This window comes from Spirosoma koreense (assembly GCF_054777875.1).
This window is the reverse complement of the sequence record NZ_BAAHAC010000027.1, coordinates 1-57671: the sequence shown is the minus strand read 5'-3', so window position 1 is coordinate 57671 and position 57671 is coordinate 1. Positions and strand designations below refer to the sequence as shown.

At 51.4% G+C, this 57671-nt stretch carries 46 protein-coding genes, 1 tRNA gene and 1 rRNA gene (1 of these 48 running past the window's edge); 18 read left to right on the top strand and 30 right to left on the bottom strand.

Going from position 1 to position 57671, the window contains the following annotated elements:
* The 3 genes from ACYVC2_RS25785 to ACYVC2_RS25775 form a co-directional block, all read right to left on the bottom strand.
* Nucleotides 1-394, bottom strand: the 5' end (the start) of a protein-coding gene (locus tag ACYVC2_RS25785; protein WP_461107349.1) for a GRP family sugar transporter. Its footprint begins 617 nt before the window's first position; 394 of the gene's 1011 nt are visible here — the first part of the coding sequence; its start codon is at nt 392-394; its stop codon lies off the left edge, out of view.
* A 516-nt stretch (nt 395-910) separates the two neighbouring features.
* Nucleotides 911-1240 (bottom strand): hypothetical protein, encoded by a 330-nt coding sequence (locus ACYVC2_RS25780; protein WP_461107347.1) that lies wholly within the window; start codon nt 1238-1240, stop codon nt 911-913.
* A gap of 189 nt (nt 1241-1429) precedes the next feature.
* Nucleotides 1430-2746 (bottom strand): ELWxxDGT repeat protein, encoded by a 1317-nt coding sequence (locus ACYVC2_RS25775; RefSeq protein WP_461107345.1) that lies wholly within the window; start codon nt 2744-2746, stop codon nt 1430-1432.
* A gap of 144 nt (nt 2747-2890) precedes the next feature.
* Here ACYVC2_RS25775 and ACYVC2_RS25770 point away from each other — a divergent pair, with 144 nt between their 5' ends.
* Nucleotides 2891-3202 (top strand): hypothetical protein, encoded by a 312-nt coding sequence (locus ACYVC2_RS25770; RefSeq protein ID WP_461107343.1) that lies wholly within the window; start codon nt 2891-2893, stop codon nt 3200-3202.
* A 19-nt stretch (nt 3203-3221) separates the two neighbouring features.
* Here ACYVC2_RS25770 and ACYVC2_RS25765 read toward each other — a convergent pair whose 3' ends face one another.
* Complete coding sequence (locus ACYVC2_RS25765; protein WP_461107341.1) at nt 3222-3659, bottom strand: hypothetical protein; 438 nt, start codon at nt 3657-3659, stop codon at nt 3222-3224.
* A gap of 287 nt (nt 3660-3946) precedes the next feature.
* Between ACYVC2_RS25765 and ACYVC2_RS25760 the strand changes: the two genes are divergently transcribed.
* Nucleotides 3947-5077, top strand: coding sequence for a tail fiber domain-containing protein (locus tag ACYVC2_RS25760; RefSeq protein WP_461107339.1), 1131 nt, complete (start codon nt 3947-3949; stop codon nt 5075-5077).
* Between the two features lie 630 nt (nt 5078-5707).
* The gene (locus tag ACYVC2_RS25755) at nt 5708-5911 is read left to right on the top strand and encodes a hypothetical protein (protein ID WP_461107337.1); all 204 of its coding nucleotides are present in this window, start codon (nt 5708-5710) and stop codon (nt 5909-5911) included.
* Between the two features lie 8 nt (nt 5912-5919).
* On the opposite strand, the gene ACYVC2_RS25750 is transcribed toward ACYVC2_RS25755, so the two are convergent.
* The 4 genes from ACYVC2_RS25750 to ACYVC2_RS25735 form a co-directional block, all read right to left on the bottom strand.
* Nucleotides 5920-6225: a hypothetical protein gene (locus tag ACYVC2_RS25750; protein ID WP_461107335.1), complete on the bottom strand. Its 306-nt coding sequence runs from the start codon at nt 6223-6225 to the stop codon at nt 5920-5922.
* A gap of 262 nt (nt 6226-6487) precedes the next feature.
* Nucleotides 6488-6850: a LytR/AlgR family response regulator transcription factor gene (locus ACYVC2_RS25745; protein WP_461107333.1), complete on the bottom strand. Its 363-nt coding sequence runs from the start codon at nt 6848-6850 to the stop codon at nt 6488-6490.
* A 207-nt stretch (nt 6851-7057) separates the two neighbouring features.
* Nucleotides 7058-7447 (bottom strand): VanZ family protein, encoded by a 390-nt coding sequence (locus ACYVC2_RS25740; RefSeq protein ID WP_461107331.1) that lies wholly within the window; start codon nt 7445-7447, stop codon nt 7058-7060.
* A 231-nt stretch (nt 7448-7678) separates the two neighbouring features.
* The gene (locus ACYVC2_RS25735) at nt 7679-8380 is read right to left on the bottom strand and encodes a hypothetical protein (protein ID WP_461107329.1); all 702 of its coding nucleotides are present in this window, start codon (nt 8378-8380) and stop codon (nt 7679-7681) included.
* Between the two features lie 310 nt (nt 8381-8690).
* Between ACYVC2_RS25735 and ACYVC2_RS25730 the strand changes: the two genes are divergently transcribed.
* Both ACYVC2_RS25730 and ACYVC2_RS25725 read left to right on the top strand, forming a co-directional pair.
* Complete coding sequence (locus ACYVC2_RS25730) at nt 8691-11576, top strand: TonB-dependent receptor (protein ID WP_461107327.1); 2886 nt, start codon at nt 8691-8693, stop codon at nt 11574-11576.
* A gap of 43 nt (nt 11577-11619) precedes the next feature.
* Nucleotides 11620-13320 carry an IPT/TIG domain-containing protein gene (locus ACYVC2_RS25725; protein WP_461107325.1) on the top strand — a complete coding sequence of 567 codons (1701 nt, stop codon included), beginning with the start codon at nt 11620-11622 and terminating at the stop codon, nt 13318-13320.
* Nucleotides 13321-13686: 366 nt separating this feature from the next.
* On the opposite strand, the gene ACYVC2_RS25720 is transcribed toward ACYVC2_RS25725, so the two are convergent.
* The 5 genes from ACYVC2_RS25720 to ACYVC2_RS25700 form a co-directional block, all read right to left on the bottom strand.
* Nucleotides 13687-15507 carry a cytochrome c peroxidase gene (locus tag ACYVC2_RS25720; RefSeq protein ID WP_461107323.1) on the bottom strand — a complete coding sequence of 607 codons (1821 nt, stop codon included), beginning with the start codon at nt 15505-15507 and terminating at the stop codon, nt 13687-13689.
* 64 nt (nt 15508-15571) lie between these two features.
* On the bottom strand, nt 15572-17029 hold the full coding sequence (locus tag ACYVC2_RS25715) for an alkaline phosphatase PhoX (protein ID WP_461107321.1): 1458 nt from the start codon (nt 17027-17029) through the stop codon (nt 15572-15574).
* An 878-nt stretch (nt 17030-17907) separates the two neighbouring features.
* Complete coding sequence (locus ACYVC2_RS25710) at nt 17908-19116, bottom strand: efflux RND transporter periplasmic adaptor subunit (RefSeq protein WP_461107319.1); 1209 nt, start codon at nt 19114-19116, stop codon at nt 17908-17910.
* An 8-nt stretch (nt 19117-19124) separates the two neighbouring features.
* Nucleotides 19125-23531, bottom strand: a complete 4407-nt coding sequence (locus ACYVC2_RS25705; RefSeq protein ID WP_461107317.1) for a CusA/CzcA family heavy metal efflux RND transporter — start codon at nt 23529-23531, stop codon at nt 19125-19127.
* A 213-nt stretch (nt 23532-23744) separates the two neighbouring features.
* Nucleotides 23745-24131, bottom strand: coding sequence for a hypothetical protein (locus ACYVC2_RS25700; protein ID WP_461107315.1), 387 nt, complete (start codon nt 24129-24131; stop codon nt 23745-23747).
* 331 nt (nt 24132-24462) lie between these two features.
* Here ACYVC2_RS25700 and ACYVC2_RS25695 point away from each other — a divergent pair, with 331 nt between their 5' ends.
* Nucleotides 24463-24717 (top strand): RagB/SusD family nutrient uptake outer membrane protein, encoded by a 255-nt coding sequence (locus ACYVC2_RS25695; RefSeq protein WP_461107314.1) that lies wholly within the window; start codon nt 24463-24465, stop codon nt 24715-24717.
* 177 nt (nt 24718-24894) lie between these two features.
* Here the strand turns inward: ACYVC2_RS25695 and ACYVC2_RS25690 are convergent, their stop codons facing one another.
* The 3 genes from ACYVC2_RS25690 to ACYVC2_RS25680 all read right to left on the bottom strand — a co-directional run bounded on the left by ACYVC2_RS25690 (nt 24895) and on the right by ACYVC2_RS25680 (nt 27295).
* Nucleotides 24895-25638: a DUF72 domain-containing protein gene (locus tag ACYVC2_RS25690; RefSeq protein WP_461107313.1), complete on the bottom strand. Its 744-nt coding sequence runs from the start codon at nt 25636-25638 to the stop codon at nt 24895-24897.
* Between the two features lie 196 nt (nt 25639-25834).
* Complete coding sequence (locus tag ACYVC2_RS25685; RefSeq protein ID WP_461107312.1) at nt 25835-26509, bottom strand: hypothetical protein; 675 nt, start codon at nt 26507-26509, stop codon at nt 25835-25837.
* A 453-nt stretch (nt 26510-26962) separates the two neighbouring features.
* A complete protein-coding gene (locus ACYVC2_RS25680) occupies nt 26963-27295 on the bottom strand; it encodes a hypothetical protein (RefSeq protein WP_461107311.1) in 333 nt (110 codons plus the stop codon).
* A gap of 167 nt (nt 27296-27462) precedes the next feature.
* Here ACYVC2_RS25680 and ACYVC2_RS25675 point away from each other — a divergent pair, with 167 nt between their 5' ends.
* Nucleotides 27463-27666 carry a hypothetical protein gene (locus ACYVC2_RS25675; RefSeq protein ID WP_461107310.1) on the top strand — a complete coding sequence of 68 codons (204 nt, stop codon included), beginning with the start codon at nt 27463-27465 and terminating at the stop codon, nt 27664-27666.
* 944 nt (nt 27667-28610) lie between these two features.
* On the opposite strand, the gene ACYVC2_RS25670 is transcribed toward ACYVC2_RS25675, so the two are convergent.
* Both ACYVC2_RS25670 and ACYVC2_RS25665 read right to left on the bottom strand, forming a co-directional pair.
* Entirely contained in the window at nt 28611-29822 is a 1212-nt protein-coding gene (locus tag ACYVC2_RS25670) for a sensor histidine kinase (RefSeq protein WP_461107308.1), read from the bottom strand.
* Entirely contained in the window at nt 29806-30642 is an 837-nt protein-coding gene (locus tag ACYVC2_RS25665; protein WP_461107306.1) for an alpha/beta fold hydrolase, read from the bottom strand. Before ACYVC2_RS25665 ends, ACYVC2_RS25670 begins: the two co-directional genes overlap by 17 nt.
* A gap of 620 nt (nt 30643-31262) precedes the next feature.
* On the opposite strand from ACYVC2_RS25665, the gene ACYVC2_RS25660 reads away from it, so the two are divergent.
* The 4 genes from ACYVC2_RS25660 (at nt 31263) to ACYVC2_RS25645 (ending at nt 37351) form a co-directional block, all read left to right on the top strand.
* Complete coding sequence (locus ACYVC2_RS25660; protein WP_461107304.1) at nt 31263-31850, top strand: hypothetical protein; 588 nt, start codon at nt 31263-31265, stop codon at nt 31848-31850.
* A 722-nt stretch (nt 31851-32572) separates the two neighbouring features.
* The gene (locus ACYVC2_RS25655; protein ID WP_461107302.1) at nt 32573-35854 is read left to right on the top strand and encodes an FG-GAP-like repeat-containing protein; all 3282 of its coding nucleotides are present in this window, start codon (nt 32573-32575) and stop codon (nt 35852-35854) included.
* 796 nt (nt 35855-36650) lie between these two features.
* The gene (locus ACYVC2_RS25650; protein ID WP_461107300.1) at nt 36651-36899 is read left to right on the top strand and encodes a hypothetical protein; all 249 of its coding nucleotides are present in this window, start codon (nt 36651-36653) and stop codon (nt 36897-36899) included.
* Between the two features lie 197 nt (nt 36900-37096).
* Nucleotides 37097-37351 (top strand): hypothetical protein, encoded by a 255-nt coding sequence (locus ACYVC2_RS25645; RefSeq protein ID WP_461107298.1) that lies wholly within the window; start codon nt 37097-37099, stop codon nt 37349-37351.
* A gap of 105 nt (nt 37352-37456) precedes the next feature.
* Here ACYVC2_RS25645 and ACYVC2_RS25640 read toward each other — a convergent pair whose 3' ends face one another.
* From ACYVC2_RS25640 to ACYVC2_RS25630, 3 genes are all read right to left on the bottom strand, one after another.
* Nucleotides 37457-37666, bottom strand: coding sequence for a hypothetical protein (locus tag ACYVC2_RS25640; protein ID WP_461107296.1), 210 nt, complete (start codon nt 37664-37666; stop codon nt 37457-37459).
* Between the two features lie 152 nt (nt 37667-37818).
* On the bottom strand, nt 37819-38349 hold the full coding sequence (locus ACYVC2_RS25635) for a hypothetical protein (RefSeq protein WP_461107294.1): 531 nt from the start codon (nt 38347-38349) through the stop codon (nt 37819-37821).
* A 132-nt stretch (nt 38350-38481) separates the two neighbouring features.
* Entirely contained in the window at nt 38482-38790 is a 309-nt protein-coding gene (locus ACYVC2_RS25630; protein WP_461107292.1) for a hypothetical protein, read from the bottom strand.
* 419 nt (nt 38791-39209) lie between these two features.
* Here ACYVC2_RS25630 and ACYVC2_RS25625 point away from each other — a divergent pair, with 419 nt between their 5' ends.
* A complete protein-coding gene (locus ACYVC2_RS25625; RefSeq protein WP_461107290.1) occupies nt 39210-39911 on the top strand; it encodes a DUF421 domain-containing protein in 702 nt (233 codons plus the stop codon).
* Between the two features lie 393 nt (nt 39912-40304).
* Here ACYVC2_RS25625 and ACYVC2_RS25620 read toward each other — a convergent pair whose 3' ends face one another.
* The 6 genes from ACYVC2_RS25620 to ACYVC2_RS25595 all read right to left on the bottom strand — a co-directional run bounded on the left by ACYVC2_RS25620 (nt 40305) and on the right by ACYVC2_RS25595 (nt 44988).
* Entirely contained in the window at nt 40305-40775 is a 471-nt protein-coding gene (locus tag ACYVC2_RS25620) for a low affinity iron permease family protein (protein ID WP_461107288.1), read from the bottom strand.
* Nucleotides 40776-41064: 289 nt separating this feature from the next.
* Nucleotides 41065-41418 carry a hypothetical protein gene (locus tag ACYVC2_RS25615; RefSeq protein ID WP_461107286.1) on the bottom strand — a complete coding sequence of 118 codons (354 nt, stop codon included), beginning with the start codon at nt 41416-41418 and terminating at the stop codon, nt 41065-41067.
* Between the two features lie 30 nt (nt 41419-41448).
* Complete coding sequence (locus tag ACYVC2_RS25610; RefSeq protein WP_461107284.1) at nt 41449-41811, bottom strand: LytTR family DNA-binding domain-containing protein; 363 nt, start codon at nt 41809-41811, stop codon at nt 41449-41451.
* 1238 nt (nt 41812-43049) lie between these two features.
* Nucleotides 43050-43122 (bottom strand) — tRNA-Gly (locus ACYVC2_RS25605).
* 29 nt (nt 43123-43151) lie between these two features.
* Nucleotides 43152-44438, bottom strand: a complete 1287-nt coding sequence (gene bioA, locus ACYVC2_RS25600) for an adenosylmethionine--8-amino-7-oxononanoate transaminase (RefSeq protein ID WP_461107282.1) — start codon at nt 44436-44438, stop codon at nt 43152-43154.
* 37 nt (nt 44439-44475) lie between these two features.
* Entirely contained in the window at nt 44476-44988 is a 513-nt protein-coding gene (locus ACYVC2_RS25595) for a KdsC family phosphatase (protein ID WP_461107280.1), read from the bottom strand.
* A gap of 47 nt (nt 44989-45035) precedes the next feature.
* Between ACYVC2_RS25595 and ACYVC2_RS25590 the strand changes: the two genes are divergently transcribed.
* From ACYVC2_RS25590 to ACYVC2_RS25575, 4 genes are all read left to right on the top strand, one after another.
* Entirely contained in the window at nt 45036-46427 is a 1392-nt protein-coding gene (locus ACYVC2_RS25590) for a methyltransferase RsmF C-terminal domain-like protein (RefSeq protein ID WP_461107278.1), read from the top strand.
* Entirely contained in the window at nt 46424-47461 is a 1038-nt protein-coding gene (locus ACYVC2_RS25585) for an alpha/beta hydrolase (protein WP_461107276.1), read from the top strand. Before ACYVC2_RS25590 ends, ACYVC2_RS25585 begins: the two co-directional genes overlap by 4 nt.
* A gap of 101 nt (nt 47462-47562) precedes the next feature.
* Nucleotides 47563-48378: an enoyl-ACP reductase FabI gene (locus ACYVC2_RS25580; RefSeq protein ID WP_461107274.1), complete on the top strand. Its 816-nt coding sequence runs from the start codon at nt 47563-47565 to the stop codon at nt 48376-48378.
* 437 nt (nt 48379-48815) lie between these two features.
* Nucleotides 48816-50414, top strand: coding sequence for a glycosyltransferase family 39 protein (locus tag ACYVC2_RS25575; RefSeq protein ID WP_461107272.1), 1599 nt, complete (start codon nt 48816-48818; stop codon nt 50412-50414).
* Nucleotides 50415-50547: 133 nt separating this feature from the next.
* Here ACYVC2_RS25575 and ACYVC2_RS25570 read toward each other — a convergent pair whose 3' ends face one another.
* A complete protein-coding gene (locus ACYVC2_RS25570) occupies nt 50548-51570 on the bottom strand; it encodes an alkaline phosphatase D family protein (protein WP_461107270.1) in 1023 nt (340 codons plus the stop codon).
* Between the two features lie 339 nt (nt 51571-51909).
* On the opposite strand from ACYVC2_RS25570, the gene ACYVC2_RS25565 reads away from it, so the two are divergent.
* On the top strand, nt 51910-52650 hold the full coding sequence (locus tag ACYVC2_RS25565) for a nuclear transport factor 2 family protein (RefSeq protein ID WP_461107268.1): 741 nt from the start codon (nt 51910-51912) through the stop codon (nt 52648-52650).
* Nucleotides 52651-52702: 52 nt separating this feature from the next.
* On the opposite strand, the gene ACYVC2_RS25560 is transcribed toward ACYVC2_RS25565, so the two are convergent.
* Together ACYVC2_RS25560 and ACYVC2_RS25555 are read right to left on the bottom strand one after the other, a co-directional pair.
* Nucleotides 52703-55813 carry an AAA family ATPase gene (locus ACYVC2_RS25560; RefSeq protein ID WP_461107266.1) on the bottom strand — a complete coding sequence of 1037 codons (3111 nt, stop codon included), beginning with the start codon at nt 55811-55813 and terminating at the stop codon, nt 52703-52705.
* Complete coding sequence (locus ACYVC2_RS25555; protein ID WP_461107264.1) at nt 55810-57036, bottom strand: metallophosphoesterase family protein; 1227 nt, start codon at nt 57034-57036, stop codon at nt 55810-55812. The genes ACYVC2_RS25560 and ACYVC2_RS25555 overlap by 4 nt, the downstream gene beginning before the upstream one ends.
* Nucleotides 57037-57572: 536 nt before the next feature.
* Between ACYVC2_RS25555 and ACYVC2_RS25550 the strand changes: the two genes are divergently transcribed.
* A 16S ribosomal RNA gene (locus tag ACYVC2_RS25550) occupies nt 57573-57671 on the top strand; the annotation flags it as partial.

Genomic DNA, 57671 nt, shown 5'->3' with positions numbered 1-57671 from the left:
TTGGCTCAGACAGGTAATTTATTACTAATCCAATAGCTAATGACAGGCCTGTGCCTACGGGCATCGCCACGGAAATGCCGGCTATGCTGATGCCAACCGTAAGCAGCATATTCCCAACGCTAAATACCACCCCGCCCGCCAGTGCCAGCGCGATCTTATCGGCATCGGCTTGTTGCAGGTCGCTGAGCACCGAACGACCTTGTTGCCCGAAACTACCCAGCGTGAAGGCCAGTATTAGTGAGCTTAGAAAAATACCGTACACATAGTCGCGGTAGAAAACGTGAAGCGGAGCCGATTTTGTAACAAACTTCTGCGCGTTGGTCCAGGAGCCCCAGCATAGCATAGTAAACAGACAAAAGCAAACCGCCAGAGTGGGTTGATGAATGATGAACATAGGCCATGTCGGGAGAAGAGGTCTGCTATTGAATACCCGAAAAGCCTCGTATCGTTTAGTTGGTTCGGTAAAAACGTACCACTGGTCCGCTAATCCCGTGCCGGAGCTGCTGCCCAATCCTCTACTCGATTAATTGGGGAGAAAGTAACGGCGTTGTCGACGGGGGTACCACTAATAGCTAGTAGTTCGATGATGAGTTTCCAGGTACTATATTTTAGAAGCTGCGAAAATTTGTTGACTTGTTTAACTTTTATGTGACGATGAAAGAAATAGACCGTCCTAAAGTTTTATTTATATAGGGAGAATATAAATGTCAGGTTCGTTGAGCCTGGCATTTTTTGCTTTAATTAATAATATGTAAAATTAAATATACAATTTTATTTAAAATGTATATATTAGATATAGGAAATATATTTAATTGAGCCAGGTGCGATCTGAATAGGATAGCAGAAGCCCCGCTCATTAGCTGGCGGGGCTTCTGCTCGTGTCGATTCGTTGAATCGGCGTATACCGCTTCTATTGCGGATTGGTTTCTTTGCTCGTTTGCGTCCGTTTCATTTTCCGGCTGGTGCGCTGACTCGTCGATCCTGAGCTCGTCGTGCCTGACTGATCCGATACCGAACCCGAGGAGTTCATCGATCCCCGGCGACGAGTCTGACTTTGCTTCATAGGCGTACTGTTGATGGTTGCAGCGCTATCCGTCGAAGACGAATCGATGATCGTACCCTGAACCCCGTTTTTGGGCGCTGCATTATTGACTCCATTGCTAGGAGCTGTCGTTTGCGCGTGAGCACTGAACGCTGCTACGCTCAGCAGCATGGCCCCCATGATAATTACCTGTTTCATAACGTTGCTTTACCAGGTGTTTGGTTGAGTAAATTAACCTTATAACCTGTGAGATGGGAAAAAGGCTGAACAAGATTACTGACCGGCCCAGATTCGGGGCGCCTGGTGCCTGGTCGGTAAGCCCGAAACCTCGCTTGCGACAGCTGGCGCAAAGGCGTTCTGGCTGTGTAATAAACGTGGTTTTTGAGCTTATTTAGCCACTTTGATAGGCGGAAATGGTTTAATAAACGGGCTCAGCCAGAAGAGTTCGTTGCCCACGCCAGATTTGTCCTGACTAAAAAATAATTTACCGTTGACATCAGTCAAGTTCGCCGTCGACCCGGTTGAGCTAAAGACCTGCACCGCCTGGGTGTCAGTCGTACGGAACAAGCCATTGGCGGCTGTGAAATAAAGTGCTTCCTTAAATTTGACGATCCCACGAACTGGTCCTGTAAACGAGCCGGTTACTTTCGTGACGCTTTGCCCGTTGGAAAAATAAAGCTCTCCACTCAGAGCGGTCGTAAAATAAGTCTTGTAGTCGCCTAGCTGAAACGGATTTGGAGTCGACACATTGACCATCTTGCCAATGGGTCCCGAAAGAGTAGCCAGCTTTTTGGTTCCCTGACTCGTTCCATCCGTTACCCAAACTTGTTTGGCGCCAGGGCCTGTCGAGAAAAAAACGTATCGGCCTGCTTTGGTTAAGCTATACAGCGAAGCGCCGGCCACCGGCGTAGTGACCTTCTGAGTGCTGACGGCCGTGCCCTGGGACGTCCACAACTCAGACTGCGACGGCCCGGCGGCAAAGAGCAGGACACTGCCATGATCTACCAACGATTGGGGGTTGATACCTGCCTTTACCACAAACGAATTTTTGCCACCGCTTATGCCATTGGTGCGCCAGAGATCGGCTTTATAAGCAAAGTAAATGGCTCCGTTCAGAAGCGTAAAATAAGCAGGCGGGTGTTTGCCTTCTGCGACAGGATCAAAGCCGGTTTGCCAGAACGCCCTGGTACCTGGCTGAGTGCCATCGGATCGCTGGATCAGCCATTGGTCGGTACCGCCGAGGGAGCCCTGTTTCACGTAATATACATCGACCGCAAAGCCCGTTAGGCCGCTGGCATACCGAACCTCCGCTTCTTTGTGACCGTCGTAAGGAACGGATGTATTGGCCGCAAAGCCGCTGGAAACCCACAATTGCCGGGTGCTGGAGGCTGGACTGATGGCCGTGAAAAATAGCTTACCGTTCACCGCGGTCATTTCCTTGATTTCGGAGCCCGTCGGACCGGGAACCAAGTCTTTGACGAGCGTAGTACCTGCTGCCGTTCCGTCGGATTTCCATAGTTCGGGACCGTGTACGCCATCGTCTGCCACGAAGAAAAGCGTACCATTGACGTTGACAAGCTGACTGGGTTTTGAACTGGCCGTGCCGGGTAAGATATCTTTAATGAGCATTTGCGCCGATAAGAAGCCAGTACAAATGATAACCAGTAAGCAGGAGAGCGTCGAACGAATAAACGGAAACGTCATTGATTTGGAGCGTTGGTTGGGGTTTGTCGAAAAGCTACAAAGAATTAGCAGCATAGAACCCTGACCTTTGAGCCAACGGTACGTTAATCAGGAGATAATGGTTGAACTTGAGCGCACGCAATCGACTCTATAACTTTACAGTCAATGGAAATACGGTTTAGCCGACAGGAGCTAGAGCTGATTGGCAACTACCTGAATAAAATAAGTGCCGGAGCGAGCCAACAGCCGGTGCAGAGGAGTGATCAGTCGTCTCCTGAATGGACGACTGTTTTTCTTCTGCTCAGAAAATTATTGGCTTATGGCATCCATTACGACGGCCAGGCAGAGCCGACGGAAAGCTATAAAGAGTTACAGGCCAAAAGCCAGAAGCCCGATCATATGCTGGCAACGGTTCAGGCTCACATCAGCCAATTCGAACGGTTGTTGGCTACTTACACAGATCGCCATTTGCTGTAGGCAGCGCGTAAGTAACTAGCTACTTTTTAGGGGGTATATACTGGATAGATGAGTCATGAATCGCGACACTTAAGTCATTCGCTAGCTCATCCAGTGCGAGGAATGCCCCTTTTTCGGCACTATTGGCCAGTCCTTTATACCGGACCGGCTCGTTGGTAAATGTCAGACCCATTGCCTGCGCCGACCACTGCCCTCTAAAAATGGCCTTGCTATCTTTTATGGTTACCAGTACGCGCATACTCAGCTTGTTGGTCAGGCTTTTATGCTCAGTTACGATCGTACCTCGTTTCGCATCTTCTTTCTGAATAATGTAATCTTTATCCGTCAGAAAATCACCAACCTGTTCGAAAAGCGTAGAATCGGGTAAGTCGGTAGATAGCTCAATGCCTTCGGCCCCCTTCGGAATATCCTGACTGTAAGCAAACAAAGGCAGAAGGAACAGTAACAGCAGTTTCATACGTTCGGATTAAGATGGGAGGGCGCTGGTGGCCTAAGCTTCTATAAGCATAAGCGGCTCGGCGTTATGTAAAGATGCGGGATAAAAGTCGTTGAAGCTTATATACTTGGCAAATTGTAAGGGAGTCTGTTGGCCATAAAACATGATTTTTGTAAGAATTGGCGTTCCCGTCTGAATACTACACCCATGGCGGAGGCTAAAAATAATAATGGCGTACCGACAGAAACCTAGTGACTAGCCGACGCTTTTTTCTTACTTTGGAGTCTTCTTTTACCAAATCCTGATACATGAAAAACAATTTATTTACGGTATTATTTCTTTCGTTCAGTCTCAACTTTAGTCTAAGCTATGCCCAGGTGGGTATTGGCACTACAACCCCTCAGGCTTTTCTAAATGTGCCCAGGGGCCGGACGGTACTTTTTGGAGAAGATTCCAACTATGTCAACAACTCCGCCAAATTTATTTGGTATGGCAGTAAAGGAGCGCTACGGGCGGGGTACATTGATAATACGAGCTGGAACTCAGCCAACATAGGTGATTATTCTTTAGCTACGGGCTATAGTAACCTAGCCAATGGCTATGCCGCTACGGCTATAGGGCAGTTCAATACCGCCAGCGGCCGGGCCTCCCTGTCGATGGGCTATGCTTCGAATGCCAGTGGTAACTTTGCCGCAGCCATGGGTAGTAATGCTACGGCTAGTGGCTACTCCTCAATGGTCTTGGGGCAGAGTGCTACTGCCAGTGGCTATACATCCAGAGCTATTGGTTACGTTGCTACCGCCAGTGGCGATTTTTCAACTGCCATGGGAAATTATGTTTCGACCAATACCAAAAAAGGATCATTTATTATTGGCGATATTAGCTCAGGGCCACCCCCGGCCCCCTCTACCAATCCCTTTTATATAAATAACGCCGATAATCAGATGATGATGCGCTTTGCAGGAGGCTATGTGCTGTACAGCAGTGCTCCTCAAAGCCAGACCGATGCTGTCGGGGTGCAACTATCACCCAACGACAACGCCTGGACTATCATCTCGGATTCAACCCGCAAAGAAAACTTCAAAGCTGTGAATGGTGCTTCTTTTCTGAAAAAGATTGCAGCCATACGCCTAGGCAGTTGGAACTATAAAGGCCAGGATGTCAGGCTCTATCGGCATTATGGTCCGATGGCACAGGATTTCTTTACCGCCTTCGGGCACGATGAGTTGGGCACAATCGGTGAAGAGAAGCGCATTAACCAGGCTGATTTTGATGGCGTAAATATGATTGCTATCCAGGCCCTGATTAAAGAAGTTGAGCAGTTGAAAGCCGAACTTGCGAATTCTCGGCAACGGGAAATGGCTACCCAGTCTAGACTAGACAAAATAGAGGCCGTACTTCTGGATTCGGGTAAAGCTACTGCCACTATAAAACCTTAGGTATTCTCTGAAAATACACATGAATATCGCTTGCTTAACTCTATCTGATTGAACGTATATCCTGGTTGCCAACCAGCTTGCATCTCTCAGAATGGCGGGCTGTCTGTTTAATCGGGCAACTGACCGTTAGATCGTGTTATCAAGTTCGATTCAATAGAAAATACGTGTAGACACAAAAACGCCCCGCTCATCGAGCGGGGCGTTTTTGTGTTTATGACTACATATAGTCAGCACCATCTATACTACCAACAATGCATGAAAGAAAACAACTACGCGGGTTGATGCATACTGACACGCATAAAAGAGCTCGCTAAGGAACTACCTGACGCCGTTGCAGCTCCGGCCCCGGCCTCAGACAGACTATCTGTGCGCTTACATTGGTTTAGGGTGAATGAAAAGCAACCTGGACCGAGCTCCGATACCTCGATTTTAGTCACCCACGAGTTATTTTTGTGGTTTGGCAAATGCGGACTGATCAGTATGGTTCACGGTTAGCCAATTCGTTTGCGTTTACTTCACGGGAAGGCTACATTGATGAACGTCGAATGGGTACCAGTCTGTGGGTATTCGGAAACGGATGGTGCTGATGGTATCCGGTCGGGAAGTGGCTTAATTTAAACGGAATTGCTGATGAATCCATACCTGAATGCGCTCTGGGCGCAGATCGACCCACTGCTGATGGTTTATGAGGAAGCTATGGCCTCGACCCAGCGGGTAAATGCGATCAACCACGATGCCATGCAGCGACAGGAAAACATTCATCAGCGCCTGGAAGCCTTTAACCAGCGATGTGATCAGTTACAGGCACGGATAGTTGCTGAAAAGAACAGATAGGCCTTCAGCTAAGATTGATCGGGATCGGGTTGCTGCAGCGCGTCAATTTCCTGATTCTGATGCTCCCGAATCGCCTGCTGCCTTTGTTCATTAGCACTTTTCAGGCGATTCAGCTCACGAACTTGCTGCTGAAGCAGGGCGCTTTGTTCCCGAAAGCTGAAGTCGTGAGAACGAAGCTGGTTTATTTCTGTGCGATGCCGATAACTTATTTCGCGCCGAGCCTTGATGACGTCCGTGAAATGAGTTTGCCACTCGCTAAGGTGCTGACGAGCTAACTGAAGCCGTTTTTCTATAAGGGTCGAGCTTATTTTCATGGTGGCTGATTGTCAATTAGTTACCAGTCTAACACGCAATTGGCCAACATGTTTAAATACGTGTTGATAGGCTCATTCAGCTACTTAAGGCTACTACTTTAGTAGCGTATCCGCTTTTCCAGTTTCGCGGACCAGTATACGAAAACTCCCGAAAATGGAATAATAACCACCGGCTGTTTGCCCGATGAGCTCTGGTGGTTGCGGGAACGCTTACTAGGTTTGAAATGGCTTGGGCTCACATACAATTAACAACAAAAAGCCGCTATTCGGTAGTGGGTAGTGTCAGCCCAGGGGTTAGCTGTAAAGCATAGACTTGCTGGCGTACGCTCTCATATTGTCGTCTGGCTATCGAGAGTTCTTTGCCACCCGTAAGTTTGATCTGGCCATTATACCGGGCCGTTCCCCGGCTCAAGCCAATGATATGCTTCGGATTAACCAGAAACGACTTGTGAATGCGCAGAAAACCGGTTCGGCCTTGCATGGTACGCAACGTACAGGCCAGCACGTGCTGCTTGCCGCTGATCAGATGAACGGTGGTGTAATTCCAGGCTCCCTGCAGATACAGCACCTGGCTAAGCGGAATGGGCTCAAGGCCAGGTAGCCTGAGCGAAGTTGGTATGATCATGGTGTGGTAGAAATAAAGGTTTAAAGTAAACCATAAATTCGACAAACTCCATGCCGCTGCTACCAAATTGAGCTTTAAGGAATTAATGCGGAGGGGTTAGAAAGGCCACTTGCTACCAGTCGGTTCGTTCGGTCCTGCCGCTGATGCTGCTTTAACACGCTGCCCCTACAAGCCAAAACTTCGGATGATCCGACCGATTTACTCAATTTACGATCGTTTCAGACTTACAAGTCCAGCCATGGCCAGCCCCACCGATGCGCCAAGGGCACCCCAACCAATATCCGTCCAGCTAAATCCGCGATGAGGAAGGAAAAGCTGCCCGATCTCGGCCAGGGTGACGACACCAACGAGTAGTAACCACAAGCTCAGCCATCGGGCCGGTCCTCTTCTGAACTTAAAGAGCGGGATGAAACCAGCGCATAAACCAAGAATGACGAAGGGCACACCAGTCCGAATGTCTTCATTGGCTTTTGTGTCGGTCCAGCGACCCAGCCAATTGGGAATAAACCATACGTCTTTCAGGTTCGGATCGGGTATCCAGCTCAGATAAAAAACCAAAGCAACGCCAAGGACAATGATAAAGTACAGAATTCGCATTCGACTAAATTAGGGCTATTCGCCATTTTGAACGGATAAATCTACGAAGCAGGATAGATTTATTCATATCAGGGCCGATAGCCGTCCCCCGCGGGTATGCTCCCAACGAAGAATTGACCGCTGCCGGAGAAATGCTCCCTTAGAGCCGGATGTCCAGGAATTGTTCGCTTTAAATGTGAATGAAACACCATCTCATATCGCGTTCTCACCCCAACGCGTATAGGCTTGGGATCAAGGCTGGATAACCTGGGCGGCCATCTGCCGACTGTCGCGTTTGTAGATGAGCAACCGGCCTTTTGCCGTTCGCATTGTTTGATTCAACTGCTTATAGAGCTGGTCTTTGGTGAGTTGATGATTCCTGAGCAATTCGGCTTCTTGCCGGATCTGAACCGATAACGTATGGTATTGACGAGCCCAGTCGCGTAACTCGGCCAGGCGGTAAGGCGGCCGAACCGGTGCGAACCGAACGACCTCCAGCAGGTCGATCAGCCAGCTAAAGTATTGCCCGAGCAGGTCGTACGAATCTTCATACAACCGAACCGTTTTGCAGAGCAGCGGAGCCCGTCGGCTAACGGGAAAAGCCGGAAGCGCGAAACGTAGAATTTTCTGGCAAAGGATTTTGAGCAAATCATTCGCTACGGTACCGGTTCTGAACTGATAGCCTGCATCTTCCCACAAGTGCCGGGTTAGCAGCTTTAAGCCGCTCTCGGATGCTTCGGCCATTCGTTGCCGCTTTTCGGCAAGCGCTTCATACCGCTGTAACTGATCTTCGAAAAGCCGGTTCGTTGAGTCGATTTGCTGAATCAGTTTGACCAGGATGGCTTCTTCAGCCGACGCACCGAAACCTACCCGCTGGCACCAGGCAGACAGCGTAGAGCTGAGTTCAACGGCTTTCGAAAGTTTTCTTTCCAGGGAAGCTTCGTAAGGGGTCATAACTCCATGTCGTTTCTGAACGAATGCCGGACGCGATCGCTCAGGAGACGATATCGTTTGATTAAAAAAGCGCGGGAAGCGTCGAGCCCTGTTCACGACCCGCGTTTTTCTAAAAATTAATTTCCATTAAAACGCAGGCAGACAACCGATTAAGCTAATCACCTGAATCCGACAACTTACGCTTATCGGCAAATTAACAACAGAGGCATATATATTAAAAATAGATTAAAATTATATAACATTGCCTTCATCTTGGGGTAACACCGGGCCGATAGTTTTGCGGGGCGAAAGCGACACACAAACTAGCCTTATGAACCGGAACCTGGTATTCCTGCTTTTCTCTCTTTTTTTTATACTTCAGCAAGCAAATGCAGAGGCTCCTGTAGGAACCGTTCGGGGCACCATCCGGGATGGTCAGACAAAAGAAGCGCTGATTGGCTGCACTGTCCGCATCGAAGGAACACAACTGGGCGTAACGACCGATGTCGACGGCAACTTTACCATCCCAAACGTACCGGCCGGTACCCAGAAAATTGTTATTTCGTACATAGCCTATCAGACCAAGGAAATTCCGAATGTACGGGTCGAGTCCGGTAATACGACGGTGGTCGAAACGGAGCTGACGGTAGAAGGCAAAGCCCTTAGTGAAGTAGTGGTCCGCGGAAACCGGGCTACAAACACTGAGATCGCTGTCATTACTGAAATTAAGCAGATGAGGCCCATTGCGGTCGGAATTTCGGCGATGCAGATTCAGAAATCGCAGGACCGGGATGCGGCAGCGGCCATCCGACGGGTACCGGGGGTGAGTATCGTCGAAAACCGCTTCGTGCTGATTCGGGGCCTCGGCACCCGCTATAATAACGTACTCATCAACGACGTTATCGCCCCTTCTACCGAAGTCGAATCCCGCTCGTTTTCCTTCGATATCGTACCCAGTAACATCCTCGATCGGATGATCGTCTTCAAATCCGGTTCGGCCGAACTGCCCGGCGATTTTGCGGGCGGTGTGATTAAGATTTACACCAAACGCCGACCTGAGCAGAACTTCACGGATGTAGGCCTGACCGTGGGTTACCGGGCCAATACGACCTTTCAGTCCGTCCAGTCGCACGAACGGGGTGGGCTTAGCTTGCTGGGTTTATGGGATGCCAAACAGCAACTGCCCGGTAGCTTCCCGGCCCGAGCCAGCGTTTTCAACGGATTGAGTACGGTACGCCGAGCTTCGTATGCCCGCTTGTTGCCCAATTCCTGGGGGCTAAAAAACGTTTCGGTAGCTCCGGACGTACGGCTGGCGGTGAATACGGGTCGGCGGTTCGAGTGGGGCAACGTCCGGATCAGCAACCTGACCAGTATCAACTACGCTCTGACGAATCAGTTTTCCAACGTCAATCTGAAGTTGTATGAGAACACAACGGCCAACGATATTCAACAGGTGTATAACGACGCTACCTATGCGCAGGGGACGCGCCTGGGTGTGCTGCACAACTGGACATTCCGCTTCTCGCCCAGCTTCACCCTGGAGTGGAAAACCCTGTTCAATCAGCTGGGGTCGACCGAAACCGTTGTCCGGAACGGGAGCTACGTCATCGACGGGGTCGATGTGCAGAGTTATTCCGAGCGCTTCGAAAACCGCAGCATCCTGAACAGTCAGGTTTCGGGTGAACACGCGCTGAGCGAACTCTCGAAAGTAAACTGGATTGCCAGCTACGGGTATTCGGGCCGCTGGGAACCCGACTGGAAACGCGCCCAGTATACCCGTCCGCAGGGAGCCGTCGGGACCGATGGTCAGCCCGAACCCTTCCGGCTAAATGTTCCGGTTCAGCCCAACCCACTCAACGTCGGTCGCTTTTATTCCACCCTCAATGAGCAGGTCGGCTCTTTAGTGGGCAATTATGAGCACACCTTTGGCAACCCCACCGACCGGGAGCCGAACCGGATTCGGGCGGGCTTCTACGGCGAGGGACGCAATCGGGACTTCGCGGCCCGCTTTTACGGATACGAGCGGGTAGGCCTGATCAACAGCATCAGCGGCTTAAGCATCGATAAGGCCTTTGCGCCCGAAAACGTAACGGGCCGGGAAGGTAGTTTCAGTCTTCAGGATGGCACCGTGGCCAACGACTCCTACAACGGGAAAACGACCTACGTGGCTGGGTACGTCTCGGGTGATGTCAACGTCGGGGCACGGGCCAACCTCACGCTCGGTTTCCGGGGAGAATTCTATAACCAGACGCTCCGACTGGCGCAATCGGCGAGCCCACTGGTCGACAACAGCATTTTCAGTCCGCTGCCTTCGGTCAACTTTACGTATAAACTTACGGATCGTCAGAACCTGCGCTTCGCTTATTCGTCCACGGTGAACCGGCCCGAGCTGCGGGAACTGGCGCCTTTCCGGTATTATGACTTTGCCCGACAAATTGAAGTGCAGGGAAACACGGCGCTCAAAACGGCGAAAATCCAGAATTTCGACGCCAAGTACGAGTTCTACCCCACACCAAACGAGCTGATTTCGATTACGGGATTTTACAAACGCTTCACCGATCCGATCGAATCGTTCCTGATTCCTATCCCCGGTGCGTTTACCTTCACTTTTACCAACGCGATCTCAGCCCGGAACTATGGTGTAGAACTTGAATTCCGGAAGGGATTTGCCAATGCCGGCAGTGTGTTTTTGCAAAATCTTCAGATCGTCGGAAACGCATCGTTTATCAATAGCCGGGTTACCACAGGCGACGTTATCGAAGCCACCGGGCCCAGCGGCAGCATTGAACGATTTGGCAACAGCACCGATCGCAACCGCGCTCTGGCGAATCAGTCGCCGTACCTGATCAACCTGGGGTTGTATTACGCCAACCCAACCTCGGGCTGGCAATATAACCTGCTTTATAATGTAGCGGGGCCGCGCATCTTCCTGGTGGGGAACATTGAAGATCCAACGACCTACGAAATGCCCCGGCATGTGGTGGATTTTAATGTTAGCAAAACCTTCAAAGAGCAATTCGAACTCCGGCTGGGTATTCAGGATATTTTCAACGCGCCGTTCCGCTTTTCACAGGATTTCAACGGCGACCGAAAAATTGGCCCGGACGTTACCTCGCGCAGTGCCAGCGCCGATCAGGACTACCTTAAGTTTCGCCGTGGTCAGTATGTGACCCTGACGGGTGTCTACACCTTCGGCCGCCGAACCATCGTGCCGTAAGCATTACTCAACGATTTAGTACTTTATTTAAACCAACTTCTGTATGCTGCTTACCAATCGTTTCAAGTACCCACTGCTTTTTGTTGCCGGTCTGGTGGTGTTTACCACGGCCTGTAAGAACAATGACACCCCTGCACCCGATCCGCTCTCGATCACCAGCATCAGCCCAACCCAGGCTCCGGTCGGCGCATCCATCGTAATTACCGGAACCAGCTTCAACGCAACGCCTGCCAGCAATACGGTTGTTTTTAGCGGCAATGCCACGGCGCAGGTGACCGGAGCCAGCACCAGCTCACTGACAGTAGTGGTACCGGCCAACGCGCAGACCGGCCCGATTTCGATTACGTCGGGTGGTACTACAGTTCAGAGCCCTTCGAGTGCCAATTTTACATTGTCCAACCGGGAAGTCGTTACTTTGCCCAACTCCATTACGGCAAGTATGACCCTGACCGCCGATAAAATCTATGCGTTGAAGGGATATGTGTACGTACGCAACAATGCCGTCCTGACGATACAGCCGGGCACCGTCATTCGGGGCTATAACCAAAGCCAGGACCCGCTGAACCTGAGCCATGCCGGTACGCTCATTATCGACCGTGGATCGCGTCTGGAGGCCAAAGGGACGGCTCAGTCACCCATTGTGTTTACCTCTTCGCAGCCTGCGGGTTCGCGTAAATACGGCGACTGGGGTGGGGTGGTTCTGATCGGTCGGGCACCAGCCAACCAGGGTACGGCTCGTGCGTTCGAGGGAGGCATTGAAGGTACGTTTGATTCGAATCTGAATACCGCCAACGACAATTCAGGAACGCTCCAGTACGTTCGGATCGAATTTCCGGGGGTAGCTTTATCGTCTACGCCGAACAGTGAGATCAACGGCCTGACCTGCTATCAGGTTGGCTCCGGCACGACCATTGACCACGTTCAGGTATCTTACAGTGGCGACGATGCGTTCGAGTGGTTTGGTGGTACGGTCAACGCGAAATACCTGGTCGCTCTGCGTACCTTCGATGATGACTTCGATACGGACTACGGCTATTCGGGCCGACTGCAGTTTGGCGTAGCCCTCCGCGATCCGAACGTTGCCGACCAGTCGGGCTCGGAAGCATTTGAGTCGGACAACTTCGATCCGGGGGTGCCCGTTACGGCTGGTTTACCCTATACGACGCCCATCTTTGCCAACTTCAGTGCCTTTGCGTTCAACCCGGGGGTACCCAGCAACGCCAATACGGCCGGTGGTTCGGGCGCTTACCGGGCGGCTATGCACGTTCGTCGTAACACCAAGATCAGTATCTACAACTCGGTCTTTACAGGCTTTCCGGAAGGGCTGCGCCTGGAAGGCACAACGGATGGGACGCTGGCGAACATCAATGACGGGAGTATCGAATTGCAGGGAATCGTGTTCGGAAACTCTGAAATTCCGAATTCAACGACCGTTGTCAGAGGCATTGGCGACGTAACGACGGCAGCGGCTCAGGCTTATTTCAACCTGGCATCCCGCAAAAACCAGATCATCGGAACCGATATTACAGCCTTGTTGCTGAACGCCCAGAACTTCAACCTGACTGCTCCCAACTTCCTGCCCCAGTCGGGTTCGCCCCTGCTGGACGCTACCAAAGCGGTTACGGGCGGCAAACTAACCGATCCGTTCTTTGTGTCGGCTCCGTACCGGGGTGCCTTCAACACGGAGAACTGGCTGGCAGGCTGGACAAACTTCAACCCGCAAACTACTGACTACGATAAGTAGACACGACTTTATCAGTCTCAAACAGCTATCATCAAAAAGGGTCAGAGCGATGCTTTGACCCTTTTTTCTTGTTCAGTCGGTTGTGTTATGAGCCGTGGCACGGCTCACAGAACGGCCCAAACCTACTTATTGAACGATTTTCCCAGGTTGTCACGACAATCTCGCCTGTACGGCCGGCCCGGCTATTCGCTGAGCGCTGATTCCGGGTTTAACTATAGTGCCGAATCTCCGGATTCGGCTGAGAATTAGCGCACAGCCGAATCCGGAGATTCGGCATTACCTATTAATCGCTGGCTAAAGAACGGTAAGGTGTTGTTAATCAGAACAGTGACCTTTGTCGAAATGCTTTCCGAACCAGCCGATTCGTTACAGCGCCTTCATAAAGGCGACCAACACTTGCTTCTCCACCGGCGTTAGTTGCAGCTTATCGAAGGGCAGGGTCTGATTCTCCAGCTTGAAACCCAGACCGTTGCCACCTCCGCGGTCATAAAAATCGACGACCTCTTCCAGCGTTCGGTAAACGCCGTTGTGCATATAAGGCGCTGTCAGCGCTACTTGCCGAACCGTCGGCGTCTTGAACGCATACCGGTGGGGCTCGCGTTTCGTCAGGATAAACTTACCCAGATCGAGGTCGACCTGGTTTTCGGTGGCAGTGGCAGGCGTACCGAGTACTTCGCTTTCAGTCTCCTGAAAAGCCGGAGGTACCGTGCCGTTAAAGAGGGGAAAAAAATGGCAGGTTGCACATTTGGCCTTGCCCATGAACAGGTTGAACCCCTGCTTCTCGGCCGTCGTCAGGGCCACGGGCTGGCCGCGCAGGTAGCGATCGACCCGTGAGTCGAGGTTTACCAGCGAGCGTACGTAACTGGCAATGGCATTTTTGAGGTTTTCTTCAGTTACCCCTTCTTTATACGATTTGGCAAACAACTGCCGGTACTGGCTGTTCTGATTCAGAGCCTTGACGGCAGCCGGCAGCGACCCATGCATTTCCTCCGCATTTTGAATAACGTCGCTAGCCTGATCTTCCAGAAATACAACCCGGGAATCGGCAAACTGCACCGCCTGGAGCGCAGCATTGACCAGGGTAGGGGCGTTTCGGGCGATTCGCCGGCCACCGAAGCCAATAGCTAAACTTTTCGCCTGGCCGTCGGTGAAGGCCCGTTCCGGCTGATGACAGGTGGCGCAGGTACGGCCCGCTTCACCCGATAAGATAGGGTCGAAGAAAAGCATCTTACCCAGGGCAACCCGCTCCGGCGTCATCCGCTGCTGGGTAAAGTTGACGAAGTAACTGGCGTCGAACGCGTTCGGATCGGTCAGCGTCCGGGCGGCCGGATTCAATAGTCTGCTTTCGGTGAAAACCGGAATAGTCAGTGACTTCTGGGCGTCAAGTAGCAGACCGCTCAGCGGATTGGCGTATTGCTTAATGAAAGTAAGCCGGTCAAAATCGTTAAACTTGTCGGTTGCCTTCAAGGCATCGACCGCCTTTGTAAACGCCTGATTGAGCTGGCTGTCCAGATCTGCGTTATTGCTCGTGAGCCGAAAAGGAAGTAGCTGCTGGTGCAGACTTTCCAGCACGCTGATGGCCTCGGGCAGCGAGTGAAAGGCTACGGGCGAATCAAAACCTGTAATGCCGAGCGTAACCAGACGAAACATCTCCAGCCGCATGGCATCGAACACGTGGCTCTCCGTTATGTCGTTTCCTTCCGAAATCTTCCGTAACCGATTAACATTGGCTCGCAGCACGGCGGCATGTTGCTGCGCTTGCGGCTGATCCTGCCGGCTAAACGCTGGGAATATCAGTTCTTCAAGTACTTGAAAGCCCTCCGGTGCGTTGACGCGCAGATCATCGTCTACCTCCGGAATGTTTGGCCCGTTGAGCGCTTTGGTCGTTTCCGGGCTGTAATAGGCCGACAGAAACTCGACGCGCTTGTAAGCCACCCGTGCCCGGCGAAAAGCGGCCTGTATGATTGGAGCGGGCTGCCGGGACCGGATCGTCCGTTGTAAGTAGCTCACCGTACTGTCCAGTTCGTCGATGTCGCGCATGAACTGCGCTTTAACGACCTGAGCGGGCGACACCTGCGGTCGTAGCCAGACGTACCAGCTCAGTCCGATGGCCAGGCCCAGTATACCGAGTCCGAGCAGCCACCCATTGACTGGTCGTTTAACTGGTTGTTTTGCTGCGGAGATCATAAGGGGTTATAAAAAAACTGACCGGAAATAGTATCCGGTCAGGCAGGAGTAAATGTGGAATGGGTTAGCGAGGTAATCCTTCGATCAGAATGAGCTGGCTGGCCTGATTTTCGTCCTTGCGAACCGACCCGCCATCGACACCTTTGTATTTATCGCCCCGCCAGGTGTGCGCCTGAATGCCCAGCATGAACGTATTCGGGCGACCCGTTACATCCGAAACGTCGATCATACCACTGCTTTCCCAGGAGCCAAATTTCGAAGTGCCGCCTACATTATATTTTGCGGCATCCGCTTCGGCCCGGCGGTGATCGAGCACCAGAACCGGAGTTAGTTTTCCGGTATTCAGATCATACTGATACACATAGGCATCGTGTTTCTCGTCGCCGTATTCGTTCGGATCTTCCATGATGTAAGCGTAATTGGTCGTTACGCAGATATTATCCGGGTCCTGGAATGTCTGAGCCGGACCGTTGCGATCGTCTCCATTGAGTACCACTTCCAGCTTTCCTTTCGTCGGATCATTGGCGTCGAGCGTAAGCCGGTAGATGCGACCATATTTCGAGCGCGAGTAATCGGCATTGACGCCGGTATTGTTCTGACCTGTCACGGTGAAATAAACTTCACGTCCGTTAGCGCCACCGCCTTTCCGGTAATCGACGTCTTCGACCCGACCGAATTTGATGCCTTTCAGATCGTTCACTTTCGCGTTGATCTGAGCGCCCGTCAGGCTTTTGTGGTTCTCGATCTTAGCAAACTCCACGTCGTATTTGGTGCCGGTAGTCATGTCCATTTCCTTCTGGTTGCCATCCGTCCGCTTCAGCATATACAGTGCTCCGTTATTCAGATCCCCGACTGTGTTCGTCAGATACATAGCTACCTGGCCGCCGTTGACGTCGGAATCGTCATCGCCGATCACGATAACAGTTTTGCCCGGATAAGCGGTTTTCGGTAGGGGCAGGGCATTCTCGGCGCTCCATCGGCCCAAAGCGGGCACTTCCCGAGAGATGGCGGCCTGCTGCGGGTCGGCATCGACCTGAAGCGCGTGCGTCCGCGACTCCTGGCCACTCTCACCGCAGGTTAGGAAGACCGGACCGAAGCCGTGTTCGATCGGGGTTGCCAGCGTGGCTGAGCAAAGCCGCCAGGTTCCGCCGTCGGAGTTCAGAATATACTGCCCTTTGATGGGCTTGAACGATTGATCGAAGGTAAGGCGCGATACGGCGAAGTTATCTTCGTTGTTGACCAGTACGGTATAATTGCCATCTGGATTCTGGAAGATACCCGCTCCATCTGCCGAGCCACCAAAGACGTAATTGGGCGATTGAGCCAGTTGATCGTCGCTGCTCAACAGCGAATACAGGTTGATGTTAGCACCGGCACTGGGTAAAACTTTGGCCAGAACGGGGGTTACCGATCGGTTTTGCAGCGTAATGGCGGGACTGTCGGGAGCCCGGTGATCGCGGCAGGCGGTCAGGGCCAGCAGGGAAAAAGCTGTAGTAGCTAATAGAAAATGAGACTGTTGCATGGACGAGGTTAGTAGAAAACACTGGTCACAAAACAACAGGTTTGTGCTCAATCGGGGATAATCAGGCGATTATGAGTCTATTATGTTTTTAATGATCTATTAATGAATTTTTAATCCGTTCTTTCCTGAATCAGAATTACCCTGGCAGACTATAGGGTAGTGGTCTTTGATAAACAACGGCCTGTTTCTGCATGGCACAAACCGATCAGAATAAGGAGCCTTCTCTGACGTATTACGAGATTCGAAAAAGTCCGTTTGTGGAAGCGGTTTCTCAGCACACGCTGACTTTTACACGAGTTACGAGTTTGGTAAAGAAGCTACTTTTTCGGATACAATAGGCAGATAAAACATGCGAAATTCAGCACTGAAGACAGATTAAAGGCCTTTTTGTAAAGGCTATTGGGAAAGGCAAATCTATTTTTTCTCAATAATATATGAATAAAAAGAGATAAGAATACCGTTTAGTTTATTTAATGCAAATTACATAAACATGATTGCAACTGAAAAGGCACAATTGAGCAAATTTACCGCACGTAACTTACACCAATCACCTACAGTATGGTTAGTAATACCTCGTTGTCGAGCGCGGAGTCGGGGCCTATCCCCGATAGTCAGCAGTCTGCCGTCCGCTGTCCTCACTGTAAGGACTCGTTAGCCGTTGAACGAGTGCCACGAGCCGCTGTCGTTCGTTCATTGCTGTTTTTCCTGCCAATTCGGGCGTACAAATGTTACCGCTGCCGCCGTAAATTTCACCGGTTCAGGTAGCGGTCATAACCCAGGTAGTAATGACCATTGAAAACAAATCTATTTGGTTTTGCAAGAACCGTACAAGGCTGGAAAGGGCGGCCGAGCTCAGCTCCTGCGGTACTTGGCTCTATTTATTCTTCTTCGCTGTTGTTTAGTTTGGCCAGTAAGCTATAAGCGCCCTTCAACACAATCGGCGTTACAACTGGATTTATAGTGTTGGGCAGCGTCGCGGCTACGTAGCCATTCTCCCGAACGCCCGTTTTTACTTCTACCTGACGAAACTGATAAGTTACAGGATTACCCTGTTTCTTCTCCAGCACATACACTAGCGCTTTGCCTCCGTAACTGACTACGGCCGCTTCAGGAATCGTTTGCAGAGGCTGGGTTTTTACATCGATAAGAGCCGATACATAGCCCCCCGGAATGAAATCGGCAGCATAACCGTCGGGATGCGCGAGTACGGAAATGGTCCGGTCGGCCGCAATGGATTTCCCAATCAGGAAGATTTCGCCCCGATGCACGTAAGTCGGGTCGCCCCCCATGCCGAAGCGGACGATTTGCCCCGAGTGAATCCGGCTGATGTCTTTTTCGAATATACTGAGCCGAACGTGCAGGTGATCGACATTGGTGATTTCGACCAGAATGTCGGCGGGATTGATGAACCGACCGTTGTTGACGGGCACATTCGTAACGTACCCCGACACCGGCGACGGAACCGTGACCAGGCGGGTCAACTGGCTTGGGCTAAGTTTGGCAGGATCGATATGCAGGATAGCCAGCCGCTGAACCATACCAGCCAGTTGCGCCTGCAGACTCTGCCGGTTGGCGCGCACCTGCTGGAACACCTTCAGCGCATTTACGTTGTCGCGACTTAGTTCCTGCTGGCGGGTAAATTCGAGATCGGCAAATTCGAGTTTGGCTTTCGTGTCCAGATAATCTTGCTGAAGCTGAATAAATTCGGGGTTTTCCAGTACGACCAGTGGCTGTCCTTTCCGAACTTTCATACCGGGTTCCAGATCAATCTTTCGAATGTATCCGCCAAACGGTACGGCAACCGAAACCAGGTTCGACGCGGGTACGTCGATTGTTCCGTTTGCTTTCAGCGTCGTACTGAGCGTGCGTAGGGTAGGTTGCCCGAGTTGAATGGCTGCTACGTTGTATTGCGCCTGCGTGAGCGACACCCGGACCGGTCCTGATGTGGTCGAGTCGCTTTTGGCCTGGGTCGCTTCGGCGAGGTTAGTGCTGTTCTTGTCGCCTTCACCGTCGGAGGAATGACAGCCGGCACATAAGATCGTACTCAGTAGGGTCAGCAGAAAGAAAGTATGAATGGGAGATGTCATTGGTCGAATTAGGGGTTGCCCAGTAAGTAGTTGATGTAAAGAACCGATTGGTTGTACTGATTGAGCAGGTCGAGGTAGTTCGACCGGATCGTGAAGGCTTGCTGCAGCGCCAGCGAAAACTCGACGTACCCAATGTCGCCACTGCTGAAGGTGCGCCGGGCGTTGGTCTGGATCAACTGCGCCTGAGGTAGTCCGTTGGTTTCATAATAGGTCAGCGCCTGCTGGTATTGGCCATATTGCTGAACCGCCTGCTTCAGTTGCTGATTTAAGGTAAACTGCTGGCTTTTCAGAGTCGTCTGGGCCAGTTGTTCGCCAATGCGGGCGGCATTGATCCGGGCTTTCTGAGGCTGGCCCAGCAGCGGAAATGTAATACCGATTTGTCCACCATTGAAGCGGTAGCCCGGCCCGAAATACAGCTCCTGTCCATCGATCAGCTGGCTACCAATGAGCGTCTGACTGAACAAACCCACCAGAAAATCCGGTTTCAGCCGGGCCTGCTCCACGAGCCGGCTCTGTTCGGCCACCCGAATCTGCTCCTGTAACTGCCGCAACTGCGGATTCCGTGCCAAGACTGTACTATCCAGTTCGGCATTGACCGTAAGTTTAGGCAATGGATCAGCGGTTACGTCAACCGGAAGCGGGCTATAAAGCAAGGTCTGTAACTGGCTCCGGCTGGCGGTTAGAGACGCTTCGTTCTGTGCCAGCCGCACCCGCTGATCGGCCAGCTGGCTTTCGGCAGTCGCCTTTTCCAGACTACCGGTTTCGCCGGTTCGGAAGCGCAGGGTAGCCGCTTTGACAAACTCGGTCAGAACGGTATCCTGCTGCTGAAAAAGTTTACGTTTCTGGTATAGGTAGTTGAGCTCATAATACGCTGACTTTACGCCGTACTGGACATCGTTTTGCGTCACGGCCACTTCCGCCTGCCGGGCACTCACCGTCTGGTCGTTCAACTGAGCCAGCCGACGCATGAGCGTTGGGTTCGGAATGGTTTGGGTGATCGTCAGGTTGTTGTCGAAGCGTCGGCTGTTGTACTGGCCCAGCATGAGCGTACCCGACAAACGCCCGGCGTCGTAGGCCGTCCGGCGTAAGGCCTGCTGCTGGCTAACCCCCAGAACCGCCGTCTGCAACTGACCGTTCCGGCTCGTAGCCTGTTGAAGTGCCTGATTCAGCGTAACCAGTTGTGGTCCCTGCGCCCAGCTTTTTGTTGTCAGCGACAGAAGGAGCAGGAACCCTGCGATTTTTACGGACGCGGTCGATCCAGTCGACTTAGCCGCTTTCGCTTCTTTTTCCACGGCTTTGCGCTCGGATAAGGAATACAGAATGGGGAGAATGATCAGGGTCAGCAGGGTAGCGGTCAGCAAGCCACCGATCACGACGGTTGCCAGCGGCTTCTGCACTTCGGCACCAGCTGAGTTGGAAATGGCCATCGGTATGAACCCGAAAGAAGCCACCAGGGCTGTCATAATGACCGGGCGTAACCGGACCTCGGCCCCCTGGCGGATGATTTCCGTCAAGTCGGTCAGGTTTTCTTCGTGACGAAGCCGGTTAAATTCGGCGATGAGGACAATGCCGTTGAGCACGGCGACCCCAAACAGCGCGATGAACCCAACCCCGGCCGATATACTGAACGGCATTCCCCGAATCAACAGCGCAAACACGCCCCCGATAGCCGCCATCGGGATTGCCATGAAAATGAGCAGACTCTGTCGCACCGAGTTGAACGTAAAGAAAAGCAATGCGAAAATCAGGCCGAGGGCAATCGGTACGGCAATGGTCAACCGTTTTTTGGCATCGACCAGGTTCTGAAACTGACCGCCGTATTTGATGGAGTAACCCGGCGGAAATTTAACTCCCTGACCTATTTTCTGCTGCAGTTCGGCAACGATACTTTCGACGTCGCGGCCGCGCACATTGAACCCGAGCGTGATCCGTCGGTGCGTATCGTCCCGCTGAATCTGGTTGGGGGCTTCCTGAATACTGACCCGGGCAATCTGACTCAGCGGAATTTGTTGCGCGGGTCCGGCGGTACTGGCCGGAACGGCTACGTACACATTCTGAATATCCTCGACAGTCTGGCGTTTGTCGGCGGCTAACCGAACCACCAGGTCGAAGCGTTTTTCGCCTTCGAATACCTGTCCCGCCGACTGCCCGGCGAAGGCCGTGTTGATGATCCGATTTACATCCGCCACGTTCAGCCCAAACTTAGCAATCTGCGCCCGATCGAGCCGAATCAGAATTTGTGACAACCCCCCAACCTGCTCAATGTACAGATCTTTAGCGCCGTCGATCGTGCGAATCAAACTTCCCACCCGGTTAGCCAATTTAGTAAGTTGCGTCAAGTCTTCACCGTAAATCTTTAGGGCTACATCCTGCCGTGCACCGGTCATCAGTTCGTTGAACCGCATCTGGACGGGCTGCTGAAAGCCAAAGGTTACGCCCGGAATCACCGACAGGGCTTCCGCCATTTTTCCGGCCAGTTCGTCGCGCGTGGTGGCCGACGTCCAATCATCTTTCGGTTTTAGAATAACCATCAGGTCCGAGGCTTCGATGGGCATCGGATCGGTCGGGATTTCGCCGGAGCCAATCTTACCCACCACCTGCTCGACTTCCGGAAACTGTTTGAGCAGAATCCCTTGGGCCTTCAGCGTCGCATCGACCGTTTCGGAGAGTGAGCTACCCGTCAGTGTGCGGGTATCGACAGCAAAGTCTCCTTCGTCGAGCTGCGGAATGAATTCGCCCCCCATGCGGGAGAACAGAAAAGCCGCCACGGCCAACAGGCCAACGGCACCGCTCAGGATCAGCAGCCGATGCTGGAGCGCCCTCAGTAAAAGCGGCTCATAAAAGCGATGAATCCGCTTGATGATCCGGTCTGAAAACGACTCTTTATGCTCGATTTTCTTGCTGAGCAGCAGCGCTGAAACCATCGGTACGTAAGTAATCGAGAGGATGAAGGCTCCCAAAATGGCAAAAGCCACCGTTAGCGCCATGGGTCGGAACATTTTTCCTTCGATGCCCGACAAGGCCAGAATGGGCAGGTATACGATCAGAATGATGATTTCGCCAAAAGCCGCCGATGAGCGAATGCGTCCCGCCGATTGGTAGACTTCGTCGTCCATTTCGGCCTGAGTAAGGGTTTTGTCTTTGTTGCGAAGTGTAATGTGATGCAGCGTCGCTTCGACAATAATAACGGCGCCGTCGACGATCAACCCGAAGTCGATGGCGCCCAGGCTCATCAGATTCCCCGATACGCCGAAGAGGTTCATCATCGAGATTGCAAAGAGCAGGGCCAGGGGGATAACGGAGGCCACGACAAAACCGGCCCGGAAATTACCCAGCAGCAGCACCAGCACCACGATGACAATCGTGGCGCCTTCCAGCAGGTTTCGTTCGACCGTACCGATGGCGCTATTCACCATCTTCGTGCGGTCCAGAAACGGAACGATCTGCACACCGGGGGGCAGCGTCTGCTGAATCTGGGCAATTTTTTCCTTGACCCGCTTGATGACGGCCGATGAGTTTTCGCCTTTGATCATCATCACCACCGCGCCCACCGTTTCGCCCTGTCCGTTGCGGGTAACGGCTCCGTAGCGCACCGCTGCCCCGATCTGTACCTGCGCTACATCGCGTACCCGCACGGGTAGCCCCTGGTCGTTCAGGCGAACGACGATGTCGGCAATGTCGTTGGTAGATCGAATCAGACCGTCGGAACGGATGAAAAATGCATTCGGCTTTTTGTCGATATAAGCGCCCCCCGTGTTCTGATTGTTTTGCTGAAGGGCCGTGAGCAGGTCCGTGATGGTAATGCCGACGCTCCGCAGCCGGTCGGGATCGACAGCGATTTCGTACTGCTTCAACAGACCCCCAAACCCACTCACATCGGCCACGCCGGGCGTACCCAGCAGCGCCCGCCGGATGGTCCAGTCCTGAATGGTGCGCAGGTCGGTGAGTGAGTAGCGGTTTTCGTAACCTTTTTTCGGAACGACCGTATACTGGAAAATCTCACCGAGCCCCGTCGTTACGGGAGCCATAACGGGCGTACCCACACCCGGAGGAATCTGCCCCGTCACGTTCTGTAGCCGCTCGCTGATCTGCTGGCGGGCCCAGTATACATCGGTGGCGTCGGTAAAGACCACCGTCACGATAGACAGGCCGAAGCGGGAAAACGAGCGGATTTCGGTCAGACCCGGAATGTTCGACAGGCCCACTTCGATGGGAAACGTGACCAGCCGTTCGATGTCTTCGGCCGCCAGCGAGGGGCTGCTGGTAATGACCTGCACCTGGTTGTTGGTAATGTCGGGCACCGCATCGATTGGCAGCTGTGAAGCCGACCAGACGCCCCAGCCGACCAGGGCCAGGGTAAACAGGCCAATGATTAATTTATTATGGATTGAAAAATGAATGATAGCGTTCAGCATCGCGACGGGGTACGATAAGTCAGCCAGAAGTTAGTTGTGAAAACAAAGTGTGCAGGCTCTGAACGACGGAAGGGGGCCGACGGACAGAAGTGTCTGGACAACTGCGGCATACAGCCAGATGGGCGGATTACGCACGAAAGACCAGAAAATACACGGAAAAAAGCCAGGAAACGGAATTGTAGGGATACAATGCGCCCTGCAGGTACGCGGCCGCTAGCGTCGGGGCGGATTGATCAGCGACGATACGCCGACGAACGAGTACAGATTCGCGTAGCGAAAACAGGCGGTTTTCGCCAGCAACAACACGGAAAGAGCAGCAAATGCGAGCAGAGCTACCGAAGGGGCGGTAAACGCCGGAGCCGCGTGCCCAACCGCGGGCAGGTTGTGGTGACTGTGGTTGGGATGCTTTTGATGCTCCGAATTGGCGCCGTAGTGCATCACCATAAAATCCAGGAAACTCAGGTCCGGTTCGGTTTGCCGATGCTGCTGAAAATGCTGCACCAGATCGACCAGTTTGGCCGACTGGTCGATGCCAAAGCCCGGAAGTAAACTACTTCCCAGTACCTGTATGGCCAGCAAAAAAGCAACAATCGACTTCATAAACCTGCTTACCTTACCTGCTTCAACGTAAAGATTATCAGAAAGTTTAAGATAGCGTGAAAACAGCGCTAATTTAGAAATAGACCACTCTTATAGAGCCGTCATCTGGTGGCAGACCCTGTGGTCAAACGCGAACAATGTTCCTCTGTTGCAAAAGGTAACCGTATGGAAACACTGGAATAAAACTGGGGTTATGGCCGGAAGCCTCCTTTGTGTTTTTTTCGGACTTCCTCAATAAACGAATGATCAAGACAATACTCATCGTAACAGCTTGCCCGGCTGGGGTATTTTCTTTGACAGGCTTATCGCCTGCGCTGCTCTGACGTCTTCCATGACCCTCGATTCGCTGCTGATGCTGGCCGAAGTCAATCTTTACCTGGGCGACGAGGGCACGGCTATTGGCTTTCTGGACCAGGTGCGTGAGCGGGCGAAACGGCCGCTTTATTCCGTTGCCAAAACCAACCCTGCCTACAGTGCCAAGTATCCGACCCTCAAGCTGGCTATCCTGCACGAACAGTGCGTTGAACTGGCTTTCGAAAACCAGCGCTGGTTCGACCTGTCGCGGTTTTTTACCCCGGACGAATAGGTAGCTTAGTTCAAAACCAAAAGCCAAGCCGACTTTGGAGTAGCTCAGCGCTCCAACTTTGGGACGAAGGTTTTTTATTATCCCATTCCTTTCAACGAATTCAAATTGAATCCGACCGGTATGTATCAGAATTTGGGCTATTAAGCATTTGCTGAACTATAATTTTTTTCAGTTTGGTCACTCCTGGCCCGATAATGAGGCCGCTTCGAGCAACTTCTGAAACCGCAGGGCATCTTGCGTCATGTGGATGTTGTTAAAGAAAACATAAGCAGGCTTGTTTGGCGTTAGCAGTTCCAGTAAGTCGGTCAGCTCCTGCTGCTCGTATTCATACCGCCAGCCGTTCCGGCCATGGAGTCTGAAGTAACATTGCTCCGGTGTGACCGTTGAATCCGCAAACGGATCGACCACATGCCAAAGGGCTAAATCCTCGCATAGCTCTTTGATTAGCTCTTTGTCCCAGTGGCCACGCGGCTCCCAGCACAAGACCAGGTCCGTGCGCTCGATGCGACGAAAGAAATTGACCAGGTTGTCAATATGCGCCGGGGTTTGAGTAAAGCTGGCCGGGCACTGGAATAAAATGGTTTTTGCTTTCAAGGCTCTGGCGCACGCCAGGGTAAGCGCCCAGGCCTGATCGACAATAGCGGTCGGTTTAAAAAAGCCAGCTTCTGCCTTATCCTGGTCGGAAAGAGGGGCTCGTAACCGCTTGTAGGTTGGGCTTTTGGCCTGGTGTGTAATGAGCTGCCAGGCCTTGAGAACAAATTCAAAATCAGCCGGCATCTGTGATCGCCAGCGCTCAAGGGTAGGTAATCCGGGCGGTTGATAAAAAGTTTGCTGTACCTCGACGCAGCCAAAACGCTGGGCATACTTAGCTTTAGAGCCGTTAAATCCACAGGTACCAACCCGAATGTTATTGCTGGCCATACCGAATCAATAGTCTACGTTACTGGTAATAGCTACTGTTTTATCGCCGTTTAGTTTGATCTGATTCACTAAAGCCGTTTAGGCTTTCGAAAAGTGAGCGAGTTTGTGAAGCGCAGCAACAAAAAAGCCTGGATCAAATCCAGGCTCTTGAGCGGTCAACTTACCACATTCTCCTTTCGGCAAACGTGCTGACTTGTTATCGAATCAAATCTACCAGGACAAGCACTAAACCAACGAGCAGCAGTATAAGCCCCAGCGGAGGAGCAACACTCAGCAGTAAAAATATCAGACCGATGATGCCGATGATCAGCCCGACCGTTAAAACAGACTTGGCCATGGCCCGCTCAGGAGACGCAGGCGACAAATGATGTTTGATATTTCTGTTGATCTTTTTGATCATTAGACGCTGCATCAGGGTCGTCTTCTGGGTAGCTTTCGACTGGTTTGCTACCGTCGACTGGTGTTCGGCATTGGTAAGAAATTGATTTATGCTTGCCATGCGCCGAGTCAGTTTTTTATTCGACACCAGCGCGTTGTCATTGCGCACATAGGTGTCCAGCTGACGCATCATCTGTTTGGCCTGCGCCATCGGCTGTACCGAGCCGACCGGCTGGGCAGTAGCAGGGGCAAGCCCATTTTCTGCTTTGTCTTCTGCGATGGATTGATCCGTCGACGTTACCGTAACTGGCTCGCTCTGAGCGGTCTTAAATTGTTCGCGAGTGGTCGGCTGTAAATAAGCTACCGGACGGCTGCAGGATGAAATAAGAGCCACACCCAGGAACGCCGTAAAGACTGATTTGGAAAAAAAGTTCATAACAATTGATTTTGAATGATACGTGAATGTTTCGAATCCAATAACCGTCTTCTTCATCTATTGTTGGCTCGGGCCCCTGATTTAGAAGTTGTCTAAAGTCGAAGACGACGAGTGAGTATCGCATCGACCCGCCAAAGCGGAGCTATTCGTAGACGCATCAGTCAGGCTATCTCGCAAAAACCTGAGCTGACCGGGCCGCTGTCTGTGAGGGTGACAACCAGACGCAACTGCCCATCGATCTGGCGAAGCGACACCCGCACCTCTCCCTGTTTGGTCTACCCAACGGCCTTGTTCGGCAAATGGTGAAGGAGGTTAGTATGTGGGTGAGTAGCTTCAGCGATCTCCAAAAAATACACAGTCAGTGCTTTCGATGAGTTCACTTACCCCGTTCTTTCGACAATGGCGCTCTGTTCTTCGACGACGCTAAGTTGAGTCGCAGCTATACAACCCGGTGTATTTCATTCTTATTCCGTTTGCCCGACAAACGGATGGAAATGATAGCTTGGCTGATCAAATCGCTGAGGAGACAGGATCGGACCGTAGCAGGCGTTCAATCTCCGTTGCCCGTGCTTGTAACTGGGCCAGGGCTGTAGCTCGCTCGGCCGTTGAAAATTCGGCTTCATCTGAAAAAAGCATCAGATCCGCTTCGCTCTCTGAATGAGCCAGCTCATAGGCCGATGTCTGGGCCGTAGTCTGGGGATTAGGATACACGGGTAATTCATCCGTAAAAACACGGATAGAGGTAAAGAGGGCGGTGATCGTATCGTTCGTTGCCGCCTGATTCAGGGCTACAAATTCGTGTATGACCTGGTACAGATCCTGTTTGACGCTTTCGTTATCCATCAGTTTACGTAAATGTTCGTGGGTAAATATGGGGGCGAAGGCAGTTGGGGGACTCCTTTGCTTACGGAAGTTAGTTTCGGCAAAAGCAATCGACCGCAACACACAGCCCTCGTTGTAACAATTTTAGGGCAAAGCTGTTATTTTCTTGCACTCAACGTTATCATTCGATGGAATCAACTAATCAGTCAACTACAGGGAATTCGACCTATGAGCCCGCTGTCGAGTTTGCCCTGGTCAAACTACAGGCTCAGGATAGTCCGGATACGGTTCGGTCAGTCACCAAAGAGCGATTTACCTTAAGCGATGCCGCTATCGAGGAGGTAATGAATCTGGCCACCAGTCAATACGAGCAGAAGGAAAAAAACTTCTGATCCACCAGCCTCTGGTAATCACTGAGTCGGATCGACTATAAAAGCGACAGCCAGCATCCAAGAGGAGCTGGCTGTCGCTTTTATACAGCCTGCCACCGAGCAAAATCTGTTCGATTCCAGCCGCAGTTATCAACGGTAAATGATAGACATCTGCCCATCCACCTCGTCATCGCTCACCCGATGTATTCTTATCTGGCATTTCTCGGCGAATCGTCCAGACCGCAGTAATCCACGTTATCGAGTGTTTACCATGAGGCACCCTCTTGTGAGCAGCTGCAAAAAGGCACCTACAAATTTCTCCGTAGGTGCCTGTCATTGATAGAACCTCTTTAGGCGCTACAAACAATAGTTCTCTAAGTATCACCGAAGCGGAGTCTTTCTTCGATCTCGGCGATCAGCGCATCTGCTTCTGCTACCTTTACCCTATTCTGAGGATTTCTGGCCAGGATGTTTCGATACTGGCGCATAATTTCTAGTTGCGTTAGAACAATAGCCATACACCAAATTGCAGTTAAAGTTGTTGAGTATCCTCTAAGCAAATAATTGATCTAAAATGTTTTAGGTCTTTTTCTTTTTTTAAAGAAACAATTAGGCTTTAGGCAATTTACCGCTGTGTCAAAGCAACTGGATTACCCGGGGGCTGAAAGTCGAATGTAATAGCAGTTAGCCTCGGAGAAGGACATCTTCTTAGGTACCCTTACAACCGGAAGTGCTGGCTAAAACACGTGATCACCTCTGTAACTCATCTGCCGTAGCCAAACTGGGCGAGGGCGTGTTTGGGAAAAGCCGTCAGGCTTGGTATGAAAGGCAGAAGTATACAGGTAAATCGGAACTTCAAGAAGCCATGTTGTGGTCGAAAGTACGTCGTTTACGGATGAATTTACCTTCTTCGGGAGCCTGGTCTTGGATACTAATCGTCTGTTGCAGGCATTACGCTGCACAGATCAGGTTATACGCTGAACGGGTAATAGGATGATGAACTGAGCCCCCCGTTTGCTGGCTGGGTTTAGTGAAATGGTCCCCCCGTGATTACCAACTACCTTTTGGCAGATAGCGAGTCCAAACCCCAGTCCAGTTAGCCCAGTGCCGGGCTTTTTATGAATCTGGAAAACTTTTTCACCTAGCTCGGTTTGTATACCCGGCCCGTTATCGGTATACGTGATCTGAACAAAGGGCTGGTAATGATATTTGCCTGGGGAGGCCCGGTACCGATTGAAATCAACGAGCTGGCCCGTGATGGTAATTTCGACCGATCCTTGAATGGGGTGATGACGGAATCGGACGGAATTGTCGATCAGTTGGAAAAACAATTCCAGGAGCTGTCCCCGATCTCCGTCAATGGGGGGCAAGTCCTGGATAGCGAGTTGAATATCGGTCGTGGCCCGTTGCTGACTGACCAGCTCTTTGGCGTCAACGACCAGTGACGCAATGTCGGCCGGATGGTTCGTATACTGAATGGCTTCTAGCAGCATGTAGTCGCGCAGTCGTCGGATCAGTTCCCGCATCCGTTGACTGGCGTCGATGATTCGACCCAGTAATTTACCCTCATCGAGTACCAGGCTCCCATTGGCTTCCTGCTGTAGGGCATCGGCCAGTAGGGTGATTTTTCGCAGCGGCTCCTGCAAATCGTGGGTGATTAATTTGCCGAATTGCCAGAATTCCTGGTTTTTCTGCTGGAGTTCGACCAACTGCTCATCCAGCAAGTGCTGTTGCTGTTCGAGCGCTTGTTTGGCTGCGATCAGTTCCGTGTTTTCAAGCTGGGCCTGCTGGGCGATGCGTTTGGCTTCCAGAATCTGTTCTTCATACTGTTGGCGCTGACGAACCGTCAGACAAATACACTGATGAAGAAGTAGATCATCCTGCTGAATGGTAGCCGCATTCAGCAGGATCGGCAAAGCCTCCCCCGTTTTCATGCGCAGTGAGAGAAAAATCTCTTCAGCCTTTCCCTGGAGCTTTAGTAACGGATAAAAATGGGTCTGGTAAAAAATCCGACTGGCTATTGTCAGTAGCCGTTCAATTGACTGTCCGATTACCTCCGTGGCTTCGTAACCCAACTGGTCTAGCAGCGTCTGATTGATTCCCAGCAAGATCCCTTCATCGGAAAAGCAGACGTAACCGCCCGGTAGCTGGTTGAGCAGCTTAGTGGATAGTTCCATGCACCCGTTGGTTCGCGTCTTCCTGAAGGTAGGCCTTCATGGCGTGTATCGTCTCCTGAGGAGCACTCATGTGCGGGCAGTGTCCACTCGCCTGGAGCAGAACCAGTTCACTATTCCGGAGCCGTCGATGGACATACTCACCCACTTCGAGCGGGGCAATCAGATCGTGGGTAGCTTGTAAGATTAGTGCCGGGATCATCGACTTGGCTAAATCGGCCCGGTTATCGGATAAAAATGTAACCTGAGCAAACTGTCGGGCAATGAGCGGGTCGGTGGAGCAAAAGCTCTCGCCCAGTTCCTGCGTCAAAGCGGGTTGGGTTGGATCGTTGATCACCACCGGTGCCAAAAAATTTGCCCAGCCAATGTAATTCTTCTCCATGGTCAGCAGCAGTTCCTCAATGTCGGTGCGATCAAAGCCGCCCACATAGCCTGTTGCGTCATTGATATAGCAGGGAGAAGGACCGATCATAATCAGGCGGCTAAAGCGTTCGGGTGCTTTCAGTGAAGCTAGCAGCCCAATCATGCCACTGACCGAATGGCCCACAAAAATGACGTCGGTCAGCTCAAGGGCCGAACAGATATCGAGTACATCCTGGGCATATCCGTTGAGATTGGCGTACCGTTCGGAGTTATACGCACTCAGTTGGGAGGTACCCGAGCCCACATAATCGAATAAAACGAGCCGGTAGTTGTCGGTGAAGGCGGGCGTAATAAATCGCCACATCTGTTGACTACAGCCAAATCCGTGGGCAAACAACATAGTCTGCGTGCCGGAACCCAAAATAGTAACATGATTCCGGGCCAATACGGCTGTATCCATCGTTCACTTTCTATCGCTTCCAGTAAAGATAAGAAAACAATGAGTCTATTCATATAAGCCTCATTGGTAACTAAGCTGCAAGCCGCTAATCGCCAGGCTAGTAATGTAAGAAAGTCTAAGAGTCACGAAGAGCTGCTTTTTTCATTACATATCGTCTAACTCACAAAACGTTATGTTTAGATGAGTAAGCAGCGCTTCATTAGTAGCGATTTCGTTTATTTATTTTGCCCTTTTCTGGTATGTGCTCAGAAAAGGTAACCGATTCGTTGAAAAATCAGCGAGCAGAATTCTCTCTGGCCGTTCCTGGGAAGACTCACCTGGGATAGTTCAGTACTGAGCTAGCGATAATTGGACTGACAACGGTCGTCCGGAGATAGTGGCGCGGTATCCCGGCTGTTTTACCCATATAACCTGGTACGTTCCTACTTGCTTGCCCTATCCTCAAATATAAAGGGCTGTCTAAGTAAGGCTAAGGTCGAAAAAGTCCCGGTTCGATTACTTCCTCCCTGCATTAGGTACCAATAGGCAATCATAAAGCAGAAAGGCAGTACCCTGCAGGGCCTATAAATCTTATCGACCTCATTCTTACGTATGTAGAGTTGACGCAAACACTTAACGTTATGAAATTTATCCTGCACTTAGTTGACCGGTTCGATCAGTTAGATACCAAACTCAACGCCTGGTTAGTAGCCAACAGTATAGCGCTATTGCGCCTGGGCATGGGCATAGTTTTTCTTGGGTTTGGCGTGTTAAAGTTTTTCCCTGGAATCAGTCCCATCGAGGACTTGGCCACCCGAACCACGACCGTGCTCACCTTTGGCATGCTGGTAAAGCATCACGCGATTGATTTTGTTGCTGGCCTGGAATGTATTATTGGTATTTGCTTTCTAACAGGCCGGTTTCTGCGAGTGGGTGTATGGTTAATGGCTGCTCAGATGATTGGCGCCATGTCTCCCTTGCTCATCTTTCCGGGTGAACTGTTCCCGGCCCCGCTTCACGCACCAACGTTGGCCGCGCAATACATCATTAAAGATATTATTTTGGTCGCTGCGGGTATGGTGATTGCTTCGACCTGGACCGGAGCACGCATTGTGGCCAAACCGCAGAGTCTGCGCAGCACGCTCCCCAAACGCCTGCCCAAAATAGAACGTAGTTTTGATGCGATACATCCGAATGGCAGAATCGGAGTTCCCAAAACCGCCCTTTAATAAATCTGACCAGCGAATGGGCATGCTTCGACTTTATTCTTTGCTAATGGATCCATGTTGACAGGTAGGGCTTGAGTAATTCATATTAGTAAGTATATAAAACCTGCCCAACCTGAACGCCCTGCGAGCTTTGTAACCGAATCAGGTATAGTTACTGTCCCAAAGCTGGGCGCATCGTCTGCATAATAATTGAAGCGAACGATTTGATTTGCGGTCATTGGGTCTAGATAGACAACAGTGAAGTTTTGCCTATCTGCAACGGCATTTACCACCTAGAAAAGTATAATTTTCTATTCAATCAAGTTGTTATGTAGATCCGTTGCTAAGAGAGAAGCGTTAGGCGACAAATTCGACATGCAAATCAGCATTTAATAATTTACTAAAAAGCCACTCACACTAGTTGTAAGTGGCTTAAAAATGAGCGGAAATGGGTCTCGAACCCACAGCCTGTAGCTTGGGAAATGTCAGACTAGCATATTGTAGTAGAACAGCACTGGACGAAGAGTAAATGACCAGGTAAGTAGTAAAGCTCCGGCGTTCGTCGAAGCTTTTTTTATTCTTTATCCTGCCTACAGGATAAAGAAATAGGTTACTTTTTATTTCTGTAAAGACTAAAATGACTCATCCAAGTTATTTAAATTTTCGTAAGTACTTCGATTATAGCCAAATGTGTTAATAGTGACGCTGTAACGTTACGTTCTCTTTTCTAACCACCTTCCTCTATGCCTACACGCCTACCAACTACGGGTCAGGTTTCTCCGGGATCTCCCCAACCTTCTCCTTTAGCCCATTTTCACCCCGTTAAGCATGTTTCCACTTCGATTCGCTTTTTGACCGGTGTGTGGCTGCTACTACTCCTTCTGTTGTTGTCCGCCCCCAGTCGGGGGCAAAGTTTCAGCCCTCAGATCATGTTCCCAGTGGGGACTAGTCCCTACGCAGTAGCCGTGTCGGATGTCAACGACGATGGTAAAGCCGGCATCATCGCAGGTAATACAACTGATAGTAACGCGTTATCAGCACTGCTCGATCAGCAGGTGGTCGCCTACAGCAACTGTTTTGGCCAGACCACCTTTCCAGTGGGTAGTGTGCCCACCTCAATAGCGGTAGCCGACATCAACAACGATGGTAAACCCGATGTTATTACCGCCAATCGGGGCACTAACAACGTCTCCGTGAGTCTGGGCCTGGGCACGAGCAGTTTTGGGGCGGCAGCTAATTTCCCTACGGGCAGTGGTCCCACCTCGGTGGCCGTGGCAGATGTGAATGGGGATGGTTGGCTCGACATTATGACTGCCAATGCCCCATTCAGCAGTACTGTATCGGTGCTGTTAGGTACGGGCACGGGTAGTTTTGGCGTAGTGACTAGCTTTCCCGTGGGCGCTGCTGCCTACTCGATGACGGTGGCAGATGTGAACAAGGATGGCAACCTTGACATTATTACCGCCAACACCGCATTCGGCAGTGTGTCGGTGCTACTGGGTACAGGAACTGGTAGCTTTGGAGCTCCTGCGCTCTACCCAACGGGTAGCCAGGCCCCCGTCAACGCTGGTAGCCGATCGGTACCCGTCGCCGATGTGAACGGGGACGGTAACGTCGATATTATTGTCGCAAATGCCTACAGTGGCAGGTTATTTGTGCTTTTGGGCACCGGTACGGGCAGCTTTGGAGTGGCTACCGCTTTTCCCTTAGCCGCAGCCTCATTTTTGGTGGCGATAGCGGATGTGAATGAAGATGGGAAGCCCGACCTTATTACTAGTAGATCCGTCCTGTTAGGCACCGGCACCGGTAGCTTTGGACAGGCGACTCCTCTTGACCCAGGGGATTTGAATATTATCCCCTGGAGCCTGACGGTGAATGACGTCAATAGGGATGGTAAAGTAGACCTGGTTTTTAGCAGTAATAACGGTGAGGGTGTGACGGCTTATGTCTCCATCTTATTAGGCGATGGTACAGGTAGCTTTGGAACGGCTACGAATTTCCCCGTGGGCCTTGGTCCCACCTCGGTGGCCGTGGCGGATGTGAATGGGGATGATCGGCTCGACATTATGACTGCCAATCAGGGCAGTAACAATGTATCTGTGCTGCTTCAGGGACCGGTTATTGGTATCACCTCCCAGCCCGTAGCCGCGTCAACGGTAGCCGTAGGCGCCACCGTGACGGCCAGCGTGTCGGTCAGCGGTACGGCACCCTTCAGCTACCAGTGGTATCACAATAGTCTGGCTAATGCCGTAGCCGGACAGACCAGCGCTACACTAACGCTGTCCAATGTGCAGCTATCTCAGGCGGGCAATTATTCAGTGGTGATCACGGACTGTAATAGTGTCACCTCCACGGCATTTAATCTGGTCGTCACCCAGCCCATTCGCTACGTCAAGGCAGATGGCAGTGGGGACGGTAGTAGTTGGGCTTTAGCCTCGGGGGATTTACAGGCCATGATCAATGCCGAGGGCGTTCAGCAGGTCTGGGTAGCCGGGGGTACATACAAGCCCACCACGACCACGGATCGGTCCATTAGTTTTAGTATGAAAAACGGGGTAGCTATCTATGGAGGCTTTGCCCCAACGGGCGATCCCGGCCTGGCTCAGCGCAACCCAGACAGTTTTACTACCATCCTGTCGGGGGATATTGACGCGGATGGTACGCTGGCCAATAATAGCATTCAAGTTGTCAATAATCCCACCGGGCTGACCAGTACGGCCGAGTTGGATGGCTTTGTCATTACGGGAGGCAATTCCAATGTTAGTGGTAATATTAGTGCTTTAGGGGGTGGAATGCGTATTAACGGCACGAGCAGCCCGACGCTACGCAATTGCGTCTTTCAGGGCAACTACGCTTTGGGTGGGGCGGGTATTTTCATCAATGGCGGCAGTCCGATGTTGGTCAACTGCCTGTTTGTGGCCAACGTAGGCGGTATTCAGGGGGGAGGAGTGTTCATCAATGGAGGTAGTCCGGTGCTGACTAACTGCACATTTCAGGGTAACTCGGCTAGCTTCGGCACGTTTGGTAGTGGTGGGGGCATCATCATGGGAGGGAGCGCTGTACTGACCAACTGCACATTTCAGGGCAACTCAGCAGGCTATGGAGGTGCCGTCAGCCTTCAGGGTGGCAGCCCGACGCTGGTCAACTGTTCGTTCGTCAACAACTTTGCTACGAATGGCGGAGCGATGAGTACCAACCTCGGCTGTAGGCCTAACCTAATCAACTGCTCGTTTCAGGGCAACTCGGCTACTACCCGGGGCGGGGTTATCGAAAACGCTTCGAGCTCCACAACTACGTTTACGAACTGTGTGTTGTTTGGTAATGGAGCCAACACGATTGTTAATGTCAGTTCTGCTACCCTGACAGCCAGCTACAGTCTCTTCGAGCCCGGTGTAACGGACTATACCAGCGGACCGGGTAACCTGACGACCACTACCTCCCCCTTTGCCAGCACCGCCACTACCCAGTTAGCCATTAACTCCCCCGCTATCAACGCAGGCAATAGTCTAAGCTACACCGCAGCGGGTGGCCCTCCCACCGATCTGGGGGGCAATGTGCGGATTCAGAACGGCACCATCGACATGGGGGCTTATGAATTGGGCTTAAATACCGATCTGACCCCGGTGGTCTATGCCCGCACCGTACAAGTCGATGGAGCAACTACCCTGAGTCTGGTGGTGGATGTCTTCGAGATCAACATCGCCCCGACCACGGCGCCCCTAACCGTGCGCATCACTAAAGATGCCAAAGTGGCCCTTTCCTTCGACAACAGCCTGAGTAGCGTGGGCGGTCGGTCGGTGCAGAACAGCGCCTGGAGCTTCGATGCCACTCAGCCGGGCTACTATCAGCTGAGCACTTCTCAGCCTATGACCGGCGGTGATGTTCGCTCGGTAGGACTGCGTGGAGTGCTGAGCCCAACTGGTACAGATGGGATGATCAGTCTGAGCGCCACAGTGGCAGGGGGTGGGGAGGACAATCTGGCGAACAACACCGATGCCGACAAGATCGAGTATTTTCAACAGTAAGTCGTTCCTCGTAAGCTGTGCTTAGCGACCCAGGACGCATCATTTAGACAGACAGGATGAAGCCTCAATGATTACTCGCCCTTTTGGGAGTAAGTCTACTAAACTGTTTTGCTATTTATTGCTAGGCGCTTATTGATTAGGTGCAGGATTGTCGAACCGGGCTGTATACCACCCACCAGGGGAGGCTTTTTTAGAAACATCCGTACTGGTTGTTTACTGCGTCCTGGGGCTCCGGTACATACTTCGTAAGCTGTACTTGCTTAGGTAGTACCCTATAGACGAATCGGTTGTTGTGTGACTCCTTTTTTTGTGCCTAACGGTAACAGGAATGCTGGGGAAATAACCGGTGTAGGGTAGATAGGCTCTGGTTACAGTAAGCGGAACCAGATAAAAAGCCTGGCCTCAGCGAAGCCAGGCTTTTTGCATTCTATCTTAACTTAACCACCTAGCCCGCCAGCGCGGACTAAATAGGAAGCCAATAGAATCAGTAATAGCAACAGTGTTTAATTCATTTTTATAAAAGGTTACACCCAAGGATGGTCGGCCTATTTGTAGTACCATAATGCCCTACTTGAACATAGTCAAGGCAGGCGACGACACCTGAGGGTTGTGTTCGATGAGTTAATAACTGAGCCGGACATGTGGTCTGGCTCAGTTATTTTGTAGCTATGACTCCTTATTGGCCTCTGACTAAGTGCGTAAGTTACTTAATACCTGCTTTTGTCTATTGCCGTTCACGAAGTATCGTTTACTTCATCGGGTGCTTTACGAGAGCTATAGACGAAACCTTACCCGTATGAAAGCGCACTTACTGACCGGCTTATCTCTACTGCTCACCTTAGCAACTTACGCTCAGGTGGGCATTGGCACCACCACGCCCGACCCATCGGCTCAACTCGATATCGTTTCGACTAATAAAGGGATGCTCGTCCCTGAGCTAATCAGCACCACAGCTGTCACCGCTGCCGTTGAGGGCTTACTGGTTTATCGAACGGAATCACCAGCCGGCTACTTCTCTATATCCAGGGAAGCCGGCAACGACTAGTTACGGAACAGCAACAGAGCGAAGCCATCGCGGCCGCTACGGCTCCGCTCAGCGCGGCCCTTTTAGAAGCAACCACGCCCAGTTATGTCGTTGCCAAAGCCTTCGTAAACACCGTACCTCCTGGAAACAGTGTACGCTTCAATTCCAGCGGTATCGCTTCACCAGACATTACGTTTAATCTATTTAGAGATACCTACATGTCCACCAAACCAGGTTTGGACATCATCGCCTATTCAGTGGCTGTGCAGGGCAGTCAAGACCGGGTAACGCTGTATAGAGATGGATCGTTTCTGCCAGTAAGTAGTTCACTGGCTGCTAATGGCAGCCAAAATACTTTGCTAACCAATAATGTCACTGTGTTCTTAGATGCGGGATCCCAACTTCAGCTCAGAAATAGCTCTGCCAATGCAATTACCGTTACTGACGGAACGCTAAACATAACACGCCTGTAATTCGGGCCCCTTGGGTAGCTCTATAAAGCCAAGTGCTTACTCGCTTACCAACTTTACCGACTTACTCGGGGATAAATGAGAGATCAATAGTAGGTCTGTTAATCGTTAAAAGTTCTTTAAACTCCGGCCCAAAAAACGTAGTGACAGGATGATATAGAGGATAAGAGCTGCCGTTTCATAAAACGCTTCAAAATGGTCTCGTTGGTAGACCCCGGCATGCAGATCCTGCTCCCAGTCCAGGAGCGCATAGCAGAAGCCCGTGAAGCAAACCAGAAACCCTACTCCCATTAGGAGTATGATTGGTTGATGTTTCATGCCTATACAGATTTCAATGTTTATGGAATGGAAATCTGAGTTTAGAAACAAACCTACCCCATAGGTTTAATCCGCGGGTCAACTGAGCCAACTTCAATCATCGATTAATCATAACCAGCATCGTACAGTCAGCCCCGGTGGCCTCCCGTCCATCAGGGCTTAGGCCTTAACACGGCCAGCCGCTGGGCCGCTTGCTGATGAAGCCATTGGGCCTGGAGTAAATGCCCCTCTTGCTGGCGGAGTTGCTCTTCGAAGTGGGGGATCAATCCCACCTTCTGGGCTACCGCCCGACCGTCCTCCTGGGCTCGGACCAGATTCATCCTCAACCGCTCCACCCGCCGGCGATACTGATCACATAAGTGGGCATAAAGCTCCACACGGTGCTGTATGCCCTGTATCAGCCCTGTAGAAGAAGACTTACTGGCTTCAAGTGGTCGTAAGAGCGCCTGCCATTGGGCCTGAAGCTGCCGGAGCGGGCCAGCCAGGGACTGACCATCAAAGGCCTCCAGCGGTAAGTTCAGGTAACGCCCCTGGTCCATGAGCTGAACCTGCCGGAGTGCTTCGCCCCGGGCCACCAGGCGGTTGACCTGCTCCAGGCCCGTTTCCAGGGAAGCGTAGATGGAGAATTTGCGTAGGGCCTCCAGGGGATGGACAATGGTTACCTCGAGCAGGACGCTACTCATAAGGGGGTGGATAGTTGAGTACTAAACCCAGCTAACCCCTGGCCTCTCCTCCTGGTTAAGAATATAAAGAGATTATGAGCCAATGGGGCGGGCGCCACTAGCGTGCCCTGGGTGTCAAGCTAGTCCAGTTAGTTACGGGCGGGTCAGTTCCAGGGCCTGATTTTGCTGCTCATGACGCGTTTGCAGGGCCTGGCACTGGTCAGCAGTGGTCGCTTTCAATGCAATCAACTCTCGCATGTGTTGCTGAAGCAGGGCGGTTTGCTGGCTGAAGCGAAAGGGGCCCGCCCGCAATTGAGTCAATTCGGCCTGATGTCGGAAGGCGATCTGCTGGCGGGCCTTGATGGCACTGGCCAGCTGGGCCTGCATTTGCCCAAGTTGCTGGCGGCTCAACAGCAGCCGTTTGGCTGTCCACTCTTGTTTGCTTGCTCGCTTAAGGTCCATAGCCGTTCAGCTTCGTTCCCTGATTAACAACCTCGCTACGACCATGTTCACCAGTCGATAAAAAGACTCATTAGGGGACTTAGGCTTAAATGCTACGGTCAACTACTTCAGTATCAGAATTACCGGGATTCCTGGTGATTGTTTAAAACCAATCGTGCTTACTTACTGAGGATATCACCTGGGGTGTCGCGGCTTCGTTTTTCGGATAGGCCGTGTGTAGGGAGCGCTTGCCGTTTCGTACCGAAACAAAGGACCGTTAAATCCGTCACTTGCCTTTAGCTAGGCTCTGTAGCAAGCGTAGAGCGCTTCAGCAGACGCTTATTTTTACGTTCTATCAAACTTAGTTAGTTCCACAAGGGGTTTGGCTTAGACACGAACGCACACCTTCCACGTTCTTCTTATCAGTAGTTCTTTCCTTCATGCAGTTTACCGCTCTTATGATGATCGATCTCAAAACCGTATTCCTGGCTGATTTAGACTGGAGCTTAGCCGTACAGATTGTGCTGCGAACCTTAATCATGTTTTCCGTCATTCTGGCTTTCTTACGGCTCTCGGGCAAAAAAGGGGTGAGCCAGTTGTCCATCTTTGAGGTAGCGATTATTATTGGTCTGGGTTCGGCAGCGGGTGATCCGATGGCCAATCCGGATAATGCCATTGTACCCGCCCTGATTGTCTTTGCCACTATTCTGCTGTTTTATCGTTGCATTACCTGGATTGCCTCCCGAAACGAGAAGTTCGAAACCTTGTTAGAAGGTGATCCGGTCTATGTCATCGAGGAGGGCGTCTTTGTCCTGGACTCGGGAGAGCATACATTTGCCAAGGACGAGTTTTTTGCCGAGATGCGGCAACAGAATATTGAGCACCTGGGGCAGGTACAAACCGCGATTTTAGAAACGAACGGAAACCTGAGTTTTTTTTACTACGCTGATGAAGACGTCCAGCCGGGTTTACCGGTGCTGCCTAAGTTGTACCACCAAAAAAGCAGTTCATTAAGTCAAGGGGGACAGTATGCCTGTACGACTTGCGGTCAGATCGAGCAGATTGAGGCAAGTCATCATACGTGTCCGCGCTGTCAGCAAACGGAATGGGTTCAAGCCGTTCAGACCCCGCGCCGGACCTAGGATTCTTGGGGTAGGAATCGCACTACCTTACCCGAGCAGCCTTGCACTCGCAGCCCCGGCGTGGCCTTAAACCGGCGCTGATGAGGTGTGTGTGATGCTAGCTGGCTGTAATTTCGTTTCGCTCCCAGCTATCCTATGTACGCGTAGCATGTAGGAAGTGTAGGCTAGGCAGGCTGAAAACAACTTTTATTTTCCGGTGGCTGGTCAGGAGGCTACAGGATTAGGTGCCTCAATGGCCTGTCTGACCTGGCCGTACCGACGCCGGGTCACCTCCAGCGCATAAGTACTGCATAGATGAAGTGTGGCTTCTTGCTCCCCTGTCTCTTGCTTGAACAGGCCTAAAACGAATTACCGACAAGGAGGATAACGTTCGATTATTCAGGCTTAACAGGCTTAGAGCGTATGGCCAAGATTTTCTTCGTCTTCCAGTTTTTCGGAGGCATCCTTAATCGCTTCCTCTATGGAGTGAGATTTTCGCAAATCAGAGGCTTTCTGCGTAATCTCCGCCATCGTTTGATAATGCTTTTGCAAAACAGCCAGTTCTTCTTCGGTTAAATTTTCAACCGATACGAGCCGATTGCTGGCCCCTTTGGTGGCCGCAATAAGCTCGTTGAGCTTCAGTTGAACCGAAAGCGATTCTTTATTCTGCGCTTTTTGAATCAGAAACACCATTAGAAACGTAATAATCGTCGTGCCGGTATTAATGACCAGTTGCCAGGTTTCGGAAAAATTAAAGATCGGCCCCGTAACGGCCCAGATGATGATCGAAGCAAAGGCCAACAGAAAAGCCGCTGAACTGCCCGTAGCTTTGGTGACAGCCGTAGAGAAGCGTTCGAAGATACTCTGGGGGGTAGTGGGTTCCATAGCGATTAGCAGTTCGGTTAGTAGATAAGGGCAATACATCAAAAGTAACTATGCTGTAGCTGCTTTAGCTCACTTTTAACCCCTTAGCCAGATTAGCCTGCCAATTGGCTATGTAATCGCAATGGGTCAATATAGCTGTTACTGGCAAAAGCTAGCAGAGGAGCGCATATGTCATGGTAGTGGACATAAAATGAAGAAAAGAATGGTTGGCACGGGGAAAGAAAGCCGTGCCAACGGATCGTGAATGGTGAGTGGGATTTCAGAATGGGACCAACCAATCAGAAGCTGATTATTTGTCCAAATTAAACGGGCGACGCATGCTGAAAATGGATTCAATACCCCGTTTGGTGCGCCTGGCAGCAGGGAGCGGCTTACTTGCCCCGCCCAGCGACTGAGTTAGCTTGGCTACCCCTGCGGATGGACGGGCAGATGGTGGACCGTGGTGAGCTTTGGACTGAACAAACCGAAACGCTACGTAACAATAAGCTAGCAAAATCACCGCTTCTAGTAGCGTGTCCATAGGCTTCTGTTCGTAGCGCCCTAGCTTGAAGTCCAGGTAGCAATCAATCACTAGCCAGCAGTAGCTGGCAAATCCCAGCAACCCAGCCAGCAGCATACTTATGATCAACAACGATTGTCTCATCACAAGAGGAGTTTAGGGAATACACGTTTGTTAGCCCAGCTGAGGCTGGTGATGTTTTAATTTCCGCAGCACCGGATCAACACGACGGCGTGAGACTCGGATAGTATGCTCACCCGGCAAGGTTACATCCAGGGTTTTTGCGTTATAGCGATCGTAGCGCTGCACAAAGCGGGGATTGATGAGATCCGATTTATGCACCCGCACAAAGTCGGGTAGCTGTTCCTCGAACCACTTCAGGTTTTTAGCCAGTAATACTTGCTTTTTGGGGGCGTTTAGGTGCAACCAGGTGTAATTGCATTCCCCTTGTAAACGGATGATGGCGTCCAGCGGTACGAGGGGACCATAGCCAGGAATTTTCACTAAACCAGTAGCGGGGTCGATTATCTGGATCATATGTGAATGGGTGTTAAGAAAATTATAGAGCAACAGCATCCCGATCCAGGCGAATACGGCGATGGATGAAACGTCAGCTTATGAAGAAAGGACTATCGATAGTCGCTGCAGACACTACAGCAACCACCTATCCTTAGGCTAGAAAACATTCTACTTGAAACAAAGACCTTATAAAGTGACCTAAAGCAGCAGTGGCTTAGCAACTGGCAATGGAGGATGCAAAAAACGAAGACTGGAAGTGGACTTGACTTTGGAAGGCCGTTTAGTCGGCTGAGAAGAAGAGGGCAAGCGATGAGCTCGGGAGAGGATGGGTTTGAAAGCGAAGGTAGATTGGCCGGAGCGAATCTGATGGCTTGAGCGTCGCTGTCGATCGCTGGTCGAAGGCAAGGTACCCTCCTGGGTCTCTTTGCTAGCAGGATTAATTATACTGTTCATCGGTTAGTGATAAAATGATAGCCACTCAATAAAGCTGTGTTGACCCTGAGTAAATTCAACCAGGCATAGAATCGGAACATATGAATAACTCGCTGTTTTTTCTTATTGTTTAGGTAGTCCTTTTTTTTCTATCGATCGGTACTTTTAGCATAAGAGATAGTGGTAAGATTCAATTGTAATAGACTATTAATCAGTTGTGTAGTGATATCTTGTTAACATGGCTAGCAGTTGGTATGGATTACTCCCTGGCAACATCACCAGGAAAAGTAAAATCAGTCAAGACATAACTATTTATACTTGGTTACATACTTATCCCTTAGTGAAACTAAATGGTATCGTTTAGAAAGTCCGTTTTAGCTGAAAGAGCGGACTTTTCTTATACATTAGACTGTACGTTGAGCGGTTAATCAGATAAGCATTCGGGCTGCTCTCGCTGGCTCTGGCCCCATCCGGGTTGCCTTTCGCTATGTTATCGTCACGGCTGGGCGTCGGGTTGTTGGGAGCAGGGGAGGAGTGCTTACACTGAAAATGAATAAGAATTATAGCCAGCACAGCACCCAGGCAAATAAGCTTGATGCGTGGCAAAAGTGATGAAAGTGACAGCTGAGAAAAGTATTTGTTTTTGTCTATCCTATAGCTTACTGACAGAAACGGCTAAAGACATTGAGTTTTTTGATTATGATCAAGTTAAAGGCAATTGCGAAGAAACAAGCTAAATACTTATAGATAAGCTTTTTAGTACTTGTTGTACCCGAAAGCAAATCAGCCAGTCAGATAAGAATCTAACTGGCTGATTGTCACTGAGCGGGAAATGGGTCTCGAACCCACGGCCTGCAGCTTGGGAAGCTGCCGCTCTACCAACTGAGCTACTCCCGCTTGGGAGAAACAAAGTTGAAAGAATAAAATCAAAATGTCAAGTCGTCAAGACCAGTAAGTAATGCCTCGATTTGCTGATAGGTATAGGTTAACTGCTGATCGGTGGTACAATATGGCGGCATTAAATACAATACGTTGCCTAAAGGACGCATCAATACACCACGGTTCAACAAAAACCGATAGGCTTCATCGCGGATATTGTTGAAATACGATGTCTGCTCGCCAACATTGACATCGAACGCCAGTAGGGTACCTCGCTGGCGGATCGTTTTTACCGTCGGATAAGTGGCCAATCGATCCACAAACTCAGCATGGCGGGCTGCAATGCGCTGGATGTTAGCCTGGGTTTCATCTGTCAGTAGTAAATCCATGCTGGCCAGGGCGGCTGTACAGGCAATCGGATTCGCCGTAAAAGAGTGGCCGTGGAAGAGCGTCTTGTGCTTATCAGTTGCTAAAAAAGCGTCGTAAATGGCCTGCGTACAGGCCGTCACCCCCAAGGCCATGGTGCCTCCTGTGAGGCCTTTCGACAGACACATCAGGTCGGGTTTCTCTTCCAGGTAATCCGAGGCAAATAATTTCCCCGTTCGACCGAAGCCCGTCATGACTTCATCGGCGATCACGAGCGAACCGCTACGTCGGGCCAGTCGGAAGAGTTCATCGAGCATGTCTGGTCCGTACATATTCATGCCGCCTGCGCCCTGCACCAATGGTTCGACAATCAAAGCCGCAACTTCGTCGGTAAACAGTTTTTCTGCCTGCTTCAGTACATCGTCTCTTCGGGAAGCTACCGGTATTGGCAGATACTCGACGTCGAATAAAAATGGCACGAAGGGGGCCGTAAATGCACTCCGCCCGCCTACAGCCATCGCGCCGAACGTATCGCCATGATAGGCCTCTTCCAGAGCGATGATTTTGCGACGCGGTCGGCCGAGGTTATGCCAGTACTGAAACGCCATTTTCAAGGCTACTTCAACGGCAGTCGACCCATTGTCTGAATAAAAAATCTTCGCCTGGTTAGACGGTAAAATCGTTAGCAGCCGTTCGGCTAACTCGACGGCGGGCTGGTGCGTGAAATCCGCAAAAATGACGTGTTCAAGCGTCTTCAATTGATCGGAAATGCGCTGACCGATGTAAGGGTGCGCGTGCCCGTGCAGATTTACCCACCACGATGAAATCATGTCCAGGTATTCTCGTCCATCGGCGCCGTACAGAACCGACCCCTCTCCCCGCACGATCGGAATGGGCGGGGGGGCCGTCTGCATTTGCGTAAACGGGTGCCAGATAACAGCCTGGTCGCGTTCGGCTAAGGTATTCATTTAAGTTTCTGTGATTTCTGACTGAGTTTGGCAGAAGCTATAGCTGCCATTTGCCCTGCGCTTTCAGTACCTGTTCGATTACATCACGAACGGCACCCCGGCCGCCGGTTTTGGGCGACACATAAGCGCAGATCGATTGAATCTCATCGACGGCATCGGCAGGGCAGGTACTTAGTATATCCGGCCGCTTCAGGATCGGATAATCGGGGAGGTCGTCGCCCATGTACAGAATTTCGGACTCGTTCAGACTATCGCGGGCTACATAGCCAAGGTAGGCGTTTAGTTTCTGATCTGATGGACCACCCATAAACACATCAGTAATCTTCACCGTAGCCAGCCAGTCTCGGATGCCCGCTGCGTTCGCAGAAGACACGATACCGATCCGAAAACCAGCTTGTAGCGCCTTTTCCAGAGCGTAGGTATCCCGAATAAAGACGGTACGAAACCGTTCGCCCGAAGCCAGTACGCTCACGCTTCCGTCGGTTAAAACCCCGTCGACGTCGAAAATAAAGGTCCTGATCTGCCTGAACCGGTCTTGTACACCTATCATGGTGCAAGTTTAGCGAAAACCGCCCGACTGTTCCGTATTTTTGCGGAATGAATCCTCAAAACCCGCTGCCGACCGAATTGCCGTTGGCCTTTCAGGCGCAGATGCAAGCTCAGTTAGGCCCGGATTTTCCTGCCTTCGAGACATCCCTGACCCAGCCAACTCCCGTCAGTATTCGGCTGAATCCGCGCAAAGTGGCTGTCGATACGACCGGCTTAGCCGTAGTACCCTGGTGCGCCCATGGCTTTTACCTGCCCGAACGACCTAATTTTACCCTCGATCCGCTGTTTCAGGCCGGCGCCTATTACGTGCAGGAGGCCTCATCGATGCTGCTGCAGGAAGCACTCAGGCAAACGGTCAATCTGCAGCGGCCTTTGCGGGTGCTGGATTTATGTGCCGCTCCAGGCGGAAAAAGTACGCTGCTGGCGTCGGCCCTGTCGCCCGATAGTTTGCTGGTTTGTAACGAAGTTATTCGCAGTCGGGTGTCGGTACTGCGCGAAAACCTGGACAAGTGGGGTTACCCGAACGTAGTGGTGAGCAACCACGATCCGGAGGATATGGATAAGCTGGCGGGTTTTTTCGATGTGATCGTGGTGGACGCGCCCTGTTCGGGGGAGGGCTTGTTCCGGAAAGATCCCGATGCGATGCAGGAATGGTCGGAAGCGAATGTTTTGCTGTGTTCGGCCCGCCAGAAACGAATTCTGTCCGCAGCTGCCCCTTTGCTGGATGAGGGGGGAATACTGATCTACAGCACCTGTACGTATAACGACGCCGAAAACCTGGAGAATGTCCGGTATCTGACCGAAAATGGGTTTCGGAACCGCGCGCTGACGTTGCCTGCCGACTGGAAAATCGTTGAAAAAAAAACGGGCAATACCGTTGGGTATCAGTGCTATCCGCACCGGGTCGAGGGCGAAGGTTTTTTTATCAGCGTTTTTCAGAAAACCGCTTTTACGGCATCCGTGAAACTGGACGCCCGAACGTTTCGGAGTATCCGGGCTCTGCGCCCGCGGGAGACGGCGTCGGCGGTAAAATGGCTGCAAAATCCGGCCGATTTTTCGTTCTGGGAAAAACCGAACGCCGACGTGATGGCGTTGCCCAAAGCCCTGGAGAAAACCTTTCTGTTTCTCGACAGCGCCCTGCGAAACAAAGGTTTCGGGCTGGAGATGGGTCAGTTTAAAGGGCAGGATTTTGTTCCATCGCACGCGCTGGCGCTAAGTACGGCCATTCAGCAGCAGTTACCCGCCATAAGCCTGAGTAAGGAAGAGGCTCTGCGGTACTTTAAGAAAGAAAACCTGGTTTTCGAACAGCCGCTTAGTGGCTGGTTATTAGCGCAGTATAATGGGTTAAATTTGGGCTGGATGAAAGGTGTGGGCAGTCGGGTGAATAATTATCTGCCAAAAGACTGGCGCATTCGGATGGATATCAAAGAATACGTATGAAACGGTTTTTCGCGATTACTGGTCTGCTGATCGCTGTGATGGTTGTTGGTTATCTCCTTGGTCCTTCGGCCCATCCTGGCGCCATCAAAAACGAGCCCATTACGCTCGATCCGGACCTGGTTAAAATGGAGCAGGGGATTATCGAATCGGAGCGAAACGCTGATCTGCGGCCGGATAATGAAGCGCGGATTATCTGGGCCGATAGTTCGCATAAAGTGAAAACGCCCTTCAGCATCGTATATATTCCGGGGTTTTCGGCCAGCTGGGCCGAGGGCGATCCGGTGCATAAGCAATTGGCGAAACATTTTGGTTGTAATCTGTATCTGGCCCGAACCGCTGAGCACGGTATCAATTCGCCGGACGCGTTCAAGGAATTGACACCCTCGAACTATGCCGGGTCTGCCGAGCGGGCATTGGCCGTTGGAAAGGCGCTGGGCAATCGGGTAATTGTCATGGGCACATCGGCAGGTGGTATGCTGGCGCTGTATCTGGCAGCTCATCACCCCGAAATTGACGCCCTGATTCTGTACTCACCCTGTATTGCGGTAGCCAATCCAGCCCTGAAACTGGTGACTAAGCCCTGGGGAAAGCAGATTCTCGACCAGGTATTCGGGGGCGACTATGTGGTGAATTCGTACGACAAACCGGGGCGTGTGCGGTACTGGCTCCCTCGGTATCATACCAACGGGCTGATTACGCTACAAACCATGCTCGATCAGCTGATGACGCCCGAACTGTTTCAGCGCGTAACCCAGCCTGTGTTTATGGGCTATTATTACAAAGACGAAGCCCATCAGGACAACGTGGTGTCGGTGCCGGCCATGCTGGATATGTTCGACCAGTTAGCGACGCCGGTCACTAAAAAAGTGAAGGTCGATTTTCCGAACGCAGGCGCACATGTGATTGCTTCGCATTTCACATCCGACGATGTCAATGGAGTTTACGAGGCTACGGAGAAGTTTATGACGAACATAGTAAGACTACCTCCGGCGCCGGCACAAGCGCCTTTATTAACTCTTCACCCAAAAAAATAACCTAACTTTGCAGAATTGATGAATAAGTACGCATGAGCAGCGGCCCCAATTTTATCCAATTCTCATGAGCCGTTATTCATTACTCATTTTCCATTATTACTATGGCTTACGGATTACTGAACGGAAAACGCGGCATCATCTCCGGTGCCTTAGACGAAAAATCAATTGCCTGGAAAGTCGCCCTAAAAGCGAAAGAAGAAGGCGCTACGTTTACACTGACCAACGCACCGATTGCCATGCGTATGGGGGCAATCCGGCAATTGGCCGAACAATGTAACGCCGAAATCATTCCGGCCGATGCCACGTCAGTCGAAGACCTGGAGAACCTGTTTACCAAATCGACGGAGGTGCTGGGCGGTAAGGTCGACTTTGTGCTGCACAGCATCGGGATGAGCCCCAACATTCGTAAAGGAAAAGCCTATACGGACCTGAACTACGACTGGTTTAAGCAAAGCATTGATATTTCGGCCCTGTCGTTCCATAAAATGTTGCAGACCGCTTACAAGCTCGATGCCATTAGCGAGTGGGGATCGGTAGTTGCACTGACCTACATGGCGGCTCAGCGAACCTTTCCGTTCTACACCGACATGGCCGACGCGAAAGCCGTTCTGGAGTCGATTGCCCGGAGTTTCGGCTACCGGTATGGTAAATCGCATAAGGTGCGGATCAATACTGTATCTCAATCGCCAACCCCAACTACGGCGGGTGGTGGTATCGGGGGCTTCGACAAATTTTATGATTTTGCCGAAAAAACCGCACCACTAGGCAATGCAACTGCCGATCAGTGCGCCGATTACGTCATTACGCTGTTCTCCGACCTGACCCGGATGGTTACGATGCAGAATCTTTTCCACGACGGCGGTTTCTCGATGACCGGTATTTCGGAAGACGTAATGGAGTTAATCAACAAAGGGTAAAGTATAGAAGTAACCGAGCGTTTAGTCAGTAAAAATAGGGTGCAGGGGAGGGGGTGTGGTTATGCCCCACCTTCCCTGCACCCTATTTTTAGGATGGCATTCGGGCCAATAAGCGGTTCTGGTCGCTACAATTATTTATCCGATCCGGTCTTCCTGTCGATGGGTTGCTATTCCCTGTCAGGACCCACAGCTGACAAATTAAGTAACTGACTAGCTTGCATCTCTATGATTTCGACAGTTAAAGACTGGCTTTTTTAACAGTCGTCCTATATTTGTATCGCCTACTGTATATCTATACTAATACACTTCGGTAACATATATATATGTTTATAAGATCAGGCACATAAGCATACTTTATGGTAAATCTCCACTTGCTTCTATCAACAAAAAGAAATCAATTAGTCGTTGTTTCGCTGGTTTGGATATGCCTGGCGATATTGATAAATCCAGTTGGCGAATTTCCGACAAATGATGATTGGGCCTATGCACAGTCGGTAAAAGTACTTGTCGAAACAGGAACATTTCACTTTTCCAGCTGGACGGCCGTCAATCTTATTGTTCAGATCGGGTGGGGCGCTTTGTTTTGTCTACCGTTCGGATTTTCGTTTACGGCCCTTCGCCTGTCGACTTTGGTAGCCGGGCTTTTTGGCTTGTGGGGAACCTACCAACTGCTCGAAAAAGCAACCGAGGATCGTCAAAAGGCCTGGATGGGTACGCTACTCATTATGGTGTGCCCAATGTACCTGAATATGTCGGCCTCGTTCATGACCGATGTGCCCTTCTACGCACTGGCGGTCTGGTCGTTGTCGTATCTGGTTGTTGGCTTGAAAAACAATACGGATCGTCCGATTCTGATTGGCCTGCTGCTGGCGGCTGTTGCGCTGTTAATTCGTCAGTTTGGTATTGTGCTGTTCGTAGGAACTGGTATCGCTTACGCTGTCCGTAAGAATTTTTCTATAAAAGGTCTGGTGGTCGCTTTCTTCAGCGCCCTGACAGGAGTAGGCATCCAGGCACTTTATCAGAAATGGCTAGAACACGTACTCGAAGGAACCGGACACGTGTACAATGCTCAGGCGAACAATTTTGCCCATCTGAGTTTTTATAAACTGCATCATATTCAGGATTTTATCGGTAATGCCTTTATTGCGCTAATGTATTTAGGAGCCTTTCTGTTTCCTTATTTCCTGCTGCTGATCACCAACCGTAGCTGGACGACTTTTCGCGCGAATCGTTGGCTATGGGGCATACTGACCGTTATTATATTGAGCATCTGGCAATTCATGTTCGATGGCATGAACATGCCCATCTGGTGGAATACGTTAACGGCGTTCGGCATGGGTCCCGTCCTGGTAAGGGATATTTACTTTCATTTGTACGGCTTTCCCTTACCCGAATTTCTGCACCTGCTCATGATCGGTCTGACGGTCTGTAGTTTGCTGGGTAGCATCGGACTCCTGTTTTACCTGGTTAAGTCCGTTCAGTACGTACTTCGCTGGCCGCTAAGTACGCCACAGCGAACCATCGCTATCCTGATGCTGTCGATGGCGGGCATTTATTTTTTCCCGCTAAGCTTACAGGGATTATTCGACCGCTACCTGTTATTACTGATCGTACTGGCGCTTGTTCTGATACACATTGTGCAACAGGAAATCGGCGGCCTTCAGACCGCCCGACCCCTGCGCCCATTCCTGTATCTCTCCGTTAGCCTCTACGTAATTTACGCGGTTTTCAGCGTCAGCGCCACCCACGATTATATGGCCTGGAATCGGGTACGCTGGCAAACCCTGCATGCCATGATGAAAGCCGGGGTACCACCTACCGCAATCGACGGGGGATTTGAGTTTAACGGCTGGTATTTATACGATAGCCACTACAAGGCCAGCCCCGATAAAAGCTGGTGGTGGGTGCACGGAGATACGTACGTACTAGGAGCGAGCGTGTTGCCCGAGTATAACCTCTTTCAGGAGCATAAAGTAGAAACCTGGCTTCCCTGGGGGATGACGAAGATTGTGGTTGGCAAGCGAAAACAAGGCTGAAAATAAGCTTTTGCGGGTTTAACTCGGTATAACTTTCGGTATGGCCCAGACAGGTAGACCCAGATTAACCACACTGCCCAATTGGGTAAACTGCCCAATTGGGTAAATAGCTACCGTTGCTCCTGTATTTACTTTAGAAACTGATGACCTGTGTCAAATAGGTCGCCTGGTTGTCGCCCTTGATCCGAACCGTCGCCGTCAATGGCTTTGCCTTCCAGTCGATGGTGATCAGGCCGTAGTTCAGCTCGGAGACGATCTTACCGACCCGGTACCGGTTGGGTTCGTCGTGCGGAGCCGAAACGTGGGTTAGGCCACTGCTGGTGATGTCGTATAAAGCATATCCCAGGTTCGGTATCGCTAGTTTCGACACTTCAGCCATGTGCCGATCGCCACTAAGCAGCAATGTCCCTTTGGGCTTTGTTTTGCTCAGCAGGTCCAGCAGGCGTTTGCGGGCGGTCGGGAAATTCGCCCATTTTTCGTACACGTGCTCTTCCGGTAGTACCTGAACCCCGCTGCCAATAAGGTGCAGATCGGCGTCGGAGTTGGTGAGTTGCTGCTCCAGCCATTGCCACTGGGTTTCGCCCAGCATATCCCCAGCTGGGTCAGGTACGTTCACTTTGTTTTCCTTTTTCAACGGGTCGCGGAAATACCGGGCGTCCAGCAGAATCACCTTCACGCGTTTTCCTTTTGGGCCATACACATGCGCCGAATAAGCGCCTTCCTGCTTTCGGAGCGGACTGTTGGCCGGTACATCCAGAAAATCCAGCATGACCTGTTGGCTTTCCTTCCGCTTCGGGTATTCCTTACCGCCATCGTTGACCCCGTAATCGTGATCATCCCACACGCCGATGATGGAAGCCGACTGCCGTAGTTGCTGATAAACAGGATTCGATTTTTGCAGGTTGTATTTGGCGCGTAGCGTATCCATATTCTGCGAATCGCCGTAGATATTATCACCCAGCCAAATCCACACGTCCGGTTTTTGGGCGACAATGTCGTCCCATAGCGGTTGTGGCAGGCTCTGGCGACTGCATGAACCGAAAGCAATAGTGGTTACTGGCTTCTGGGTCTGCGAAGCGATCGGTTGAGGTTTGGGTGAACGACATCCGATTAGGCATAGACATCCGATCCAAAAAAGCGCAAGGAAGTTTTTCATCAGCGTAGGAGTTGATTTTCCAGGCAAAGGTAAAAAGGCACATTTATTTCCAGATTGACTTCCCAATTTGTTAATTTTGCTACCCTGAGACGGATCACCCCATATCGCCTGCCTTCGCCGGAAGCCGCTTGCCATAGCCAGCGCTTTACCGGCAGCTGACCCATGTCGTCAGCTTAAGTCTGTCCCCTTTCCGGGATGGCGTTCATGATTGTTTTTTACTAAATCTTCATTTCGATGAAATCCCGTCATTTCATCAGGGGCTTCCTATGCTTCGGCGTGGCCCTGCTTTTTTCGTGTTCTCCAACGGTTTCCAGACGGAAACCTAATCCAGTGAATCGTATGCATCAGGAAATAACCAATAAATCCATCATCCGCGATTTTTATCGACGTGCAATCGGACAGGGCGACATTGCCTTTGCCGAAACCATCATTGCCGATGACTACATGCAGCATAGTGCCTCCGTCAAGCCCGGTAAAGCCGGGCTGCTGGAAGCACTTCAGTTGATGAAACAACTCCCCAAGCCACCAACGACTTCGGCTCCGTTTATGCGCCTGATCGCCGAAGACGATTATGTCGTAACCAACATGGCGTTTGGCTGGGGCGGAAAACAGAAAGTCGTTGTCGATCTATTCCGGTTTCGGGACGGTAAAGTAGTCGAACACTGGGACGCCATCCAGGACCAGTCCACTACAACCCTCAACGGGCATGCTATGATGGATGGTCCTCGGGAAATCAGTGATCTGGACCTGACTGAACCCAACAAAGCGCTGGTCCAAAAGTTTTTCCAGACGGTTTTTCTGGATCGGCAGCTCGACGCATTGCCTGATTTTGTGGCGCCTGATTTGATTCAGCATCACCCCGATATGGCCAATGGCCTGGCTGGATTACAGGCGTATCTGCAAACTCCGGCGACTGACGCGACAGGACAAACCGTAGACCGAATTATTGGCGAGGGAAACTTTGTGGTTGTCCAGTCGACGGGGAAACAGGCACAAAAGCTCGTCACGAACTACGACGTTTTTCGCCTGAGTCGGGGCAAAATCGTGGAGCAGTGGCGTGTGCAGCAGATCGCTCCGTAGCGCTGATTTTCTGGTGAAAGCGTGCCACAGGTCCAACTGTGGCACGCTTTATTTACAAATCCCAGCTCCGCACAATCCGGCTACCCTCTTCGGAGGCTTCTGCCCGGATAAATGTGTCTACTTCCTGCTGCAATTCCTCGACGTGGGAAATAATGCCTACCACCCGGTTTTCGGAGCGTAGGGCTTTCAGGGTTTTAAAGACAGTTTGCAGCGAATCTTTGTCCAGTGTGCCGAACCCTTCATCCAGAAAAAACAGGTTTTGCCGGGCTCTGGTCAGGTGCTGAATGTTGTCGGATAGGGCCAGTGCCAACGACAAAGCGGCCTGAAAGGTCTGCCCGCCGGACAGGGTTTTCACACTGCGGCTTTCGCCCCCGTTGAGGTAATCGCGCACCTGAAAATTGTTTTTATCGTCCAGCTCCAGTTTCAACTGGTTATTGGTCAGCTTGAAGAACCGTTCATTGGCCGATTCGCAGAGGTTTTTCAGGTATACCGATGACACATAATTGACGAAGCCCTGTGCCCGGAACAACTCGTCCATCTTTTTCAGATCCTGTCGGCGGAGGTCCAGTTCGTCGTGGCGCTTCTGGTATTCCTGTTTCTGTACCCATTGATGCTTCAGCGTCTCCACAACGTTTGTTTGCTGCCCTACTTCTTTGTTGAGGTTATCTTTCTGATCAACCAGGGTTTTGAGTTGCTGCTGCACGTTGAGGAGCGTTTCCGCATCGAACGGCGATTGGTGAAGTTCGTGTTCCAGATCGGCGATCTGTTTACTCAGCCCGGCGCATTTTTTGTCGTAGTCAGCAATGCGCTGCTTCTCCAGATCGATGTCCAGATTGCTCTGCAATACCTGTTCGACAACTTCCCGTGTCATACCGTGTTCAGCCAGATTCTGGTTGAGCACGTCTTCGAGCTCCCGGATGTCGTCGGCCAGGGCACCCAACTGGTTATTGAACTGTTGGAGTTGCTCGACCAGGGTAATCTGAAGTTTTTCGGCTTCCTGTTTCTGCTCGCTGGCCGATTCAAAATTGATTTTGGTTTGCTCGTAGGTTCGTCCCAGCGATTCACGCAGATCTTCGATCTGAATCAAATCCCATTGCTCGATTTCGGCAAGGCGGTAATGTTGCAACGACTCGACCGCTGTTTTCAGCTGTCCGTTCAGTCCGGCAATAGCTTTGTCGAGATCGCCCAGCTTTTTTTCTTCTTCCCGCCAGACCACGTCGGCTTCTTCGATCTGCCGGGTTAGCTCCCGAACAGCTTTCTGCTGCTCCTGCTGCTGTTTGTGCTGCTCACGGGCCTCCTGAAGCGTGTTTGTCAACGCGCTTTCGTGCTCTTTGTCGAAGTCGTGCCAAACGAACCGGTCTTCGTGCTGCGTGCATGCCAGCACCACAGCGGCCCGGTCTTTAATGAGTCGCTTGCCATTATCCAGCGCACTCCGAAGCTCATTGGCCAGACCTTCAACCTGCAATCGCAGAGCGGTCGTATCCTCAATGCGCTGATTGACCTTGTCGAGCGCCATTTCGCTTCGCTGTAATTCCTGACGAATCTGCTCGGTATCGGTCTGGTTATGCATGGTCTCGTGCTTCAGCGGATGATGCTCTGAACCGCATACCGGGCAGGGCGTACCGTCGACCAGCGAATCGGCGTACTGAGCGAATTCCTGCCGGACAAAAGCCTGTCGATGTGCTTTTTCGCGTTCGGTTCGGATGGCTTTCAATTGCTCCAGTGCCGTGTCGATATGGGCAGGCAGGGTTTTGAGCGTAAACGCACCCCATTCTTCGGGGAAACCTTCCAGGGCCTTGTTTTTCCTGAGTTTAATTTGCTCAACGGAGGCTTCGTAATCCGTGAGTTGCGTCTGCAGTTCATCGGCTTGTTTCTTCAGCGGTTTGTATACCGCAAACCAAGTCTCGATCTGATAGAGCCTTTCCAGCTGAGAAGCCTGCTCAGGCAGTTGGTCCAGAACCGTCTGAACCTTCTCTCTTTCGGTTTTGAGCTGGTCGATTTCGCGGGTTCGGTCCACCAGTCGGGCGCTTCGGTGCTGGCGGTTCGCCGTCTGAAGCTCGATGGATTTCTGGGTGGTCCGAATGGTCTGTACCATCCCCAGCTCGTCTATCTGCTGTTCGAGCTGATACCGGCCTTCATAGGCTTTTTTAGTCGCTTCATAAAGCGACAGGAGCGTAGGTAGCTGGTTGTTTACGTCGGCGAGTTGCTCCGTCGCTTTCGTGCCGGCCTGGGCCAGGGTGGTCTGTCGATCCAGTAACTTACGCAGTGCAACGAGGTCGGCCTGAAACACCAGTCGGCAGGTTTGGTACAACCTGATCGTCTGGCGAAGCTGGGTATAGTTGGCCTCCTGCGTTTGCAGGCCTGCCAGTTCGCGCTGTAATTTTTCTAAAGTCTGCTGTTGGATTTGTGCCTGAAGCAGCCGCTGCTCAGCAGGTTTTAAGCGGTCGATGTCTGCATCTTTTACCCGGACGGCTTCGGCGAGCGTTATCAGATGAGTTTCTGCCTGGTCTATCGCGTCAGTAGTTACAGATTGCAACGGATCGAGTAACCCCCGCAGCTCGGCTAGTTTGTCATTATTGACCTCGCTCAATTTCTTAACCCGATCGGCCAGGTCGTACTGGTCCAGCTTGAAGAGCTGGTTCATCATCCTGGTGCGATCCGCAGGGCTGAGTTCCAGAAATTCCCGAAACTGGTTCTGCGGAATAATGATCGTACGCTTGAAGTTATCGTAATCCAGTCCAAGGATCTGTTTGGCCAAAACCGATATATCTTCTTTCTCATTCCCGATGGGATGCCAGTCGGCCTCCTGCCGAATAAACATCCGGCGTTCACCGGGACCGATTTCATGGTGTTTTTTAGGGTGACGTTTCGCTTCGTAGATAAACTTGTAGAGCTGTTGGTCGGGACCGGCCTGAAACTCGAAATCGATCAGCAGATGCTTCGATTTCAGGTTCATCATGTTATAGGCTCGTCTATCCTGATCGTTCAGCCGCTCCGTTTTACCGTATAAGGCAAAACTAATAGCTTCCAGCAGCGAGGTTTTTCCGCTGCCGACTTTACCAAAAATGCCGAATACGTTCGAGCCGATCAGCCGCTGGAAGTCAATCTCCTGTAAATCCTGGTACGAGTAAAGCCCTTGAATCGATAGTTTGATGGGTATCATTCGGGTTCAGTCGCTAAAATCTCTTTAAACAATTGCTGTAGCCGGTCATTCGGCTCCTGCCCTTTGTTGCGGTTTCTGAAATAATTGGCGAACAGCGTTTCAATACCCTGCGTAAGGTCGATGGCGGGAGGGCTTTCCTGCTCCGTTTCCTCGACATCCCGAACATCCGGAATGATCGTCACCAGCGAGTCGTGCGCCTGCTGAAGCTGCCTGCGTTCGTCGCTGGTTAAGTACGTTGTCGTTTGTAGGGTAATCTCCGCGTAGCAATTCGGGTTCTGTGTCAACCAGTCGACCGCTTCGTCCACCCGCCTGAATTTAGGACGTAACAGACGCTTGCCGGTTTTGAGCGGAACGGGTCTGACCGTAACCGCCTTTTTCGGTTCAGCCTCAATTAGCACAGCGTATTTCTGTTGGTCGGCTTCGGCAAAGCTATAAGCCAGCGGACTGCTGCTGTACACGACCGGGCAGGGCCCTCCGCCCATCTCCTGATACCGATGCAGGTGACCCAGGGCCGCGTATTGCACCTGAGGAGGAATCATATCCGTATAAACCATGGACGCACCACCGACCTGCAGAATGCTCCGCTCATCGTCCGACTCTTCGGGTTGCTCTCCGCCCCGCTTCATCATGAATAAATGCGCCATCAACAGATTAATTCCTTTCTTATCCATGTAGGTATCCGCCAGCGACGCCCAATGCCCCAGCAGATTTTGCCGGAGTTCATCGTCGAGGCTGGTCGTTCCAAAAAAGGAGCGCATACGGGCTTCGTTGGCGTAAGGCGTCAGGATAATTCTTACCGGTGCATTTTGCCTGGGTAGTTTCAATTCGACAAAGCCCGGTGCCGATCGAAGGAGCTTTGCTTCACAACTCAGCGCATGCGATCGGACTTCTGTTTTCGGGAAGCCCGCGAATATTATCCCGCACTCACGGCCAAAGTGATCCTGGGCCTCGATCCGGTCGGGGTTGTCGTGATTACCGGCAATAGCCACTACCGTCCGACGGCCGCCCGCCGTTAGCTTTTTCAGGGTACTATATAATAAGTCTTCGGCCTGCGGATCGGGATTGAACGTATCGAATAAATCGCCTGCCACCAGCACTAGATCCACATCTTCCTGATCGGCCAGATCAACGATCTCGGTCAACACATCCTGTTGCTCCTGTAGTCGCTGAAAATCCTGTAATCGCTTGCCCAGATGCCAATCGGCGGTATGTAATATTTTCATTGGATTGACTGTCGCCCCTTCAATCTGCGACAAAAGAAAGATGCAATATAACTCATTTGACCGCCATAAAGCGTACTAGATACTGGTGGAAAGGAATTTCAAAAAAAGTTTAAAAAATTTTCTGAACGTAATTGACTGATAATTGGAGGCTTATGGCAACGGCGCTCGCTCACCCCCAATTATTTTCAAACCAGGTCTTGACAAAGGTGATTTAAGGGCCTACCTTTGCAGTCCCAAATCGAACGAAATGGGGCAACTTCTGAAAATAACCGCCTGATCGTCAGGCTATTACGCATAAGAGGTTGACAGTCAGGTAGAAAAAATAATTTCACTTTTTACTTGACAAACACCGGGAAAGCAACTACCTTTGCACTCCCAAACATCGGGAAGCGGGTTTTAGTCTTCTCACCACGCCGACGGCCAACGGGCCTGACGCGGAAAGTTCTTTGACAAACGGGCAGCACAAAAAACACTCGACCTGATACCTTCGGGTATCGGTTGAACAACATCGTAGTCTTCGGACTACACAAGTATTTACGATGGAGAGTTTGATCCTGGCTCAGGATGAACGCTAGCGGCAGGCCTAATACATGCAAGTCGAACGGTCCTTTCGGGGATAGTGGCAAACGGGTGCG

Coding starts and splice junctions, on each gene's coding strand:
- ACYVC2_RS25690 (WP_461107313.1), bottom strand. CDS start 25,638: ATGGCCAGCAATAACATTCGGGTTGGTACCTGTGGATTTAACGGCTCT.
- ACYVC2_RS25570 (WP_461107270.1), bottom strand. CDS start 51,570: ATGAAAAACTTCCTTGCGCTTTTTTGGATCGGATGTCTATGCCTAATC.
- ACYVC2_RS25745 (WP_461107333.1), bottom strand. CDS start 6,850: ATGATCATACCAACTTCGCTCAGGCTACCTGGCCTTGAGCCCATTCCG.
- ACYVC2_RS25680 (WP_461107311.1), bottom strand. CDS start 27,295: ATGGATAACGAAAGCGTCAAACAGGATCTGTACCAGGTCATACACGAA.
- ACYVC2_RS25755 (WP_461107337.1), top strand. CDS start 5,708: ATGAATCCATACCTGAATGCGCTCTGGGCGCAGATCGACCCACTGCTG.
- ACYVC2_RS25640 (WP_461107296.1), bottom strand. CDS start 37,666: ATGAAACATCAACCAATCATACTCCTAATGGGAGTAGGGTTTCTGGTT.
- ACYVC2_RS25710 (WP_461107319.1), bottom strand. CDS start 19,116: ATGACATCTCCCATTCATACTTTCTTTCTGCTGACCCTACTGAGTACG.
- ACYVC2_RS25595 (WP_461107280.1), bottom strand. CDS start 44,988: ATGATAGGTGTACAAGACCGGTTCAGGCAGATCAGGACCTTTATTTTC.
- ACYVC2_RS25625 (WP_461107290.1), top strand. CDS start 39,210: ATGCAGTTTACCGCTCTTATGATGATCGATCTCAAAACCGTATTCCTG.
- ACYVC2_RS25665 (WP_461107306.1), bottom strand. CDS start 30,642: ATGGATACAGCCGTATTGGCCCGGAATCATGTTACTATTTTGGGTTCC.
- ACYVC2_RS25735 (WP_461107329.1), bottom strand. CDS start 8,380: ATGACCCCTTACGAAGCTTCCCTGGAAAGAAAACTTTCGAAAGCCGTT.
- ACYVC2_RS25650 (WP_461107300.1), top strand. CDS start 36,651: ATGAAAGCGCACTTACTGACCGGCTTATCTCTACTGCTCACCTTAGCA.
- ACYVC2_RS25715 (WP_461107321.1), bottom strand. CDS start 17,029: ATGCAACAGTCTCATTTTCTATTAGCTACTACAGCTTTTTCCCTGCTG.
- ACYVC2_RS25555 (WP_461107264.1), bottom strand. CDS start 57,036: ATGAAAATATTACATACCGCCGATTGGCATCTGGGCAAGCGATTACAG.
- ACYVC2_RS25780 (WP_461107347.1), bottom strand. CDS start 1,240: ATGAAACAGGTAATTATCATGGGGGCCATGCTGCTGAGCGTAGCAGCG.
- ACYVC2_RS25585 (WP_461107276.1), top strand. CDS start 46,424: ATGAAACGGTTTTTCGCGATTACTGGTCTGCTGATCGCTGTGATGGTT.
- ACYVC2_RS25765 (WP_461107341.1), bottom strand. CDS start 3,659: ATGAAACTGCTGTTACTGTTCCTTCTGCCTTTGTTTGCTTACAGTCAG.
- ACYVC2_RS25635 (WP_461107294.1), bottom strand. CDS start 38,349: ATGAGTAGCGTCCTGCTCGAGGTAACCATTGTCCATCCCCTGGAGGCC.
- ACYVC2_RS25705 (WP_461107317.1), bottom strand. CDS start 23,531: ATGCTGAACGCTATCATTCATTTTTCAATCCATAATAAATTAATCATT.
- ACYVC2_RS25770 (WP_461107343.1), top strand. CDS start 2,891: ATGGAAATACGGTTTAGCCGACAGGAGCTAGAGCTGATTGGCAACTAC.
- ACYVC2_RS25565 (WP_461107268.1), top strand. CDS start 51,910: ATGCATCAGGAAATAACCAATAAATCCATCATCCGCGATTTTTATCGA.
- ACYVC2_RS25720 (WP_461107323.1), bottom strand. CDS start 15,507: ATGATCTCCGCAGCAAAACAACCAGTTAAACGACCAGTCAATGGGTGG.
- ACYVC2_RS25750 (WP_461107335.1), bottom strand. CDS start 6,225: ATGAAAATAAGCTCGACCCTTATAGAAAAACGGCTTCAGTTAGCTCGT.
- ACYVC2_RS25645 (WP_461107298.1), top strand. CDS start 37,097: ATGTCCACCAAACCAGGTTTGGACATCATCGCCTATTCAGTGGCTGTG.
- ACYVC2_RS25695 (WP_461107314.1), top strand. CDS start 24,463: ATGACCCTCGATTCGCTGCTGATGCTGGCCGAAGTCAATCTTTACCTG.
- ACYVC2_RS25730 (WP_461107327.1), top strand. CDS start 8,691: ATGAACCGGAACCTGGTATTCCTGCTTTTCTCTCTTTTTTTTATACTT.
- ACYVC2_RS25610 (WP_461107284.1), bottom strand. CDS start 41,811: ATGATCCAGATAATCGACCCCGCTACTGGTTTAGTGAAAATTCCTGGC.
- ACYVC2_RS25615 (WP_461107286.1), bottom strand. CDS start 41,418: ATGAGACAATCGTTGTTGATCATAAGTATGCTGCTGGCTGGGTTGCTG.
- ACYVC2_RS25560 (WP_461107266.1), bottom strand. CDS start 55,813: ATGATACCCATCAAACTATCGATTCAAGGGCTTTACTCGTACCAGGAT.
- bioA (WP_461107282.1), bottom strand. CDS start 44,438: ATGAATACCTTAGCCGAACGCGACCAGGCTGTTATCTGGCACCCGTTT.
- ACYVC2_RS25740 (WP_461107331.1), bottom strand. CDS start 7,447: ATGCGAATTCTGTACTTTATCATTGTCCTTGGCGTTGCTTTGGTTTTT.
- ACYVC2_RS25580 (WP_461107274.1), top strand. CDS start 47,563: ATGGCTTACGGATTACTGAACGGAAAACGCGGCATCATCTCCGGTGCC.
- ACYVC2_RS25725 (WP_461107325.1), top strand. CDS start 11,620: ATGCTGCTTACCAATCGTTTCAAGTACCCACTGCTTTTTGTTGCCGGT.
- ACYVC2_RS25630 (WP_461107292.1), bottom strand. CDS start 38,790: ATGGACCTTAAGCGAGCAAGCAAACAAGAGTGGACAGCCAAACGGCTG.
- ACYVC2_RS25775 (WP_461107345.1), bottom strand. CDS start 2,746: ATGACGTTTCCGTTTATTCGTTCGACGCTCTCCTGCTTACTGGTTATC.
- ACYVC2_RS25760 (WP_461107339.1), top strand. CDS start 3,947: ATGAAAAACAATTTATTTACGGTATTATTTCTTTCGTTCAGTCTCAAC.
- ACYVC2_RS25620 (WP_461107288.1), bottom strand. CDS start 40,775: ATGGAACCCACTACCCCCCAGAGTATCTTCGAACGCTTCTCTACGGCT.
- ACYVC2_RS25655 (WP_461107302.1), top strand. CDS start 32,573: ATGCCTACACGCCTACCAACTACGGGTCAGGTTTCTCCGGGATCTCCC.
- ACYVC2_RS25670 (WP_461107308.1), bottom strand. CDS start 29,822: ATGGAACTATCCACTAAGCTGCTCAACCAGCTACCGGGCGGTTACGTC.
- ACYVC2_RS25700 (WP_461107315.1), bottom strand. CDS start 24,131: ATGAAGTCGATTGTTGCTTTTTTGCTGGCCATACAGGTACTGGGAAGT.
- ACYVC2_RS25660 (WP_461107304.1), top strand. CDS start 31,263: ATGAAATTTATCCTGCACTTAGTTGACCGGTTCGATCAGTTAGATACC.
- ACYVC2_RS25590 (WP_461107278.1), top strand. CDS start 45,036: ATGAATCCTCAAAACCCGCTGCCGACCGAATTGCCGTTGGCCTTTCAG.
- ACYVC2_RS25685 (WP_461107312.1), bottom strand. CDS start 26,509: ATGAAGAAGACGGTTATTGGATTCGAAACATTCACGTATCATTCAAAA.
- ACYVC2_RS25675 (WP_461107310.1), top strand. CDS start 27,463: ATGGAATCAACTAATCAGTCAACTACAGGGAATTCGACCTATGAGCCC.